56 protein-coding genes, 2 tRNA genes and 1 pseudogene (2 of these 59 running past the window's edge) are annotated in these 54,969 nt (G+C 63.3%); 34 read left to right on the plus strand and 25 right to left on the minus strand.

Annotation, left to right across the window (positions count from 1 at the left end; genetic code table 11):
* On the plus strand, window positions 1–174 hold the 3' portion of the coding sequence (locus Q7V31_RS14775; protein WP_304735380.1) for a hypothetical protein. The gene continues 126 nt to the left of window position 1, outside the view; only the last 174 of its 300 coding nucleotides appear in the window; its start codon lies beyond the left edge, outside the window; the stop codon is at window positions 172–174.
* An 8-nt stretch (window positions 175–182) separates the two neighbouring features.
* On the opposite strand, the gene Q7V31_RS14780 is transcribed toward Q7V31_RS14775, so the two are convergent.
* Window positions 183–644 (minus strand): MucR family transcriptional regulator, encoded by a 462-nt coding sequence (locus tag Q7V31_RS14780; RefSeq protein WP_304735382.1) that lies wholly within the window; start codon window positions 642–644, stop codon window positions 183–185.
* Between the two features lie 437 nt (window positions 645–1,081).
* On the opposite strand from Q7V31_RS14780, the gene glyA reads away from it, so the two are divergent.
* The 10 genes from glyA (at window position 1,082) to Q7V31_RS14830 (ending at window position 11,922) form a co-directional block, all read left to right on the plus strand.
* Window positions 1,082–2,398, plus strand: coding sequence for a serine hydroxymethyltransferase (glyA, locus tag Q7V31_RS14785; RefSeq protein WP_304735384.1), 1,317 nt, complete (start codon window positions 1,082–1,084; stop codon window positions 2,396–2,398).
* Between the two features lie 48 nt (window positions 2,399–2,446).
* Window positions 2,447–2,926, plus strand: coding sequence for a transcriptional regulator NrdR (nrdR, locus tag Q7V31_RS14790; RefSeq protein ID WP_304735386.1), 480 nt, complete (start codon window positions 2,447–2,449; stop codon window positions 2,924–2,926).
* Between the two features lie 35 nt (window positions 2,927–2,961).
* On the plus strand, window positions 2,962–4,080 hold the full coding sequence (ribD, locus tag Q7V31_RS14795) for a bifunctional diaminohydroxyphosphoribosylaminopyrimidine deaminase/5-amino-6-(5-phosphoribosylamino)uracil reductase RibD (RefSeq protein ID WP_304735388.1): 1,119 nt from the start codon (window positions 2,962–2,964) through the stop codon (window positions 4,078–4,080).
* A gap of 6 nt (window positions 4,081–4,086) precedes the next feature.
* Window positions 4,087–4,716, plus strand: a complete 630-nt coding sequence (locus Q7V31_RS14800) for a riboflavin synthase (RefSeq protein ID WP_304735390.1) — start codon at window positions 4,087–4,089, stop codon at window positions 4,714–4,716.
* A gap of 5 nt (window positions 4,717–4,721) precedes the next feature.
* Window positions 4,722–5,876: a 3,4-dihydroxy-2-butanone-4-phosphate synthase gene (gene ribB / locus Q7V31_RS14805; RefSeq protein ID WP_304735392.1), complete on the plus strand. Its 1,155-nt coding sequence runs from the start codon at window positions 4,722–4,724 to the stop codon at window positions 5,874–5,876.
* Window positions 5,870–6,331, plus strand: a complete 462-nt coding sequence (gene ribH / locus Q7V31_RS14810; RefSeq protein ID WP_304736023.1) for a 6,7-dimethyl-8-ribityllumazine synthase — start codon at window positions 5,870–5,872, stop codon at window positions 6,329–6,331. Before ribB ends, ribH begins: the two co-directional genes overlap by 7 nt.
* A 19-nt stretch (window positions 6,332–6,350) precedes the next feature.
* Window positions 6,351–6,866, plus strand: coding sequence for a transcription antitermination factor NusB (gene nusB / locus Q7V31_RS14815; protein WP_304735394.1), 516 nt, complete (start codon window positions 6,351–6,353; stop codon window positions 6,864–6,866).
* Window positions 6,844–7,845, plus strand: a complete 1,002-nt coding sequence (gene thiL, locus Q7V31_RS14820; RefSeq protein ID WP_304735396.1) for a thiamine-phosphate kinase — start codon at window positions 6,844–6,846, stop codon at window positions 7,843–7,845. Before nusB ends, thiL begins: the two co-directional genes overlap by 23 nt.
* Before the next feature lie 165 nt (window positions 7,846–8,010).
* Window positions 8,011–10,125 (plus strand): sodium-translocating pyrophosphatase, encoded by a 2,115-nt coding sequence (locus Q7V31_RS14825; RefSeq protein ID WP_304735397.1) that lies wholly within the window; start codon window positions 8,011–8,013, stop codon window positions 10,123–10,125.
* Between the two features lie 123 nt (window positions 10,126–10,248).
* A complete protein-coding gene (locus Q7V31_RS14830; RefSeq protein ID WP_304735399.1) occupies window positions 10,249–11,922 on the plus strand; it encodes a cation:proton antiporter in 1,674 nt (557 codons plus the stop codon).
* Between the two features lie 17 nt (window positions 11,923–11,939).
* Here the strand turns inward: Q7V31_RS14830 and Q7V31_RS14835 are convergent, their stop codons facing one another.
* Window positions 11,940–12,443, minus strand: coding sequence for an outer membrane protein assembly factor BamE (locus Q7V31_RS14835; RefSeq protein WP_304735400.1), 504 nt, complete (start codon window positions 12,441–12,443; stop codon window positions 11,940–11,942).
* A 90-nt stretch (window positions 12,444–12,533) separates the two neighbouring features.
* On the opposite strand from Q7V31_RS14835, the gene Q7V31_RS14840 reads away from it, so the two are divergent.
* The 7 genes from Q7V31_RS14840 (at window position 12,534) to Q7V31_RS14870 (ending at window position 17,041) form a co-directional block, all read left to right on the plus strand.
* Entirely contained in the window at window positions 12,534–13,130 is a 597-nt protein-coding gene (locus Q7V31_RS14840; protein WP_304735401.1) for a ubiquinol-cytochrome C chaperone family protein, read from the plus strand.
* Window positions 13,131–13,178: 48 nt separating this feature from the next.
* A complete protein-coding gene (locus tag Q7V31_RS14845) occupies window positions 13,179–13,700 on the plus strand; it encodes a DUF177 domain-containing protein (RefSeq protein ID WP_304735403.1) in 522 nt (173 codons plus the stop codon).
* Window positions 13,701–13,810: 110 nt separating this feature from the next.
* A complete protein-coding gene (gene plsX / locus Q7V31_RS14850; protein WP_304735405.1) occupies window positions 13,811–14,896 on the plus strand; it encodes a phosphate acyltransferase PlsX in 1,086 nt (361 codons plus the stop codon).
* Window positions 14,893–15,870 (plus strand): beta-ketoacyl-ACP synthase III, encoded by a 978-nt coding sequence (locus tag Q7V31_RS14855; protein WP_304735406.1) that lies wholly within the window; start codon window positions 14,893–14,895, stop codon window positions 15,868–15,870. Before plsX ends, Q7V31_RS14855 begins: the two co-directional genes overlap by 4 nt.
* 124 nt (window positions 15,871–15,994) lie before the next feature.
* Window positions 15,995–16,312 (plus strand): integration host factor subunit alpha, encoded by a 318-nt coding sequence (locus Q7V31_RS14860; RefSeq protein ID WP_304735408.1) that lies wholly within the window; start codon window positions 15,995–15,997, stop codon window positions 16,310–16,312.
* A gap of 72 nt (window positions 16,313–16,384) precedes the next feature.
* The gene (locus Q7V31_RS17375) at window positions 16,385–16,858 is read left to right on the plus strand and encodes a MerR family transcriptional regulator (RefSeq protein WP_370690668.1); all 474 of its coding nucleotides are present in this window, start codon (window positions 16,385–16,387) and stop codon (window positions 16,856–16,858) included.
* Window positions 16,859–16,964: 106 nt separating this feature from the next.
* A tRNA-Pro gene (locus Q7V31_RS14870) sits at window positions 16,965–17,041 on the plus strand.
* Between the two features lie 232 nt (window positions 17,042–17,273).
* Here the strand turns inward: Q7V31_RS14870 and Q7V31_RS14875 are convergent.
* Window positions 17,274–17,489 carry a DUF2842 domain-containing protein gene (locus Q7V31_RS14875; protein WP_304735410.1) on the minus strand — a complete coding sequence of 72 codons (216 nt, stop codon included), beginning with the start codon at window positions 17,487–17,489 and terminating at the stop codon, window positions 17,274–17,276.
* 141 nt (window positions 17,490–17,630) lie between these two features.
* On the opposite strand from Q7V31_RS14875, the gene Q7V31_RS14880 reads away from it, so the two are divergent.
* Entirely contained in the window at window positions 17,631–18,665 is a 1,035-nt protein-coding gene (locus Q7V31_RS14880) for a COX15/CtaA family protein (RefSeq protein WP_304735411.1), read from the plus strand.
* A gap of 194 nt (window positions 18,666–18,859) precedes the next feature.
* Here the strand turns inward: Q7V31_RS14880 and Q7V31_RS14885 are convergent.
* The 6 genes and pseudogenes from Q7V31_RS14885 to Q7V31_RS14910 form a co-directional block, all read right to left on the minus strand.
* A pseudogene (locus tag Q7V31_RS14885) lies at window positions 18,860–19,195 on the minus strand (PLP-dependent transferase); the annotation flags it as partial.
* A gap of 111 nt (window positions 19,196–19,306) precedes the next feature.
* On the minus strand, window positions 19,307–20,449 hold the full coding sequence (locus Q7V31_RS14890; protein WP_304735413.1) for a cysteine desulfurase family protein: 1,143 nt from the start codon (window positions 20,447–20,449) through the stop codon (window positions 19,307–19,309).
* A gap of 3 nt (window positions 20,450–20,452) precedes the next feature.
* Window positions 20,453–20,806 (minus strand): DsrE/DsrF/TusD sulfur relay family protein, encoded by a 354-nt coding sequence (locus Q7V31_RS14895; protein WP_304735414.1) that lies wholly within the window; start codon window positions 20,804–20,806, stop codon window positions 20,453–20,455.
* A gap of 46 nt (window positions 20,807–20,852) precedes the next feature.
* Window positions 20,853–21,215, minus strand: a complete 363-nt coding sequence (locus Q7V31_RS14900) for an SHOCT domain-containing protein (protein WP_304735415.1) — start codon at window positions 21,213–21,215, stop codon at window positions 20,853–20,855.
* Window positions 21,212–22,264: a VTT domain-containing protein gene (locus tag Q7V31_RS14905; protein WP_304735417.1), complete on the minus strand. Its 1,053-nt coding sequence runs from the start codon at window positions 22,262–22,264 to the stop codon at window positions 21,212–21,214. Before Q7V31_RS14905 ends, Q7V31_RS14900 begins: the two co-directional genes overlap by 4 nt.
* On the minus strand, window positions 22,261–23,109 hold the full coding sequence (locus Q7V31_RS14910; protein ID WP_304735419.1) for a sterol desaturase family protein: 849 nt from the start codon (window positions 23,107–23,109) through the stop codon (window positions 22,261–22,263). Before Q7V31_RS14910 ends, Q7V31_RS14905 begins: the two co-directional genes overlap by 4 nt.
* Before the next feature lie 80 nt (window positions 23,110–23,189).
* Between Q7V31_RS14910 and Q7V31_RS14915 the strand changes: the two genes are divergently transcribed.
* Window positions 23,190–23,870 carry a metalloregulator ArsR/SmtB family transcription factor gene (locus Q7V31_RS14915; RefSeq protein WP_304735421.1) on the plus strand — a complete coding sequence of 227 codons (681 nt, stop codon included), beginning with the start codon at window positions 23,190–23,192 and terminating at the stop codon, window positions 23,868–23,870.
* A gap of 264 nt (window positions 23,871–24,134) precedes the next feature.
* Here Q7V31_RS14915 and Q7V31_RS14920 read toward each other — a convergent pair whose 3' ends face one another.
* The 5 genes from Q7V31_RS14920 to Q7V31_RS14940 all read right to left on the minus strand — a co-directional run bounded on the left by Q7V31_RS14920 (window position 24,135) and on the right by Q7V31_RS14940 (window position 27,734).
* The gene (locus Q7V31_RS14920; RefSeq protein WP_304735423.1) at window positions 24,135–24,566 is read right to left on the minus strand and encodes a CoA-binding protein; all 432 of its coding nucleotides are present in this window, start codon (window positions 24,564–24,566) and stop codon (window positions 24,135–24,137) included.
* Entirely contained in the window at window positions 24,566–25,384 is an 819-nt protein-coding gene (locus Q7V31_RS14925) for an enoyl-CoA hydratase (RefSeq protein ID WP_304735424.1), read from the minus strand. Before Q7V31_RS14925 ends, Q7V31_RS14920 begins: the two co-directional genes overlap by 1 nt.
* Window positions 25,385–25,439: 55 nt before the next feature.
* A complete protein-coding gene (locus Q7V31_RS14930; RefSeq protein ID WP_304735425.1) occupies window positions 25,440–25,979 on the minus strand; it encodes a GNAT family N-acetyltransferase in 540 nt (179 codons plus the stop codon).
* A gap of 79 nt (window positions 25,980–26,058) precedes the next feature.
* Window positions 26,059–27,108, minus strand: a complete 1,050-nt coding sequence (locus tag Q7V31_RS14935; protein ID WP_304735428.1) for an aldo/keto reductase — start codon at window positions 27,106–27,108, stop codon at window positions 26,059–26,061.
* Between the two features lie 35 nt (window positions 27,109–27,143).
* Window positions 27,144–27,734 carry a TetR/AcrR family transcriptional regulator gene (locus tag Q7V31_RS14940; RefSeq protein ID WP_304735429.1) on the minus strand — a complete coding sequence of 197 codons (591 nt, stop codon included), beginning with the start codon at window positions 27,732–27,734 and terminating at the stop codon, window positions 27,144–27,146.
* Window positions 27,735–27,852: 118 nt separating this feature from the next.
* Between Q7V31_RS14940 and Q7V31_RS14945 the strand changes: the two genes are divergently transcribed.
* The 4 genes from Q7V31_RS14945 to argC all read left to right on the plus strand — a co-directional run bounded on the left by Q7V31_RS14945 (window position 27,853) and on the right by argC (window position 30,545).
* The gene (locus Q7V31_RS14945; RefSeq protein ID WP_304735430.1) at window positions 27,853–28,308 is read left to right on the plus strand and encodes a PaaI family thioesterase; all 456 of its coding nucleotides are present in this window, start codon (window positions 27,853–27,855) and stop codon (window positions 28,306–28,308) included.
* A gap of 148 nt (window positions 28,309–28,456) precedes the next feature.
* Window positions 28,457–28,933 carry a 50S ribosomal protein L13 gene (gene rplM, locus Q7V31_RS14950; RefSeq protein WP_304735432.1) on the plus strand — a complete coding sequence of 159 codons (477 nt, stop codon included), beginning with the start codon at window positions 28,457–28,459 and terminating at the stop codon, window positions 28,931–28,933.
* Window positions 28,926–29,399 (plus strand): 30S ribosomal protein S9, encoded by a 474-nt coding sequence (gene rpsI / locus Q7V31_RS14955; protein WP_304735433.1) that lies wholly within the window; start codon window positions 28,926–28,928, stop codon window positions 29,397–29,399. The genes rplM and rpsI overlap by 8 nt, the downstream gene beginning before the upstream one ends.
* A gap of 192 nt (window positions 29,400–29,591) precedes the next feature.
* The gene (argC, locus tag Q7V31_RS14960; protein ID WP_304735435.1) at window positions 29,592–30,545 is read left to right on the plus strand and encodes an N-acetyl-gamma-glutamyl-phosphate reductase; all 954 of its coding nucleotides are present in this window, start codon (window positions 29,592–29,594) and stop codon (window positions 30,543–30,545) included.
* Window positions 30,546–30,964: 419 nt separating this feature from the next.
* Here argC and Q7V31_RS14965 read toward each other — a convergent pair whose 3' ends face one another.
* Both Q7V31_RS14965 and Q7V31_RS14970 read right to left on the minus strand, forming a co-directional pair.
* Window positions 30,965–31,807 carry an EamA family transporter gene (locus tag Q7V31_RS14965; RefSeq protein ID WP_304735437.1) on the minus strand — a complete coding sequence of 281 codons (843 nt, stop codon included), beginning with the start codon at window positions 31,805–31,807 and terminating at the stop codon, window positions 30,965–30,967.
* Window positions 31,808–32,169: 362 nt separating this feature from the next.
* The gene (locus tag Q7V31_RS14970; RefSeq protein WP_304735438.1) at window positions 32,170–34,044 is read right to left on the minus strand and encodes an alpha/beta hydrolase; all 1,875 of its coding nucleotides are present in this window, start codon (window positions 34,042–34,044) and stop codon (window positions 32,170–32,172) included.
* 208 nt (window positions 34,045–34,252) lie between these two features.
* Between Q7V31_RS14970 and Q7V31_RS14975 the strand changes: the two genes are divergently transcribed.
* From Q7V31_RS14975 to Q7V31_RS15000, 6 genes are all read left to right on the plus strand, one after another.
* Complete coding sequence (locus tag Q7V31_RS14975; RefSeq protein ID WP_304735439.1) at window positions 34,253–34,894, plus strand: hypothetical protein; 642 nt, start codon at window positions 34,253–34,255, stop codon at window positions 34,892–34,894.
* Between the two features lie 135 nt (window positions 34,895–35,029).
* A complete protein-coding gene (locus Q7V31_RS14980; RefSeq protein ID WP_304735440.1) occupies window positions 35,030–36,295 on the plus strand; it encodes an LL-diaminopimelate aminotransferase in 1,266 nt (421 codons plus the stop codon).
* The gene (locus Q7V31_RS14985; RefSeq protein WP_304735441.1) at window positions 36,292–37,599 is read left to right on the plus strand and encodes a homoserine dehydrogenase; all 1,308 of its coding nucleotides are present in this window, start codon (window positions 36,292–36,294) and stop codon (window positions 37,597–37,599) included. Before Q7V31_RS14980 ends, Q7V31_RS14985 begins: the two co-directional genes overlap by 4 nt.
* A gap of 57 nt (window positions 37,600–37,656) precedes the next feature.
* On the plus strand, window positions 37,657–38,631 hold the full coding sequence (gene glpX, locus Q7V31_RS14990; RefSeq protein WP_304735442.1) for a class II fructose-bisphosphatase: 975 nt from the start codon (window positions 37,657–37,659) through the stop codon (window positions 38,629–38,631).
* 104 nt (window positions 38,632–38,735) lie between these two features.
* Window positions 38,736–40,541 carry a single-stranded-DNA-specific exonuclease RecJ gene (recJ, locus tag Q7V31_RS14995; protein WP_304735443.1) on the plus strand — a complete coding sequence of 602 codons (1,806 nt, stop codon included), beginning with the start codon at window positions 38,736–38,738 and terminating at the stop codon, window positions 40,539–40,541.
* A 115-nt stretch (window positions 40,542–40,656) separates the two neighbouring features.
* Window positions 40,657–40,731 (plus strand) — tRNA-Glu (locus tag Q7V31_RS15000).
* 24 nt (window positions 40,732–40,755) lie between these two features.
* On the opposite strand, the gene Q7V31_RS15005 is transcribed toward Q7V31_RS15000, so the two are convergent.
* Both Q7V31_RS15005 and Q7V31_RS15010 read right to left on the minus strand, forming a co-directional pair.
* Window positions 40,756–41,184: a hypothetical protein gene (locus tag Q7V31_RS15005; RefSeq protein WP_304735444.1), complete on the minus strand. Its 429-nt coding sequence runs from the start codon at window positions 41,182–41,184 to the stop codon at window positions 40,756–40,758.
* Between the two features lie 25 nt (window positions 41,185–41,209).
* Window positions 41,210–41,629 carry a VOC family protein gene (locus tag Q7V31_RS15010; RefSeq protein WP_304735446.1) on the minus strand — a complete coding sequence of 140 codons (420 nt, stop codon included), beginning with the start codon at window positions 41,627–41,629 and terminating at the stop codon, window positions 41,210–41,212.
* A 74-nt stretch (window positions 41,630–41,703) separates the two neighbouring features.
* Between Q7V31_RS15010 and Q7V31_RS15015 the strand changes: the two genes are divergently transcribed.
* Window positions 41,704–42,444, plus strand: a complete 741-nt coding sequence (locus tag Q7V31_RS15015) for a Sir2 family NAD-dependent protein deacetylase (RefSeq protein ID WP_304735447.1) — start codon at window positions 41,704–41,706, stop codon at window positions 42,442–42,444.
* A 21-nt stretch (window positions 42,445–42,465) separates the two neighbouring features.
* Here Q7V31_RS15015 and Q7V31_RS15020 read toward each other — a convergent pair whose 3' ends face one another.
* Window positions 42,466–43,710, minus strand: coding sequence for a FecR domain-containing protein (locus Q7V31_RS15020; protein WP_304735449.1), 1,245 nt, complete (start codon window positions 43,708–43,710; stop codon window positions 42,466–42,468).
* A gap of 228 nt (window positions 43,711–43,938) precedes the next feature.
* Between Q7V31_RS15020 and Q7V31_RS15025 the strand changes: the two genes are divergently transcribed.
* Window positions 43,939–45,648, plus strand: coding sequence for a ShlB/FhaC/HecB family hemolysin secretion/activation protein (locus tag Q7V31_RS15025; protein WP_304735450.1), 1,710 nt, complete (start codon window positions 43,939–43,941; stop codon window positions 45,646–45,648).
* A gap of 37 nt (window positions 45,649–45,685) precedes the next feature.
* Here Q7V31_RS15025 and Q7V31_RS15030 read toward each other — a convergent pair whose 3' ends face one another.
* Both Q7V31_RS15030 and Q7V31_RS15035 read right to left on the minus strand, forming a co-directional pair.
* The gene (locus Q7V31_RS15030) at window positions 45,686–47,914 is read right to left on the minus strand and encodes a CHASE2 domain-containing protein (RefSeq protein WP_304735452.1); all 2,229 of its coding nucleotides are present in this window, start codon (window positions 47,912–47,914) and stop codon (window positions 45,686–45,688) included.
* Between the two features lie 154 nt (window positions 47,915–48,068).
* Window positions 48,069–48,803: an SDR family oxidoreductase gene (locus Q7V31_RS15035; protein ID WP_304735453.1), complete on the minus strand. Its 735-nt coding sequence runs from the start codon at window positions 48,801–48,803 to the stop codon at window positions 48,069–48,071.
* A gap of 113 nt (window positions 48,804–48,916) precedes the next feature.
* Here Q7V31_RS15035 and Q7V31_RS15040 point away from each other — a divergent pair, with 113 nt between their 5' ends.
* Both Q7V31_RS15040 and Q7V31_RS15045 read left to right on the plus strand, forming a co-directional pair.
* Entirely contained in the window at window positions 48,917–50,521 is a 1,605-nt protein-coding gene (locus tag Q7V31_RS15040; protein ID WP_304735455.1) for an alpha-glucosidase family protein, read from the plus strand.
* Between the two features lie 395 nt (window positions 50,522–50,916).
* On the plus strand, window positions 50,917–51,366 hold the full coding sequence (locus tag Q7V31_RS15045) for a hypothetical protein (protein ID WP_304735456.1): 450 nt from the start codon (window positions 50,917–50,919) through the stop codon (window positions 51,364–51,366).
* 12 nt (window positions 51,367–51,378) lie between these two features.
* On the opposite strand, the gene Q7V31_RS15050 is transcribed toward Q7V31_RS15045, so the two are convergent.
* The 4 genes in view from Q7V31_RS15050 to Q7V31_RS15065 are tightly spaced (at most 26 nt apart) and all read right to left on the minus strand, a layout consistent with a single transcriptional unit that may run on beyond the window.
* On the minus strand, window positions 51,379–52,992 hold the full coding sequence (locus Q7V31_RS15050; RefSeq protein ID WP_304735457.1) for a molybdopterin-binding/glycosyltransferase family 2 protein: 1,614 nt from the start codon (window positions 52,990–52,992) through the stop codon (window positions 51,379–51,381).
* Window positions 52,989–53,666, minus strand: coding sequence for an XdhC family protein (locus tag Q7V31_RS15055; RefSeq protein ID WP_304735458.1), 678 nt, complete (start codon window positions 53,664–53,666; stop codon window positions 52,989–52,991). The genes Q7V31_RS15050 and Q7V31_RS15055 overlap by 4 nt, the downstream gene beginning before the upstream one ends.
* A 1-nt stretch (window position 53,667) precedes the next feature.
* Window positions 53,668–53,973: an XdhC family protein gene (locus Q7V31_RS15060; RefSeq protein WP_304736025.1), complete on the minus strand. Its 306-nt coding sequence runs from the start codon at window positions 53,971–53,973 to the stop codon at window positions 53,668–53,670.
* Window positions 53,974–53,999: 26 nt separating this feature from the next.
* On the minus strand, window positions 54,000–54,969 hold the 3' portion of the coding sequence (locus tag Q7V31_RS15065; protein ID WP_304735460.1) for a VWA domain-containing protein. It continues 203 nt past the right edge of the window; only the last 970 of its 1,173 coding nucleotides appear in the window; the start codon falls outside the window, past its right edge — the gene reads right to left on this strand; the stop codon is at window positions 54,000–54,002.

Raw genomic sequence — 54,969 nt, forward strand, 5'->3', positions numbered from 1 at the left:
ACCAGTGGCCTTGAGGTGTCCGTCGTGGCGCCCTCATCGGCAGCTCGTACGGAACTTGAGCGCGTCGCGCTGCAAAAGCTGCGTTATATGCTTGGCCGGAAAGCGGACAAGCATATCGACAGGAAGAACCCAAGCGATCGGGAAGGGCCGGGGGGCGGCGGAATCGTCGTTTAGGGCGAAGGCTAGCGCGCCGCCCGTTTTTTCTTGCGTCCACGAGCCGGCGCTCCTGTGCCAACGCGGCCGAGGCCGATCTGTTTTGCGAGCTTCGATCGCTGCGCGGCATAATTCGGGGCGACCATCGGATAGTCGTGCGGCAACCCCCAACGAGCCCTGTATTCCTCCGGCGAAAGACTATACTGCGAGCGCAAATAGCGCTTCAGCATTTTGAGTTTCTTTCCGTCTTCAAGGCAAATTATGTAATCGGCGGTGACCGACTTCTTGACCGGAACAGCCGGGGTCAACTCCGTTTCCCTGTGGCCGCCACCGTGTTCGATATCCAGCAGGGTCGTATAGATCGTTCGGATGAGTGCGGGAAGATCGGTCGCAGCTACGGAATTATTGCTTACATAGGCGGAAACAATTTCGGTCGCCAAGCTCAACATTTCCGTCGCGTCAGGCAGGGGGGTAGGTTTGGTCTCGTTCATTCGAGCAATTTGCCTTATTGCGGAGGGTCGGCTGTCGTCTGTAATTGCGGCAGCATTAGCAGGCATCTTCTAGCGCGATACGGGCCGGTCAATCAAGGAGATCAAGCGTCTCTTCTATGATGAAATCCGCCTAAATTCCAACCGAACAAGGTGAATCGCGGAAAGGCGCGGCCGTTCGACCAGAGAATGACTTGGGCAACCAAGTAAACTTGCCATTTCTAGTCAACGTTACATGACGAGGGGCTGCGGCCATGGCCCGCCGCCAGCCTGATGCGGATTTCGACATGGCGACGCGTCGTCGGCAGGCGCCTGCAAATTTGTGGTGAATTGGCCCCATCCGACAATATGTGGTATTAGGCCCCATATCGATCCCCGGGCGGCCGAAGGGAGCGCGGACTTCCGCGGCCGCGAGTTCATCCGGAATAGAAGGTAGATTTATGTCATTGAGCAATACGGCTGCCGCACCGGGCGGCTTTTCCGGCTTTTTCACCGATGGGCTGGCGGTCGGCGATCCCGATATTTTCAAGGCGATCGAGTTGGAACTGGGCCGGCAGCAAACGCAAATCGAGTTGATCGCGTCAGAGAACATCGTTTCCCGTGCTGTGCTTGAGGCGCAGGGCTCGATCATGACCAACAAGTACGCCGAGGGGTATCCGGGCAAGCGCTACTATGGCGGCTGCGAGTTTGTCGACATGGCTGAAGAAATGGCGATTGAGCGCGCCAGAAAGCTCTTCGATTGTGCTTATGCCAATGTGCAGCCCAATTCGGGCTCGCAAGCCAATCAAGGCGTGATGATGGCTTTGCTGAAGCCTGGCGACACCATCATGGGGATGAGCCTTGCGGCCGGCGGTCACCTGACACACGGCGCGGCGCCCAATCAATCGGGAAAATGGTTCAACGCCGTTCAATACGGCGTTCGCCAGCAGGATCATTTGATCGACATGGATGAAGTGGCGACGCTCGCCAAAACGCATCGCCCGAAGATGATTATCGCTGGCGGATCGGCCTATCCGCGGGTGATCGATTTCAAGGCGTTTCGTGAGATCGCGGATGCAGTCGGCGCGTTTTTCATGGTCGACATGGCCCACTTCGCCGGTTTGGTTGCAGGCGGGGCCCATCCAAGCCCGCTGCCATTCGCCGATATTGTCACCACGACGACGCACAAGACGCTGCGCGGACCACGCGGCGGCATGATCCTCTCCAACAACGAAGATATAGGGAAGAAGATCAACTCGGCGATCTTCCCCGGCATTCAGGGCGGCCCGTTGATGCATGTCATAGCGGGCAAGGCTGTTGCGTTCGGTGAGGCGCTGCGCCCGGAATTCAAATCCTATGCCCGGGCGGTCGTCGAGAACGCCCGCACACTGGCGTCGACGCTTGTCGACGGCGGTGCGGCTATTGTGTCGGGTGGCACCGACACGCATCTGATGCTGGTCGATCTCCGCCCGAAGAAGTTGACAGGAAAAGTCGCAGAGGCAGCGCTGGAGCGGGCGCATATCACCTGCAACAAGAACGGTATTCCTTTCGATCCGGAAAAGCCAACCGTGACGTCGGGCGTCCGGCTCGGTACACCGGCCGGAACGACTCGCGGCTTCGGGGTCGCGGAATTTGCCACGGTCGGCCGCCTGATCATCGAAGTGCTGGACGGATTGGTGAAGAACGGCGAGGAAGGTAATGCGGGCGTCGAAGCGGATGTCCGGGCGCGCGTCGTCGAACTTTGCCGGCGCTTTCCAATCTATGGCGGTCCGAAGTAGGGGGGCCGCACAGGCGGCAGGCAATTCAAGTCAGGGGGCTGGCGGCGCATGCGTTGTCCATATTGCGGAAACGAAGATACACAGGTCAAGGACTCGCGTCCGACGGAAGACAATACGGCCATCAGACGACGGCGGTTCTGCACGGCGTGCGGCGGTCGGTTTACGACCTTTGAGCGGGTCCAGCTCCGTGAGTTGACAATCATTAAATCCAACGGACGAAGGGTGCCCTTCGATCGCGACAAACTCATGCGTTCCGTGCAAATCGCGATGCGGAAACGCCCGGTTGAGCAGGAGCGCATCGAGCGTATGGTAAGTGGTATCGTTCGACGTCTGGAAAGCATGGGCGAGAGCGAAATTCCGTCGGCGATGATAGGCCGGCTGGTGATGGAGGGTCTGATGTCCCTCGATGAAGTTGCCTATGTCCGCTTCGCCTCGGTCTACAAGAATTTCCGTGAGGCCAAGGACTTCGAGGAATTTTTGGGCGAACTCGGCGGCCCCATGCGCGACGAGGTCGATGACGACCGATGAGGTAGTGTCGCCTGGGTCCGCTTGCAGGAAATAAAATGAGCCGACCCGACGACACGCAATTCATGAAAATGGCGCTTATGCTCGCCGAGCGCGGGTTGGGGCAAGTTGCACCCAATCCGGCCGTCGGCTGTGTGATTGTGCGCGAGGTTGGCGGTATGCCCCGTGTCGTCGGTCGCGGCTGGACGCAGGACGGCGGGCGGCCGCATGCCGAGACGGAAGCACTGGGACGCGCCTGTGCGCTGGCGCGTGGTGCGACGGCTTATGTCAGCCTCGAGCCCTGCGCGCATCAGGGCAAGACCGGCCCCTGCGCTCAGGCGCTGATCGATGCCGGCGTTGCGCGGGTTGTCGGTGCTGTGAGCGATCCCAATCCGCTCGTCGCCGGCCGCGGCTTTGCAATGCTCGAGGCAGCAGGCGTCGCGGTTACCGAGAATGTGTGCGGTGACGAAGCACGCCATCTCAATGCGGGTTTCTTTCTGACCATGTCGGAGGAACGCCCGCTCGTCACCCTCAAGATTGCCAGTTCGCTCGACGGACGTAGCGCGACACATGACGGCCAAAGTCAGTGGATCACCGGTGAACGCGCGCGCAATCGGGGGCATCTGTTGCGGGCGACCCATGATGCGATCATGGTCGGCAGCGCAACAGCCGTCGTGGACGATCCTCAACTCACTTGCCGGTTGCCGGGGCTTGGCGGACGCTCTCCCGTTCGCATCGTGGCCGATGGCCGGCTCAGATTGCCGTTGACTTCGAAGCTGGTGCGCGATGCCCGAAAGACGCCTGTGTGGGTGCTCACGCTTCCGGGCGGTGACGATGCGAGACGCAAGGCGTTCGAGGATTGCGGCGTGATATTGATTGATGTTGCGCCGGGCGATGACGGATTGATGAATATGCGTGCGGCGCTCGAAAAAATTGCGGGGCGCGGCGTAACGCGGCTCCTTGTTGAAGGCGGTGCGCGGCTCGCTGCTTCGTTGATGCGGTCGCGGCTTGTCGACCGGATCGAGTGGTTTCAGTCGCCCAAGGTTATCGGTGGCGATGGCTACCCGGCGATCGCCGGGTTGGGGGTCAAACATGTTGACAACGCGCCGGTCTTCGCGCTGCGCGAGCTGATTTCGCTCGGCGAAGATTCGCTCGCCAGCTATGTGCTCCGGAGTTAGGCATTCATGTTCACGGGTATCGTCACCGATGTCGGCCGTATTCGCTCGCTGGAGAAGCGCGGCGATGTGCGCTTTGTGATCGGAACGGCTTATGAAGCCCTCAGCATTGACATTGGCGCCTCCATTGCCTGCTCCGGCTGCTGCCTTACGGTGGTCGAGAGGGGGCACGACAAGGATGGCAACTGGTTCGCCGTCGATGTGTCTGCAGAATCGCTCGATTGTACGACGCTTGGTCAATGGACGAATGGAACAAGGATCAATCTCGAGCGTGCGCTCAAGGCCGGCGATGAACTGGGTGGCCATATCGTCAGCGGTCATGTCGACGGCGTTGCGCGCATTGTCGATATCCGTCCGGACGGCGCTTCCCGGCGGTTTGTTTTCGAAGCGCCTGAAGCGCTGGGCAGGTTCATCGCCGCCAAAGGGTCGGTCACGCTGGACGGGACGTCGCTGACGGTCAATGAGGTCGAGGACGTGCCTGCCGCAGGGGCCGGCGTGCGCCGCACCCGCTTCGGCGTTAATATCATTCCGCATACCCAGGCCGTCACGACCTGGGGGATGGCGAATGCCGGCGATCCCGTTAATCTTGAAATCGATATGCTGGCCCGCTATGTGGCTCGCCTGGTTCAGAAGGATTGAGCATCGTGTACAAGGAATACCTCTCTCCGATCGAGGAAGTCATTGAAGATGCCCGTAATGGCAAGATGTTCATCCTTGTCGATGCGGAAGACCGCGAGAACGAGGGCGATCTCGTTATCCCGGCGCAGATGTGCACGCCAGAGGCCGTCAACTTCATGGCAAAGTATGGTCGAGGTCTGGTCTGTCTGACGCTGACCAGCGACCGAGCGAAGCAGCTCAACCTGCAGCTCATGTCGTCAACCAACCAGTCGCGCCACCAGACAGCCTTCACCGTTTCAATCGAAGCGCGCGAGGGAATTTCGACCGGCATTTCGGCGCATGACCGGGCTCATACCGTGTCGGTCGCGATTGACCCGACCAAGGGTGCGACGGACATTGTTTCGCCGGGTCACGTGTTTCCCTTGGTGGCGAAAGACGGCGGCGTGCTGGTGCGCGCAGGTCATACAGAATCGGCCGTCGACATCGCGCGTCTTGCCGGTCTTTACCCCGCAGGCGTCATCTGCGAAATCATGAATGACGACGGAACGATGGCGCGGTTGCCGGACCTCGTGCAGTTTGCACAACTTCACGGGCTGAAGATCGCGACCATCGCCGACCTCATCGCCTATCGCCGCCGCTACGACAATTTCATTCACCGGGCGATCGAAACAGAGGTCGATACCAAGGCCGGCGGCGAGTTCAAGCTGATGGTCTATCTCAACACGGTCGAATATGCTGAACATATCGCCCTCGTGAAGGGCGATATATCGACGCCCGAACCGGTGCTGGTGCGGATGCATGCCATCAATGTTTTCGACGACATTCTCGGGGCGACCGGACCGAGGTCGAGTCTCCTGGAACAGTCGATGAAAATTATTGACGAGGAAGGGCGCGGTATCATCGTCCTGATCCGGGACACGACCGCGACCGTCGTTTCGGACATGCTGTTGCGCAAGGGCGAGGGAGGCGAACAGGGTATGCCGCGCCGCTTGCGCGAATATGGCGTTGGCGCACAGATTTTGCTCGATCTCGGCGTCCATGACATGGTGTTGCTGTCCGATACGGATCGAAGCATCGTGGGTATCGACGGGTATGGATTGCGGATCGTCGACCAACGGCCTATCACAAAGGCTGGCGCAGGGGATGTGACAGCCCGGCGTACCAGGGAGACGGCATCTTGACGACGATCAATGCTCACATTCTGATCATCGAAGCGCGATTTTATGAGGATATCGCCGATGAGCTGGCGCGTGGCGCCATCTCAGCGATAGAGGCGCGCGGCGCGACATGGCAGCGTATCTCCGTGCCCGGCGTATTGGAGATTCCGGCAGCGATCAAATATGCGATCGATGCGATGGCACATGGCGCGTTCACCAAGGCTATCGATGGGTTTGTGACGTTGGGCTGTGTCATTCGCGGCGAGACGACGCATTACGATATTGTGTCGAACGAATCTGCACGTGCGCTTATGTACATCGCCGTCGATCGGTCGCTGGCACTCGGAAACGGAATTCAGACAGTCGAGAACGAGGCCCAAGCCTGGGCGCGGGCCAAGACGGACCAGAAGAATAAGGGCGGCGGCGCGGCCAACGCCTGCCTCGACATGATCGAACTCAAGCGCAGCATGGGGGCCTGAGCCGCGGCTCACGCAAAAAATGAACTCTGTGCCCGCACAACCAGCAACTGGCCAAAGCGTCGACTCGAAGGCGCGCAGTGCCGCGCGTCTTGGCGCCGTGCAGGCGCTCTATCAGATGGATGTGGCCAGCACACCGCTCGACGATGCAATTGACGAGTTCACGCAACACCGGCTTGGACAGCAGGTCGAGGATCAGGAGATCGTCGAAGCCGATAAGGCGCATTTCGACGACATTGTTCGCGGCGTGGTGCGCGAGCAACGCGAACTTGATGTTCAGGTCAATGGCGCTCTGGCGAAAGGCTGGTCGCTGGGTCGACTTGATGCGACGCTGCGCGCGATCCTCCGTTCGGGCACCTATGAGCTTCGGCGTTGCAAGGACGTGCCGGTAAAGGTCGTCATCAATGAGTATGTCGACGTGGCGCATGCGTTCTTCGAAGGCGACGAGCCCGGTGTCGTCAATGCCGTGCTTGATCGGCTCGGTCGCGAGATCAGGGGCGGTGCGGGAGCGGATCATGACACCGCCGGACAAGGCTGAGGCACCCGACGAATTCGCTCTGATAGCGGAACTTTTCGTACCGCTTGCGGCGTCGGCGCCGGAGGCGCTAGCCCTCAAAGACGATGCCGCGCTCTATACCGCCTCTCCCGGACATCAGACCGTGTTGACTGTCGACGCCATGGTCGAGGGCGTACATTTCCTTCCCGACGACCCGGCCGAGTGCGTGGCGCGCAAGCTACTGCGGGTGAACCTGTCGGACCTTGCGGCCAAGGGCGCGACACCGAAGGGCTATCTCCTCGTTACGGCCTGGCGCGAGGGGACGCCGCTGTCCTGGATGCGCGCATTTGCGACCGGTCTTGCCACCGATCAGCAGATCTTCGCAATTGCGCTCTGGGGTGGCGATACGGTGCGCACTCCCGGTCCACCAAGTTTCACGCTGACGGCCGTTGGCGAAGTGCCCGCCGGAACGATGCTGAAGCGCGGCGGCGCGCGCGTCGGCGACGGGATTTATGTGACCGGAACGATCGGCGATGCCGCACTCGGCCTCAAGGTCTTGCAGGGGGGTCTCGAAGGGCTGGACAGAGTGCGTCGAGACTGGCTGGCGGGCCGCTACAGGCTGCCGGAGCCGCGGATGGCTGCCGGCGGCGCGCTACGGGGCATCGCCAGTGGGGCGCTCGACGTCTCTGATGGGCTGATGGCTGATCTGGGGCATTTATGCGCCGTTTCGGGCGTCGGCGCCCGAATCGAGTTGGGGCGGGTACCGCTCTCCTCGGCGGCGCGGGCGGCGCTCGCGCTCGACGGAGGCCTTATCGAGGCAATTGCCGGTGGCGGTGACGATTACGAGATCCTGTTCGCCGCGGCGCCTGGCCGGGAGGTTGAGATTGCCGATATCGCGGCGGAAACGCGGACTCCGATTGTCAGGATCGGGACCGTTCTGCCCGCCGCCGAAGGTGTAAATCCGGTCGATGGGGCCGGCCGGCCGGTCGCCTTCAAGCATTTGGGATACCGTCATTTTTAGACGGTGGCCCTGGCCGGACGGGCGGTTGCTTTCCCATGCCGTATTTGGCATCTTTCCGCGCGATTTCTGCATTCGGCAGGGGGAGGGCTTCCGGCGCGCCCGCGCCGGAGATCGAATGGAAATTCCCGCCGGTACAATCCGTCAAGGAAACCTAAGGATAAAACAATGAGCACTGCTTTGTGGGCTATTATCGGCTGCGGGCTGCTTGCGCTCGTCTACGGCATCTGGGCTGTACGCTCGGTGCTGGCGATGGATGCGGGCAATGCACGCATGCAGGAGATCGCAGCGGCGATCCAGGAAGGCGCCAGCGCCTATCTCGCGCGCCAATATACGACCATCGCCGCCGTGGGTGCGGTCATCTTCCTCATCGTCTGGTACTTGCTGACCCTCAAGGTCGCGGTCGGCTTCCTGGTCGGTGCGACGCTTTCGGGCGCGGCGGGTTATATCGGCATGCTGGTTTCGGTGCGCGCCAATGTGCGCACCACACAAGCCTCGAGCGTCAGCCTGGCGGCCGGCCTCGGCGTCGCCTTCAAGTCCGGCGCAGTGACGGGCATGCTCGTCGCCGGTTTGGCGCTGCTGTCGGTCGCGGTCTACTACGCGGTGCTGACCGTTCACCTTGGCCTTGCGCCGGGTTCGCGTGAAGTCATTGACGCGCTGGTCGCGCTCGGCTTTGGCGCCTCGCTGATTTCGATCTTCGCCCGTCTCGGCGGCGGCATCTTCACCAAGGGTGCGGATGTCGGCGGCGATCTCGTCGGCAAGGTCGAAGCTGGCATCCCGGAAGACGATCCGCGCAATCCGGCGACCATCGCTGACAACGTCGGCGACAATGTCGGCGACTGCGCCGGCATGGCGGCCGATCTTTTCGAAACCTATGCGGTGACGGTCGTCGCCACGATGGTTCTGGCCTCGATCTTCTTTGTCGGCGCCGGGCTCGAAAGCATGATGCTCTATCCGTTGACCATCGGTGCGGCCTGCATCGTGACCTCGATCATCGGCACGTTCTTCGTGCGGCTCGGCAAGAGCAACAACATTATGGGCGCTCTCTACAAGGGCTTCATCGCCTCGGCGGTGCTGTCGCTGATCGCGCTTTACTTCGTGACCGATGCCGTAATCGGTCTCGACACGGAATTTGTCGTCAACGGAAAACCCTTTACCGGCTTCAGCCTCTATATCTGCGGCATCGCCGGCCTGATCGTGACGGGCCTCATCATCTGGATCACCGAGTACTACACCGGCGTCAATTTCCGTCCGGTCCGGTCGGTGGCGGCGGCTTCGGCCACCGGGCACGGCACCAACGTCATCCAGGGTCTGGCGATTTCGATGGAAGCGACGGCTCTGCCGGCGCTCGTCATCGTGGTCGGCATCCTGGTCACTTATGGTCTGGCGGGCCTCTTCGGCATTGCCATCGCGGTTACGACGATGCTGGCGCTGGCCGGCATGGTGGTGGCGCTCGATGCTTTCGGGCCGGTGACGGACAATGCCGGCGGTATCGCCGAGATGGCCGATCTGCCGGCCGACGTCCGCAAGACGACGGACGCACTCGACGCCGTTGGCAACACGACGAAGGCGGTGACCAAGGGCTATGCGATCGGTTCGGCCGGTCTCGGCGCGTTGGTGCTGTTCGCGGCCTATACCGAGGACCTGAAGTTCTTTGCGGCCAATTCGGATACCTACGGGTACTTCGCCGGCGTCAGCCCCGACTTCTCGCTCTCCAATCCGTATGTGGTGATCGGCCTCTTCATCGGCGGGTTGCTGCCTTACCTCTTCGGTTCGATGGGTATGACGGCGGTTGGCCGTGCGGCGGGCTCGGTCGTCGAGGAAGTGCGGCGTCAGTTCAAGGCCGATCCGGGCATCATGGCGGGTACCTCCAAGCCCGACTATGCGCGTGCCGTCGACATGCTGACCAAGGCGGCGATCAAGGAAATGATCGTCCCGTCGATGCTGCCGGTGCTTTCGCCGGTCGTGCTGTACTTCATCATTCTGAGCATCGCCGACAAGTCGGCTGCCTTCTCGGCGGTCGGTGCGATGCTGCTCGGCGTTATCGTGACCGGCCTTTTCGTCGCGATCTCGATGACGTCCGGTGGCGGTGCCTGGGACAATGCCAAGAAGTACATCGAGGACGGCAATTACGGCGGCAAGGGTTCGGAAGCCCATAAGGCCGCCGTTACGGGCGATACGGTCGGCGATCCTTACAAGGACACCGCCGGCCCGGCCGTCAACCCGATGATCAAGATCACCAACATCGTGGCGCTTCTGCTTCTGGCGGTGCTGGCTCACTGATCGGCCTGAATACGAGAACGGAAAGGCCCTGCGGAGATATCCGCGGGGCCTTTTCATGTGCGGGGTGTTTGACCACGGCGCGGAATAATCTGAAACTGATTTGGATGTGACAGGGAGGGGCCGGTGCCGGAAGCGACCGTTTTCTACGAAATTGCGGCATTGTTGATCATGGCTTCGGCAATAGGCCTGTTGGGTGTCTGGCTCCGTCAGCCAATGATCGTCAGCTTCATCATCGTCGGGATGCTGGCGGGTCCGGCGGGCTTCGATATTGTACGTTCAACCGACTATCTGGAACTTCTCTCGGAGCTCGGCGTGACGCTGCTGCTCTTTCTGGTCGGTCTCAAGCTCGATCTCAATCTCGTGCGAACGCTTGGCGTGGTGGCGCTGAATACCGGCGTCGGACAGATTGTCTTCACGTCCGTCATCGGCTTTCTGATCTGCCTTGGTCTCGGCATGTCGCCGATTGCCAGCCTGTACGTAGCGGTGGCGCTAACCTTCTCGAGCACCATCATCATCGTCAAGCTGCTGTCGGACAAACGCGAGCTTGATGCGCTGCATGGGCGTATTGCGCTTGGATTCCTGATCGTTCAGGATCTGGCGGTCGTACTGGCAATGGCCGTCATGTCGGCGCTGACGGCGAGTGCGGCCGAAGAAACCGGGCTTCTCGACGCGGCGCTGGCGCTTGCAGTCGGCGCGGTGCCGTTGATCCTGCTGTGGCTGGTGGTCAGCCGGGTGGCGCATCCGATCCTCAGCCGCATGGCGAAAGCGCCGGAATTGCTGATCGTTTTTGCGCTCGGCCTCGCGGCTGCCTTTGCCGCGCTTGGCGAATATCTCGGCTTCAGCAAGGAACTTGGCGGTTTGATCGCCGGCGTCGCTCTTGCCTCGACGCCGTTCCGCGAGGCGATCGGTTCGCGGCTGACCAGCCTGCGTGATTTCCTGCTTGTTTTCTTTTTCATTTCGCTCGGATCACATCTCGACCTGCGTGTGGTCGGCGATGCTGTCGGACCGGCGGTGTTGCTGTCGCTCTTTGTGCTGATCGGAAATCCGCTCATTGTCATGACCATCATGGGGCTGATGGGCTATCGCAAGCGAACGGGGTTTCTGGCCGGACTGACAGTGGCTCAGATCAGCGAGTTCTCGTTGATCTTCATTGCGCTCGGGCTCGGGCTCGGCCATGTCAGTGAGGATGCCGTCGGTCTGGTGACACTGGTCGGCGTCATCACGATCGGCCTCTCGACTTACATGATCCTCTATTCCCAGCCGCTCTATAACTTTCTCGAACCTTATCTCGGCGTGTTCGAGCGGCGGATTGCGCATCGCGAGGCGAAGATTGCCGACGGGACGCCGGCTGCGCGATATGACGTCATCCTCTTTGGTCTCGGCCGGTATGGCCGTGCGCTCTACAAGGGCTTTCGGGAGCGCGGTCTCAGTGTGCTCGGTGTCGATTTCGATCCCGATGTCATACGGGACTGGAGCCATGAAGGCGCGAATGTCATGTACGGCGATTTGTTTGACCCGGATATGCATGAGTCACTGCCGCTCGGCGCGGCGCGATACATCATCATCGCGGTGCCGCCGCATGAAATCGGGGTTACACATCAGGATCCGCGGGTCGCGCTTGTCGAGGAAATTCGAGGCCGTGGTTTCGGCGGGCATGTAGCCGCGATCGCGCGCAGCGATTCAGACAGTGCAATGCTGAAATCGAAGGGGGTTGATACGACGCTGCGACCGTTCTCTGACGCTGCTGAGCGCGCCATCGAAAGGCTCTTTGAAAGTCTTGTTGCCGCGGTCCGCTGACGCAAGCGACTTTCGTGTTATCTGCGGCTGCCCGGATTGCCGGTGCCGACGCCGGGCATGGCTGCACCCGGCGCGTTGTAGCGGCCGAGATTGCCGAAGAGCTGTCCAAGGATCGTCAGCTCCTTGCCGCGGGTCGGCGTGGTCCGATCGACGAAGTTGACGATTTGTCCGTCTTCGAGGCCGTAATAGGCGACTTCCTGCACAACGTCGGTCTTTTCGAAATAGACCGCCGCAACAGCGCGATCGACCTCCTTCGGACGGTAAAAGGTGGTCGTTTCGAATTTGCTGGAAATATAGTACCAAGCCTCTCCATCGATTGCGGATGTCGTCGATGGCGATCCCATGATCGTGCGGACCTGTTCCTTGCTTGTCACGCCAGCCTGGATCCTTGTCAGGTCGTTCGGATCGAATATATAGCCCCGGTCTTCCTTGACCGGCGAACAGGCTGCGAGCGCCATGCCAGCCGTTGCTAGGCAGGTGGCGACCAGAATCGTCCGGACGGTTCGGCGCGGCGGTGTCATGGTCAGGCTCCTCGGATCGAAAGTTCTTACGTTGACCTACCCTTGTCGCCCGGTAAATTCAATCGACATATGCGGCCATGGGCAAGCCGTATGGGCCATGGCCGGAGCGAAACCATGATATGGAAACGAATTTTCGGACGCCGGCGCGGCGAGGAGGAGGCTTTTTCGCTGTACCGGGCGGTTGTCGCCCAGGCACGCCTGCCGGCTTTCTACCTCCAAGGCGGTGTTCCCGACACGGTTGAGGGGCGATTCGAGATGGTGTCGCTCCATGCTTTCCTCGTGTTGCGGCGGCTGCGCGCTGCCGGGGCCGAGGGGCGGGCGCTTGGTCAGCGGGTTTTTAACGTGCTGTTTGATGACATGGACCAGACCTTGCGCGAAATGGGTGTCGGCGACCTCTCGGTCGGCAAGAAGATCAAGGCGTTGGCTGCGTCGTTTTACGGACGCATTGGGGCCTATGAGGACGGGTTGCGGGCCAATGATCATGCTGTACTGGCCGATGCGCTTGCGCGGAATGTGTTCGGCCAAGCGGTGGCAGAGGGGCATGCGGCGATGCTGGCGGACTATGTCCGGCAGTGCGATCAGGCGCTCGCCTCCCAGTCGGCCGACGATATTATGGCTGGCCACGTTGAGTTTGTTGCGCCCCCCGAAAGCACGGACCGCGCGGACCGGCTCGTTGCGGGGAATTGAATTGTGACCCCTCAGTCGCCTCTCGCCGGCGGTGCGGAATTCCGCCTCATGCTGGCAGCGAAAGACGTGCCGGCCGCTGGCACCGTCCTCAAGTTCGATGCCGATGCCGCGACATGCGCCGCGCTGGCGCGACGCTTCAATATTCTCGAATTGCAGTATCTGCGCGGAACGGCAAGCGTCAGGCCGTTTCGCAAACACGGATTGACGCTGGATTGCCGCTTTGAAGCGGTGCTCGTTCAATCCTGCGTGGTGACGCTCGATCCCGTGGTCCAGAAGGTCGAAGAGAGCTTCACGCGGCGCTGGCTGCCGGAGCATCTGATCGAGCCGGCGGGCGCGGCCGACGGGCGCGAGATATTGATCGAGGCAGAGGGGGACGATGCGCCGGACCCCATGACAGGTGGGGCGATCGACATCGGCGAGGCGGTTGCGGAGGCGCTGGCGCTGGCTATCGATCCTTATCCCCGCAAGCCGGGTGTCGCCTATGATGTGCCGCCGGACGTTCCGGACGCCGTAGCGGAAGAACGGCCGAACCCCTTCGCCGCGCTGGAGAAACTCAAGAAAAATGACTGAGTCGCCAAGATTTCCAGCCCTTTCTGCCTATTGTGTCGCATCGGCAACCTTGTATCTTCTGGGCGCGCGGCGGTTGATGGCGTGCACCGGTTTTTGAAGAGGGACCCTGGGTGACGCGAGGAATAACGATAGCGCTGGACGGCATGGGCGGGGACCACGGACCCGCAACCGTGATCGGCGGCGCCGAAGTCGCATCAATCCGCCACCCGGAGGTGCGTTTTCTCATTTTTGGCGACGAGGCCCAGATACGCCCCTTGCTGGAGAAACACCCGCGCGTGGCCTCGGTGAGCGAAATCGTCCATACCGACGTCGCCGTCGCGATGATGGACAAGCCGAGCCAGGCGCTCAGACGTGGCCGCAAGACCAGCAGCATGTGGCTTGCGATCGACGCGGTGAAGGACGGCAAAGCGCAGGTGGTTGTCTCGGCAGGCAATACCGGTGCGCTGATGGCGATGGCCAAGGTGATCCTGAGAACAATGCCGAATGTCGAACGGCCGGCACTGGCGGCGATCTGGCCGACGGCGCGCGGCGAGAGCGTGGTGCTCGATCTCGGCGCAACGATCGGTCCCGATGCCGCGCAGCTTGTCCAGTTCGCCGTTATGGGCGAAGCGTTTGCACGCGTGATCTTCAATCTGGAGCGGCCGCTGGTCGGTTTGCTCAATATCGGCGAAGAGGAAGTCAAGGGCACAGAGCAGGTGAAAGACGCAGCGCAGATGTTGCGCGCGGCGAAGTTGCCGATGCATTTCCACGGTTTCGTCGAAGGCGACGACATCGCAAAGGGGACGGTCGATGTCGTCGTGACAGATGGCTACACCGGCAACATCGCGCTGAAGACGGCTGAAGGCACCGTGCGTCTTGTCCTGGAATATCTGCGCGCGGCCATAAGCCGTTCGCTCATGGCGCGTATCGGCTATTTTTTCGCCCGAAGCGCGTTTCAGGCGCTGGCGAAGAAGCTCGATCCTCGGGCATCGAACGGCGCGGTGTTTCTCGGCCTGAACGGGCTTGTCGTCAAAAGCCACGGCGGAACCGATCCGACAGGATTTGCGGCTGCCATCGATGTCGCCGTCGATGTCGCGTCCGCCGATCTCATCAGCAAGATTATCGCCGATCTCAGCCTGCTCAACGGGTTTGGAACGGGCGCGACCGGCCATAACGAAAATACAAACACACCGGAATCCGAGGCAGTCCTTTCGTGAGCGTAATCAGAACAATTGTCCTGGGGACCGGGAGTTATTTGCCGGCCCGCGTGATGACCAATGACGATCTGTCGAAAACCATCGATACGACCGATGAGTGGATTGTCGAGCGGACGGGCATCCATCGCCGACACATTGCCGCGGATGACGAGCTGACGTCGCATCTCGCGCTGGCGGCGGCGCGGGCCGCCATTGCCGATGCGGGTATCGACCCCCAGGAGATCGACACGATCATTCTGGCGACGACGACGCCCGACAACACTTTTCCTGCGACCGCTGTCACCGTGCAGGCCGAGCTTGGCCTCTATCATGGGGCCGCTTTCGACATCCAGGCGGTTTGTTCAGGCTTCGTCTATGCTCTGACAATCGCCGACACGTTTATTCGCACCGGGCAATCGAAGACGGCGCTGGTGATCGGCGCCGAGACCTTTTCGCGGTTGCTCGACTGGACCGATCGCACGACCTGCGTGCTGTTCGGCGACGGTGCGGGCGCGGTGGTGGTCACGGGAATGGAGGGCGCGGGCACCAATGCCGATCGCGGTGTGCTGACCGCCCATCTCCATTCGGACGGACGCTACAAGGAGAAACTGTATGTCGATGGCGGGCCGTCCTCGACGCAATCGACCGGTCATGTTCGCATGGAAGGCCGCGAGGTCTTCCGTCATGCTGTCGTCAATATCGCGGAAGCGATCAACGAATCGCTGGCAGCAACCGGTCTGACCGCCGACGATATCGACTGGTTCGTGCCGCATCAGGCCAACAAACGCATTCTCGACGGCACCGCCAAGCGCATCGGCTTGCCGCCTGAGAAGGTGGTTTTGACGGTTGCCGATCAGGGCAACACCTCGGCGGCGTCGGTGCCGCTGGCGCTCGACACGGCGGTCAAAGACGGCCGAATCAAGCGCGGTGACCTGGTGCTGCTGGAGGCGATGGGTGGCGGATTCACTTGGGGTTCGGTGCTGCTGCGGTACTAGCGAAGACGCCGGAAATTGGAAGGGTTCTCGAATCTCGCACTTGAGAAAAATCATCCATCCCATTGATATTGACGGGTTTCCGGTGGAACAATAGGCTTCGGGTGAAACGACAAAGGTGGAGGCCATGGGGGAAACTGTCACGCGCGCGCAATTGAGCGAGGCGGTCTATCAGGAAGTCGGATTGTCGCGGAACGAGTCCGCGGAGCTGGTGGAGCTGGTGCTGGCGCAGATTTCGGACAGTCTGGCGCTGGGCGATACCGTGAAACTGTCATCGTTCGGGTCGTTCTCCGTACGGAAGAAAGGCGGCCGGATGGGCCGCAACCCGAAAACCGGCGAGGAAGTGCCGATCAAGCCGCGGCGCGTGCTTGTGTTCCGGCCGAGCCATGTGCTCAAGGAACGCATCAACGAGGCACTGAACGGCAAGTCGGCCGCAGCCGACTAGGCGATCGGAACGACGCCATTGAGCAGATCCGTGTTCATCCATCGGCTTGGGGAAGGTCAGCAGGGACCTGATTTGACGATACAAAAGTCAGCAGATGCCTTTCGAACCATCAGCGAGGTCGCAACCGAGCTCGATGTGCCGCAGCATGTGCTGCGTTTCTGGGAGAGCAAGTTCAACCAGATCCGGCCGCTGAAGCGCGGCGGCGGGCGGCGCTACTACCGGCCCGAGGATGTCGACCTGCTGCGCGGCGTCCGGACGCTGCTCTACAATGACGGCTACACCATCAAGGGCGTCCAGAAAGTCTTTCGCGAACAAGGCGTTAAGTTCGTCACCGAAACCGGCAAGGGGTTGGTCGACGCCTCAGTTGCCGAGCGCGCGCGCGAGGCTGTCGAGCGTGACGACGCCGATGAGCGCGCCGGCGCCGAGCGGCCGATCAGGGGCGCCGGGCGCAAGCAGTTGGCAGCGATACTGGAAGACCTGATTTCGCTGAAGGACGAGATCGACGAAACGCTGTGGGCCGATGAGGACGAGGAAGAGGAGGGCTGATGCCCTTCAAAAATAACGGAAAAAGGCCGGTTTGAGCCGTTGCCGCCATGGGGCCTCGCGTCTATAGTCCGCGCCGCCCAAGGGGTTCGCTCCTTGTCGGTCCGGTCGGAGCGTAGCGCAGCCCGGTAGCGCACTTGTCTGGGGGACAAGGGGTCGTCGGTTCGAATCCGGCCGCTCCGACCATTTATTTATCGCAGGCGTTCAAGGAGTTAGCCGATGATCGATGCCATTCTTCCGATCGCTCTTTTCATCGTCGTCATCTTCGTGCTCAACAAGCTTGTGACAGGCCGTTTCGGCTGAGCCCCCCCCTCTGTCACAAAACTGTCAAAAAACTGTCACAAATGACCCGAGCGGTGGTCGCGCGCCGGCGCGGGCAGGATTTGCGGGGCGGGGATAAGCGCACTTATCCCCGGTTTCAGGCCGGATCGGGCCGGACCATCCAGACGATCAGATATTTCGCAGGGAACGCCCAGGCGACGCCGGCGATCAGATAATAGAAAAACTGCATCCAGCCGCTCTCCGACAGGTGGCCGCTGACCGCAATCGTCATCACCAGGAATGAATAGAGCGTCAGGCCGATCAACAGGATGATCGTGCCGAGCAGTTTTCGTGTGCGGATGCCGAGACGCATGGGGAAACTCCGGATGATGCCGCGCGGGTGCCGTGCCCCCGAATTAGAGCATTCGACCGGCTCTGCCTAGAGTAGCGCGGCGAGCTGTCGCGGCCGATGCGGACTAGGCGCGGGGCGCGGCGCGGTCTATTTCTAGGCGTCATGAGCCTTCTTTCCCGCATCAATGCCGCCGAGCGAAGCCAGGCCGACCATCGCGCCATCGCGATCTGGCTCGCATGCGTCGCCGCGCTCGTCTTCATCATGGTGGTGGTGGGCGGGCTGACGCGGCTGACCGAGAGCGGGCTGTCGATCACCGAATGGAAACCCGTCACCGGCGCGCTGCCGCCGATGAGCGAGGAACACTGGCAGGCCGAGTTCGATCTCTACCGCCAGATCCCGCAATACCAGTTGATCAACAAGGGCATGTCGCTTGCCGAATTCAAGACGATCTACTGGTGGGAATGGAGCCACCGTTTTCTCGGCCGGCTGATCGGCCTGGCCTTCTTCGTGCCCTTCGTCTGGTTCCTGGTCCGGCGACGCGTCGAGCGGGCGCTGGTGCCGCGGCTGGTCTTCCTGTTCGTGCTGGGCGGCATGCAGGGCGTGCTCGGCTGGTGGATGGTGATGAGCGGGCTGACCGAGCGCACCGAGGTCAGCCAGTACCGGCTGGCGGCGCATCTCGGTCTGGCGACGCTGATCTATATGGCGCTGGTCTGGACCGTGCTCGACCTGATGCGCGGCAAGGCGACACGGGCGCTTGACGGCATCGCCAAGGCGGCGCTGGCGCTTGTCATATTCGTCTTTCTGCAGACGATCCTCGGCGCTTTCGTCGCCGGCTTGCGGGCCGGGGCCGTCTACAACACCTGGCCGCTGATGGATGGCGCGTGGCTGCCGGAAGGGCTGATGCGCATATCGCCGCTCTGGCATAATTTTTTCGAGAACCATCTGACCGTGCAGTTCCAGCACCGGATCGCGGCCTATCTGTTGTTGCTGGCGACGCTCTGGCACTGGTTCGCGGCGCGGCGGACGCCGGCGGCGCAAGGAGCTGCGCTGCTGACGCTGGCGATTGTTGCGCAGGCGGCGCTCGGTATCTGGACGGTGTTGTGGGCGGTGCCGATCCCGCTCGGCGCGGCGCATCAGGCAGGCGCGCTGATCGTGCTGACCGTGGCGCTGGCGCATGCGCATCGGTTGATGCGGTAGGGGCTGAGTTCCCACCCTCCCCCTGTGGGAGGGTCAAACGGGCGCAGCCCGTTTGGGGAGGGGTGCTCCGCTGACGGCGAATGGCGCGCTGTCGGTTATGCGCTGAAGTTCCACGCTTACCCCTCCCCGAAATTTCCTTCGCTTGCGCTCAGAAAATTTCGACCCTCCCTCAGGGGGAGGGTGGGAAGAGTTCTCTACGCTCCCAGCGCCTGGTCGAGGTCGGCGATGATGTCGGCGGGGTCTTCGATGCCGACCGAGAGGCGGACGACGTCGGGGCCGGCGCCGGCGGCTTTCTGCTGATCCTCCGTCAACTGACGATGGGTCGTCGAGGAGGGATGGATGATCAGGCTGCGGGTGTCGCCGACATTGGCGAGGTGGCTCAAGAGTTCGACCTTGCCGACAAGCTTGACGCCCGCCTCATAGCCGCCCTTGACGCCGAAGGTGAAAACGGCGCCGGCGCCTTTCGGCGAATATTTCTTCATCAGCTTGTTGAAGGGATCGCTGTCGAGGCCGGCATAGGAGACCCAGGATCAACCTCTGTTCAAGCGCACCGGTGATCTTCCCGAGCGCGCTTTGCCGCCACGCCGAATGTGCGGGCGGCAACGCATCGACATCGTAGAGGCTATCCGAGACCTCTTCCGTCACGCTTTCGCACCTGTACCGGTCGAAGTGAGCACTTCGGCAAGGCCGGAGACGGTTGCGTCCACGTCCGCCTGAGTCGTGCTCCGACCAAGGCTGAAGCGGATCGCGCCCATACCGACCTCGGGCGTAACGCCCATGGCTTCCAGGACGGGTGACAACTCGATCCGCCCAGCATGGCAGGCGGAGCCGGTCGAAGCAGCGATCTCCGGAACGGCGGCGAGAATCTCCGCCCCGACCCGCCCAACGAAGGAAACGTTGAGGGTGTTCGGTAGCCGGAGCTCGGCATGGCCGTTGAGGACGACGCCGTCGCCGAACCGGTCCTTCAACATCTGCCAGAAACGGTCTCGCAGGTCGCGGGCGTCGCTCATAGGCGCGAGGTCGCCTGCAAGGACGCAAGCCTTTCCGAGGGCGGCGGTGAGCAATGCGCTTTCAGTTCCGGCCCGCCGGCCGCCCTCGTGGCCTGCGCCATGAATGAGTGGTTCGAGCTGCACGCCGTCTCGGATGTAAAGCGCGCCAACGCCCTTCGGTGCATAGAGCTTGTGTCCGGCAATCGTGAGCAGATCGACGCCGAGATCGTTGACGCGGGTCGAGATCTTGCCGACCGACTGAGCCGCATCCGTATGGAACGGGATTCCGTGCTCGCGGGCGATTGCCGCGCAGTCCTCGACCGGCTGAATCGTCCCGACCTCGTTGTTGGCGTGCATGATGCTGATCAGGACGGTATCCGTAGTGATCGCCCGTCGGATGTCGTCGGGATCGACGAGCCCCGTGCCATCCACCGGCAGCCAGATCACATGCGCCCCAAGGCGTTCCAGGAAACGCAGCGGGGCGACGATTGCCGGATGCTCCACGCGGGTCGTGATGAAATGCGGGTGCGGGCGCTTACTCTTATAGAAGATGCCCTTCAGGGCGAGGTTGTTGGCTTCGCTGCCCCCGCTGGTGAACACCACCTCGCCCGCCGCGCAGCCGAGGAGTTCCGCAACCTGGCTTCGGGCGCTCTCGACCAACTCGCGGGCGGGGCTGCCGGCCCAGTGCTCGCTCGATGGATTGCCGAAGGCATCTTCCATAGCCTCGCGCATAACCGCCGAGACCTCCGGTGCGATCGGCGTGCTGGCGTTGTGGTCGAGATAGATGCGCCGCATGGCTTAGAATACCAGCACCTTATCGGCGCTCGCGGTGGCCTCGGCGAGTTCGTCCATCGTGCGGCGTGTCGCCCCCGGCATGACGTCGTCTTCGGTCATGCCACGTGCGTCCATGCAGGTTCCGCAGAGCAGGACGCGGCCCTTGCCCGTCAGGACACGTTTCAACATGCGCTCGACATTGTAATAGCCGTCCGGGGTCTTCTGTCCCTTGCGGGCGCTGACAACAGCGTCGGCCATCAGGAACACGGTGATCTCGGTCCCGCTGTCGCGCTTCAGCAGAGTATGGGCGAGCCGTAGCGCGTTGTAGACGCGCTCGGTGCCGTAGGGCGGGTCGTTCAGAATGAATAGGGCATGCATGCATCAGCCTTTCTGATTGCCAGTACTTCGAGGTGCAATCCGGAGTTCACTCGTCGAGTGTGCGGCGTCGGTCCTCGAACTCTTCCTTGTCGATTTCGCCGCGTGCGAAGCGCTCCTTGAGGATATCGAGCGCCGTGCGTCCCGCCTGACCGTGATGAGGTTGATGGACGTCGTGACCCGCCCCGCCGAGCCAGCGCACCAGGAGCACAGCGATCGCGATCACGATCGCGAGGACGAGGATCATTAAGAGCGGGCCGAATATCATGCCGTACCAGCCTCCGCCCCAGTCCATCATGTGTGGACCATAGGCACGTCCATAGGGCTCCGCCTGCTGGGCCCATGCCAAAGCTGGCGCGAGAGCGATTCCGGCAAGTAGTGCTGCGGCCGATATCGTGCGGGTTATTCTCATGTCTTTTCCCCTTTCCATGTCTGCTTTGATCGGGATGTTTCGGCGGCCGTTCCGGGATTGCAGGCGTGGCCCATGCCTTCGACGGGGGTCCCTGACCGATTCCATTGCTCCATGCCGCCGCGCAGGACATGGACATCGCGGAATCCCGCTGACCGTAACGTCGCGGCGGCGGATGCCGAGCGCTTATCGGTCCGGCAGACCAGCGCGACCGGATGATCGCGCAGCGTTTCGATCTCGCCCATCCGGTCCCGGATTTCCCCGAGCGGCATGTTCAGCGCGCCGGAGATATGACCAAGCGGACCGACGAACTCGTCAGGCTCACGCACGTCGATTAGCGTAATCCCGTTCGTCGCGAGTCGGTTTTCCAGCGTACTCACATCGATCCACCGCGAGCCGGTATCGCCGCGAAGCCGGCGCACCAAGCGCGGCAGGAAGGCGATGGCCGCGAGTAGTCCGAGCGCCATCAGCCCGTAGCGGATCGCAGAGGCATCTCCGGCCAGTGCTTCGCGTCCGGCGTGGCCGAGCCACGTATAGGCGATGGCGCCTGGCGCCATGGCGATGAACGAGGTCGCGACGTAGGAAAGGAGCCCGATGCGGGTGAGGCCGAGCGCGTAATTGGTCAGGTTGAAAGGGAACAGCGGAACCAGTCGCACGAAGGCCACGAAGCGCCAGCCCTCCGCCTCGACACCCTCGATGAGTCGCTTCAAGCGCCCGCCGGTCCGGCGCGCCACCCACTTACCCGCAAGATAACGTGCGACAAGAAAGGCCAGGGTCGCGCCGATCGTGGCACCTGCGAGATTGAGGAGCGCACCCCAGACAGGCCCGAACAGCGCGCCGCCGGCGAGCGCGAAGAGTGCGCCCGGCAGGAACGCGACGGTGCCCACCGTATAGAGCGCCAGATAGACGAGCGGGGCCAGAAGACCGAACCCGGCCAGCCATACTTCGACGGCTTCCACATCCAGTTGGTCCCGGTACAGGAGGGTCGCCGTGATTGCGGCTGCCACGGCGACGGCAAGGGCGGCGCGCAGTAGAATGCGGCGCGAATTCATCGCTCTTCCTCCCGACGTTCTCTATTGATCGCGTAGCCGCTGGCTGGGCCGCGCAGCGGTTGAACAAGCATCCGGTCGAGCCAGAGGTCGCGTAGCGTGCGAAACTGCTCGATGCCGATGGTCATACCGTCATGCCCTTTGCGTGGCTGCGCCCGGTAGGTGCCGAGAAGCCGGTCCCACCAGGGCAGGTTGAAACCAAAATTGGAGTTGGTTTCGCTCGGCAGGATCGAGTGATGCACGCGATGCATGTCCGGGGTTACCACGAACAGCCGCAAAATGCGGTCGATCCGCTCTGGGATGTGAATGTTAGCGTGGTTGAACATAGAGGTCGCGTTGAGCAGCACCTCGAAGACGAGCACGGCGACCGCAGGCGGGCCGAGGACGACAACGACCGCGAGCTTGATGACCATGGAAAGCAGGATTTCGACGGGGTGGAAGCGCAGGCCAGTGGAGACGTCGAACTCCAGATCGGCGTGGTGCATGCGGTGCAGCCGCCAAAGCGCAGGCACGGCGTGAAACATCACGTGCTGCAAGTAGATGGCGAGATCGAGCGCCAGGACCGACAGGATGAACGCGAGCCAGAACGGAACCTCGAACACATTGAAGAGGCCCCAGCCACGCTCCGCCGCGAGGATGGCCATGCCGACCGCTACGATGGGAAAGGCCAGCCGCACCAGAACAGTGCCCAGGACGACAACGCCAAAGTTGTTTGTCCAGCGGATCAGCCGAGGAATCTCCCGCCGCCGCCGGGGCACGGCCATTTCCCAAAACGCCATGACGCCGAGAATGCCAACAAAGAGCCCCATGCGGATCATTGGTTCGTTGGCTAGTAGGGTTTCGGGCATTCACAGAGACCTTGCGTTACGGATATCGGATCTCTACATTCAAACTATCGCTTGAATGATATAATGTGAGATGCAGGCAGATGTCAATCGCTCCCAAGCAGGCGCTCTATGGAGAGTTCGCGCTCGTGGCCCGTGCGCTCGGCTCACCGCACCGGCTAGAGATGCTTGAACATCTGGCCCAAAGCGAGCGCAGTGTGGAAGCGCTCGCAGAGCGGGTCGGCCTCACGGTGGCAAACGCCTCGCAGCATTTGCAGCAACTCAGAAGGGCGGGATTGGTTGTGTCCCGCCGCGAGGGCAAGTTCGTCCTCTATCGGCTTGTCGACGACACCGTTCTTGATCTGATGACGGCGCTCTCGAACGTGGCGGACCACAATCTGGCCGAGGTTGATCGCATTCGACGCGCGTATTTCAATGCGCGTGACGATATGGAACCGGTTTCGCGAGACGAACTACTGACGCGAATGCGTGACGGACTCGTCACGGTGCTTGATGTCCGCCCCGCGGATGAATTCGCGACAGGGCACCTGCCCGGTGCCATCAACGTGCAGCTCGGCGAGTTGGAGCAGCGGCTCTCCGGTCTCGACCCCGGGCAGGAAATTGTCGCCTATTGCCGTGGTCCCTGGTGTGTCCTGTCGTTTGAGGCGGTGGCCGCACTGCGGGCGCGTGGCTTCAAGGTGCGGCGGCTGGAGGACGGATTGCCCGAGTGGAGAGCGGCAGGGCTTCCGGTAGAGCACGGTGCACCGCTACCCAATGCGAGGTAGCACCTGGCGATCGATGAATTGGCAGTTAAGTGCTGGCCCTGCGGCCGCGCTCGCGTTGCGCAATAGTTGTTCGGAAGATTATGGTTGTGCTTTGTATCAGTCGCTACTCAGAATCCGGCAAGATATTGCAGCAGAGCAGGGGAATCTCGTCGTGCGCTAAAACGATTGCGGCGCTTGCTGGTTGGCTGGAATGTCCGCTAAAGACTGCTCCGGTAGGCGCGGGCGAGAAGGCCTGAGCCATTGAGCTACAAGGATTCAGTTTCGTTACATCCCCAATTTCGGTATCTCGATTTTCGGGCAGCGGTTCATGACGATTTTCAGGCCGGCGGCGCGGGCGCGGGTGGCGGCTTCGTTGTTGACGACGCCGAGTTGCATCCAGACATATCTGGCGCCGATGGCGATTGCCTCGTCGACGACTGCGCCGGCGGCTTCGGAGTTGCGGAAGATATCGACCATGTCGATCTTTTCGGGAATGTCGCCAAGCGTCGCATAGACCTTTTCGCCGTTGAGATCGCCGCCGGCCAGACCCGGATTGACCGGAATGACGCGGTAGCCCTTGCCTTGCAGAAAGCGCATGACCTCGTGGCTGTCGCGGCGCGGATTGGCACTGGCGCCGACAAGCGCAATTGTCTTCGTCTCGCGCAGGATATGCTCGACGTCGCCGGGTTCGACCTCATTTGCGGTTGAAGGGGGCATCAGCGGTCTTCCCATTTCGGTTCGCGCTTCTCGATGAAGGCGCCGATGCCTTCCTCGGCGTCGCGGGCCAGCATGTTTTTGACCATGACCTCGCTGGCATAGTCATAGGCTTCGGCCAGCGGCTTTTCGAGCTGCTCGTAAAAGGCGCGTTTGCCGATCGCAACGGTATGCGCCGATTTCGAGGCGATCAGGCGGGCGAGCGTGGCGACGGCGGCGTCGAGTTCTTCGGCCGGGGCGGCGCGGTTGACGAGGCCGATCTCGACGGCGCGGGCGGCCGAAATCATTTCGCCGGTCAGCAGCATTTCCATCGCCTGCTTGCGCGCTACGTTGCGCGACAGGGCGACCATCGGCGTCGAACAGAAGAGGCCAATATTGACGCCGGGGGTGGCGAATTTCGCTTCGGTTGCAGCGATGGCGAGATCGCAGCTGGCGACGAGCTGGCAGCCGGCGGCGGTGGCGATGCCGTGGATGCGGGCGATGACCGGCTTCGGACAATGAACGATCGCCTGCATCAGGGCGCTGCATTGGCGCATCGTCGCTTCGTAGAAGGCGCGGCCGCGATCGGCTTCGGTGCGGGCCGATGTCAGCTCCTTCAGGTCGTGGCCGGCGCAGAAGCCGGGCCCGGCGCCCGCCAGCACGACCACGCGGACATTCGCATCGGCGGCGAGGCGCGCGAATTCGGCCTGCATCGCGTCCATCAGGTCGCGCGACAGGGCGTTGCGCTGCGCCGGGCGGTTCATGGTCAGGCGGGCGATGCCGGATTGGTCCTCGCGGATCAGAAGCGGCTCGGCAGCGGCTTTCGCGGCGGACTGGCTCATGGTGGCGTTTCCCTGTGTTTCTTTCCGGGGAGCATAGCGGGGTGGCGCGCCGGAGTCAGGGGCGCTTCATCCGGTAGAGCACATGGCGCCTCAGCTTGTGGCCTGGGGCCAAGTTGGGGTGGTCGAAGTCGTCCTTCGGATCATGGGTCATGCCGAGGCGCTGCATGACGGCTTGCGAGCGCAGGTTGCCGGTGACGGTGAAGGAGACGATTTCGGGGAGGCCGGCTTCGAAGCCATGGGCCAGCGCGGCGCCGGCGGCTTCGGAGGCATAGCCCTTGCCCCAATGGGCCGGCGCGAGGCGCCAGCCGATCTCGACCGCAGGCGTGAAATGCGCCTCGAAGGTGACCGGGCGGATGCCGGTGAAGCCGATGAAGGGGGCAATGCCCGGCACTTCGAGGGCCCAGAAGCCATAGCCCATGATCTCGATGTCGGATTTCAGGATCGTCGCGACATTGTCGCTTTCGGCGCGGGAGAGCGTGCCCGGGAAATGCTCCATCACCCTGGGATCGGCCGACATAGCGGCGAAGGGCGCGAAGTCGGCTTCCGTCCAGGGACGCAGGATCAGGCGTTCGGTTTTCAGTGTGACGGGGCGCATGGCGGGTTCCGGAAAGAAAACGGGACGGCGAGCCTACACGGCCCGCCGCCCGCCTTCCAAATCCGGAGACGCCGGGACGTCAGAACGTCGAGCGGGCGACCGTCGACCAGTCGCGGACGGCGCCGGGCTTGCGGTCGGTCTGCTGGCCGATCATCCAGCCGGGATAGGTGAGCGTCGGCGCGCTGGCGGCGTCGATGGCAGCGAGGTCTTCGGCATCGAGCGCCACGTCGACGGCGCCGAGATTGTCCTTCAACTGGGCCTCGGTCTTCGCGCCGATGATGACGGTCGTGACATAGGGCTTGTGTAGCTGCCAGCCGAGCGCTACCTGCGCGACGGTCGCCTTGTGCTTCTTCGCGATGCCTTTCAGCACGTCGACGATGTCGTAGACCTTCTCGACATCGACGGGCGGGAAGTCGAACTGGGTGCGGCGGCCTTCATTGGCTTTCGAGTCGCGCGAGAACTTGCCGGAAAGGGCGCCGCCCGCCAGCGGGCTCCATGTCATCAGGCCGAGTTTCTGGTCTTCGAGCAGCGGCACGATTTCGTGTTCGAGGTCGCGGCCGGCCAGCGAGTAATAGGCCTGAAGGGTGGCGAATTTCTCGAAGCCCCGGCGTTCGGAAATGCCGAGCGCCTTCATGATCTGCCATGCTTGCCAGTTGGAAACGCCGACATAGCGGACCTTGCCCTGGCGGACGAGGTCGTCCATCGCTCGCAAGGATTCTTCCATCGGCGTGACGGCGTCCCAGCCATGGATCTGGTAAAGATCGATATAATCCGTACCGAGACGTTTCAGGCTCGCCTCCACCTGTTGCATCAGGGCGAGGCGGGAGACGCCGACCTCGTTGGCGCCCTTGCCCATGCGGCCGAAGGCCTTGGTGGCGAGGACGACGTTCTTGCGTTTCGCGCCGAGCGCCTTGCCGGTGATGGTTTCGGATTCGCCGACGGAATAGACGTTGGCGGTGTCGAGGAAGTTGATGCCGGCATCGAGCGCGCCGCCGACAAGAGCGTCGGCCTCCTTCTGCTCAAGGCCGGCGACGACGCCGAAGGGCGAGCCCTTGCCGCCGAAGGTCATGGTGCCAAGGCAGAGACGCGAAACGAAAGTGCCGGTATTGCCGAGTTGTGCGTATTGCATGGAGGTTCCCGTCGGTTTGGGTGTGGAAGGAAATGTCAGACGGCGATGGCGTCCCAGCAGGCGTCGATCACGTCCTGCAGGCGGGCATCGCCGGGTTTCGTTGCGCCGGCAATGGCGCGGGCGGCCAGCGCGTTGAGCGGGCCGGAGATCAGGGATGAGAGAATGTCGGGCGGCAGCGACTTGAAGACGCCGTCGCGATAGCCCTCGCCGAAGAAGCTGGTGAGCTCGGCCTTGAATTCACCCTGGATCGACTTTCCGGCGTCGCGCAGAAAGGGCGAGAAGGCATATTGCTCGGCGAAGCAGAATTCGCGCGGATGCGACAGGCAATAGGCGAAGGTGTTGCGCCAGAGGCGGTCGAAGCGGGCGCGCAGCGGCAGGGCCGGGTCATAGCCCGCAAACATGGCCGCAAGGCGCTCGCGCTTGATCTCGACATAAAGGGCGTGGATCAGCTCCTCCTTGCCGGCGAAATGACGGTAGATCGTGCCGACGGGGATGCCGGCCGATTTGGCCAGGCTCGCCATCGAGGCGCCGTGGAAGCCCTCGTCGCTGAAAAGGCCGAGGGCCGCCTCGAGGATGCGGCGACGCTTGGGGTCGCCGGCGGAGGGATTTTCGGAATGAACGTTCATTCCGAAGAAGGTAGGGAGGGGCGGCGGGGACTGCAAGGGCCGGCGCCGATTTTCTGTTGGGCGGCGGCGCGGGGCCTTGTAAGCAAGCGGGCGGGGATGAGCGGCGGGAGATGGACGAATGACGGGGCTGAAGCCGGTGATGAGCGTCGAGGCGCTGGAAGACTTCATGGCGCGCGAGTTTCCGCAGATGCGGGAAGGCGGCGCGCTGACGCGAATCGAGGCGGTGGGGCCCGGTTTCGCGCGGCTGAGGCTCGCCTTTGCCGAACGCAATCTGCGGCCCGGCGGGACGATCTCGGGCCCGGCGATGATGGCGCTGGCCGATTATGCGATGTATGCGGCGGTGCTGGCCCATATCGGGCCGGTGGCGCTGGCGGTGACCACCAATCTCTCGATCAATTTCCTGCGGAAACCGCGGCCGGCCGAGATTATCGGCGAGGCGCGGCTGCTGAAGCTCGGGCGGGCGCTGGCGGTCGGCGAGATCTCGATGTGGCAGGAAGGGGCCGAGGGCGAGCCGGTCGCCCATGCGGTCTCGACCTATTCGATCCCGCCGAAGCAGGCGAATGGGGTATTATAATACCCCATCGGCAAAAGCCTGTTATTTCAGCGTTTTTCGGGCCTCGGGCGTACCGGATGTTGTTGACAGGCATCGGGGGATCGCCTAGAAGCAGCGCCGAACAGGGGCCGCGATTGCGGCCCTTCCAGATTTTTCAGGATGTTTCGCAATGAAGACCTATTCCGCGAAAGCCTCGGAGATCGAGAAGAAGTGGATCGTGATCGATGCCGAAGGCATCGTGGTCGGCCGGCTTGCGTCCTATGTCGCCAATGTTCTGCGCGGCAAGACCAAGGTGACCTACACGCCTCATCTCGACTGCGGCGACAACGTGATCATCGTCAATGCGGCCAAGGTGGTTTTCACCGGCGCCAAATATGACGACAAGCGCTACTACCGCCATACGGGTCATCCCGGCGGCATCAAGGAAACGAGCCCGAAGCGCATTCTCGAAGGCCGCTTCCCGGAGCGCGTTCTCGAGCTGGCGGTCAAGCGGATGATCCCGCGCGGACCGCTGGGCCGCAAGCAGCTCGGCAATCTGCACATCTATGGCGGCGCCGAGCATCCGCACGAAGCGCAGCAGCCACAGAAGATCGACTTCGCGGCGAAGAACCGCAAGAATGCCAGGAGCGCGGAAAGCCATGTCTGAAACAACCACGCTTGAAGGCCTGAAAGAGGCCATCGCGCCCGCCGCCGAAGCCGCGCCCGTGGAGCCGAAGCTCGACAAGTTCGGCCGCGCCTATGCGACCGGCAAGCGCAAGAACGCCGTTGCCCGCGTCTGGATCAAACCGGGTTCGGGGCGCGTCAGCATCAATGGCCGCACGCTCGAGGTTTACTTCGCGCGTCCGGTGCTGCGCATGATCCTCAACCAGCCGCTGGTGACAGCCGCGCGCGAGAAGCAGTTCGACATCACCGCAACGGTGGTGGGCGGCGGCTTGTCGGGCCAGGCGGGCGCCATCCGTCACGGCATTTCGAAGGCGCTGACCTATTTCGAACCGTCGCTTCGCGGCGTGCTGAAAAAGGAAGGCTTCCTGACGCGCGACAGCCGCGTTGTCGAACGCAAGAAATACGGCAAGGCGAAAGCCCGCCGCAGCTTCCAGTTCTCGAAGCGCTGATCGCATTCGCGACGACGATCAGGGGCGCTTCGGGCATACCGGAGCGCCCTTTTTGTTTTGTGGAGTTTATCTTACACGCCGTCTTGGCCCGCTTCATGCGGGCCATCCACGTCTTTGCCTGTAAGCAGGAAGGAAGACGTGGATGACCCGGACAAGCCGGGTCATGACGATGTTGAGAGTATAGGGTGACCAATGACCACGAAAGTTTTCATCGACGGTGAAGTGGGGACGACCGGATTGCAGATCCGGGCGCGGCTCGACGGGCGCGCCGATCTCGACCTGATTTCGCTTCCCGAGGCGAAGCGCAAGGACGCGGCGGCGCGGAAAGAGGCGCTGAATGCCGCCGACATCGTGGTGCTATGCCTGCCCGACGACGCGGCGAAGGAAGCCGTGTCGCTGATCTCGAACAAAACGACGCGCGTGATCGACGCCTCGACGGCGCATCGGGTGGCCGAGGGCTGGGTTTACGGGTTTCCCGAGATGACGGTGGCGCAGCGGCAGCTCGTGTCGGGCGCGTTGCGCGTCACCAATCCCGGCTGCTATCCGACCGGCGCCATTGCGCTGACGCGGCCGCTGGTCGAAGCGGGGTTGTTGCCGAAGGGCTGGCCGCTCACCGTCAATGCGGTGTCGGGCTATTCGGGCGGCGGCAAGCAGATGATCGCCGAGTTCGAGGATGAGGGATCGTCCAACTACACGCTCGAAGCCTTCCGCGCCTATGCGCTGGGGCTTGCGCACAAGCATGTGCCGGAGATGCAGGCGAATATGGGGCTTTCGCATCCGCCGCTGTTCACGCCGAATGTCGGGCGCTATGCGCAGGGCATGATTGTGGAAGTGCCGCTGCAGCTCTGGGCGCTGCCCGGCGCGCCGTCGCTGGCCGCCGTGCATGCGGCGATCGCGGCGGCTTATGAAGGTGCGCGGTTCGTGTCGGTGGCGGCGCTTGCAGAGAGCGCGGGCATGACCAAGCTCGACCCGGAGCAGTTGAACGGCACCAACGAGATGAAGCTGTTCGTGTTCGGCAATGAAGGCACCAGGCAGGCGCGGCTGGTGGCGCTGCTCGACAATCTCGGCAAGGGCGCTTCGGGGCAGGCGGTGCAATGCCTCAACATCATGATCGGCGCCGATGAGGGGCTTGGCGTCAATCTTTAGGGATTGGCACGCGAAGCCGCGAAGGCGCGAAGAAGTAAGGAAGATTTTTTCACGCGGAGACGCGGAGTCGCGGAGAAGAGAAAATTATTGCGCCTTCCCCCTACGCTGCTTCGCAGCTTCGGCGGACAAGTCGGCGCGAAGAAGAAAGAAATGTTCACGCAGAGGCGCAGAGACGCAGAGGTGCCTTCAAGCGGGGCGAGGGCAGCAATTCCAGCATGCGCCCCTTTTCTTCTTGCCGGGCTTTGCCCGGCAAAGAAAGTCAGGCGACAGGAAACGGGCGCCTGCCAAACATGCATCCCTCTCTGCGTCTCTGCGCCTCTGCGTGAAACCTTCCCTTACTTCCTTCTTCGCGCCTTCGCGTGCAAACCCTTCTTTTCTTCTCCTCTTCTCCGCGCCTCCGCGTGCCAATTCTTTCTTGTCTACATCCTCAGAAGGATGACGCCAGCGGCGACGATGGCGGCGGCGGCGACGGCGCGCCAGCCGAGGCCTTCTTTCAGCAGGAGGCCGGAGATCAGGGCGGCGAAGACGACGCTGGTTTCGCGCAAGGCCGCGACGGGGCCGAGCGGCGCCAGCGTCATCGCCCAGATCACCAGCCAATAGGCGATCACCGACATCACACCGCCGGCGGCACCGATCGCCATGGCGCGCTGCGGCACCAGGAATTTGCGGCCGCGACGCCAGAGCACCAGCAGGAAGAAGATCAGCCCGTCGCCGGCGAAGAGCCAGATCACATAGATATGCGGGCTTTCGGCGATGCGGCCGCCGAGGCCGTCGTTCAGCGTGTAGGCGGCGATGAAGAGCGAGGTGCCGAGCGCATAGGCGAGCGCGCGCGGATCGTTGGGGAGGCCGGCGCCATTGGTGCGGCGGAAGGCGAGGCTGACAATGCCGATGGCGACCAGCGCGATGCCGACGAAAGCGGGGGTGGGGAGGATTTCGCCGAGCCAGATCGCGCCGACCACGGTGACGATCGCCGGCGCGAGGCCGCGCGAGAGCGGATAGACCTGGCCGAAATCGCCATGCTCGTAGCATTTGACCAGGAAGAGCTTGTAGCCGGCATGCAGCACGAAGGAGAGGAAGAGGATTTTCGCCACGTCCCAGCCGGGAAAGGGAATGAAGGGCAGGAAGGGCAGCGCGACGAGGCCCGTCGCGCCGGCGATCCAGCCCATGGTCATCAGCCGGTCGGTGCCGGTCTTGACCAGCGCGTTCCAGGTGGCGTGGAGGACGGCGGAGAAAAGGACGGCAAGCGTGACGGTGAGGGTCAAGGAGAAGCGCTCCGGCGGGGCCGCGGAATGGCGGCGAGGGGAGGCTAGCGGTTCGAGGTGAGTCTGCCGAGAGGGGATTTAGGCGAAGGGGTTTGCGCTCTGCCACCCTCCCCCTGTGGGAGGGTCAAACGGCTGCAAGCCGTTTGGGGAGGGGGACGCCGCTATCGGTGAATGGTGCGTGACCGATTATGCGCCGCGTTTCCTCGCTTACCCCTCCCCGAAAACTTCTCGCTCCGCTCGAATTTTTCGACCCTCCCACAGGGGGAGGGTGGAAACTGGTGATGGTTGTTTACACCCTTCACCTCGTAATGACGAATACGGGGTGGCACCGAAAGTCGGGCGTGTACGGAATATCCGCGCCCTCAGTCCTCGCTCTTCACCAGCACGTAAGAGCCCGGTGCATCTTCCAGCACCTTGAGTTTGCCGCTGCCGGGTTTGCGCGCGGGGACCATCGGGCCTGATTTTTCCGAGAGCCATTGTTCCCAGTCCGGCCACCAGGAGCCCTTGTGGTCGGTGGCGCCCTCGATCCATTCGGCGGCGGTGGCGGGGAGGTTGTCGTTGAGCCAGTGATTGTATTTGTTCAGCGCCGGCGGGTTGATGACGCCGGCGATGTGGCCGGAGCCGGCGCAGATGAAGCGCACCGGGCCGCCGAAAAGCTTCGTCGCCTTGTAGACGGAGTTGTAGGGCGAGATGTGATCCTCGCGGCTCGATTGCAGATAGACCGGCACTTTGACTTTATGCAGGTCGAGCGTTTCGCCGCCGAGCACCATGCGGCCTTCGGCGAGCTTGTTTTCGAGATAGCATTCGCGCAAGTACCCGACATGCATGGCCGATGGCAGGCGCGTCGCGTCGGCGTTCCAGAACAGGATGTCGAAGGGCATCGGCTCGCGGCCCAAGAGGTAGTTGTTGACGACATAGTTCCAGATCAGGTCGTTCGAGCGCAGCATGTTGAAGGTCGAGGCCATGGTCGAGCCCTTCAGATAGCCGCCTTCCTGATGCATCTGGCGCTCGATGTCGGCGATCTGTTCCTCGTCGATGAAGACTTTCAGTTCGCCGGCTTCGGTGAAGTCCATCTGGGCAACGAGGAAGGTCGCCGATTTGATACGGGCGTCGCCGCGCGCCGCCATGTGGGCGAGCGCGCAGGCCAAGAGCGTGCCGCCGATGCAATAGCCGACGGCGTTGACTTCCGTCTCGCCGGTCGCCTGTTCGACCGCATCGAGCGCCGCATAGACGCCCTGCGTCATGTAATCCTCGAAGGTCTTCAAGGCGAGCTTCGCATCGGGATTGACCCAGCTGGCGATGAAGACCGTGTAGCCCTTGTCGACCGCGTGCTTGATGAAGGATTTTTCGGGCGTCAGATCGAGGATGTAATATTTGTTGATCCAGGGCGGGAAGATCACCAGCGGGCGCTTGTGGACCTTTTCGGTTGTCGGCTCATATTGAATGAGCTGCATCAACTCGTTCTGGAAGACGACCTTGCCCGGCGTCGTCGCGACATTGACGCCCAGCGTGAAGGCCGACATGTCGGTCTGCTGGATGTCGATATGGCCGTGGCCGCGCTCGATGTCTTCCAGCAGGCGTTCCATGCCGGCGACCAGGTTTTCGCCGTTCGAGGCCAGCGTCGTGCGCAGGATTTCCGGATTGGTGAAGACGAAGTTCGAGGGCGAAATCGCATTGGCGATCTGGCGGACATAGAAGTCGGCCTGTTCGCGGGTATGCGGATCGACGCCTTCGGCGGCGCGGACGCGCTCGGTCAGCCATTTGCCGGCCAGCAGGTAGGATTGCTTCATCAGGTCGAAGACGATGTTTTCCTGCCAGTCGGGATCGCGGAAGCGCTTGTCGCTGCGGCTCGGGCTGGCCACCGGCGGGACGTCCTCGCCGAGCAGGAAGCGGCGCGTCATCGAGCCGGCCAGGTTCATGTAGCCCTGCCAGAAGGACAGTTGCGCCTCGACGATTTTCGCCGGATTGCGCAGGTAGCTGCCGGCGACCGCGGCCAGGGTGCGGCCGACACGCTGCAGGTCGTGCAGGCTGCGGTCGGCGCTGCCGGCCGAATCGTCGGCGTTCATCAATTGCCGGGCGGCCTTCTGGCCCAGCGTTGCCGCCTGCAGCAGATTGACGGCGAGCGCCCCCATATCGGGGACCGCGAAGCCCCGGGGGGCGGTCTCCGCAACGGCTTTCCCGGGCGTCGGTTTGTGGGGCGGGGAGGCTTTGTTCTTGCGGCTTTTCGGCGAACTCATCGGTGATCCCTGGGGGCGTTTCCGGGTCGATTTACCCTTCAATATGGCAGAGATATGGGCCGGCGGGGCGCTCTGTCACACCCCGGCAACGACAAAATCTTCCACTGCCGAAGCCTATACTATACGCTTGTTCATGTCCGCCGGATGACGCCGCTTGCGCGCGCGACCGGACGGGCTGGACGAAAGAAAATTCAAGGGAGTTCGAGAGATGTCCGCTCAGGCGAAGACGGGACCGGCGACGGCAGCGGTGCTTCTGGCAGGGCTGATGCTCGCCGGCTGTTCGGCGATGTCCGACACCGCCAAGCCCGAAGCCATGTATGGCGGCGCACCGGCGCCGGCATCGGCGGACGCGACCTTTCCGGACCTGCGCAGCGTGCCCGCTCAGGCCCCCGAGGTGACGTCGGCCGCCGAGCAGCAACGCATCGCCGACGGGCTTGCCGACGATCGCACGCAGGCGCGCTATGCCGACCAGCTTTTGCGCAGCGGCACGGCGGCGCCGGCCTCGACAAGCCGCGCCGGCCCCTTGCCGCCGCCGCTGCCGCCGCTAGGCGAGGTTCCGGCCGACCCCGAGTACGAGCGGCGGTCGCTTTACGAGCAGGCGCCGATCATTCCGATGCCGGCACGTGGCGGACATAGCGACATGACGGCCGTGTTCAAGATCGAAACCGCGGCCCGGGCGCCGACGGCCAGCGAGGCCGCCGTGGTGACCGAGGACGGCGCTGCCGCCGCCGCGCCGGCGCCGGCCTCATCCTCCGGTGTCGATAGCGGCCCGGAAGTGACGCCCGCACCGACCAAGCGGGTGACGGTGAAGCCGGTCATCGGCCAGGCACCGGAAGCCAGCCAGCCCTGAGGCCCCGCCGGCCGCCTTTCCGCCGGATTTCCCCTTGTCAGATGGCTCGCAGGGCTTTGGCGGGGCGTCCTTTGGCGTTATAAGGGCGCCCTGTGCCCGGGTCTTGCGGGTTTTCAGCGTCTCCAGGAATCTGCCATGAGCGAAGAGTTTCATCGCATAAAGCGCTTGCCGCCTTACGTTTTCGAGAGCGTCAACAAGCTCAAGGCCAAGGCGCGCGCCGAGGGCAAGGACATCATCGATTTCGGCATGGGCAATCCCGACATGCCGACGCCGCCGCATATCGTCGAGAAGCTGATCGAGGCGGTGCGCGATCCGAAGACGCATCGCTATTCGGCCTCGCGCGGCATTCCGGGGCTCAGGCGGGCGCAGGCGGCTTATTACGAGCGCCGCTTCGGTGTGACGCTCAATCCGGAAACCGAAGTCATCGCGACGCTGGGCTCGAAAGAGGGGCTGGCCAATCTGGCGCAGGCGATCACGGCGCCGGGCGATGTCATTCTCTGTCCCAATCCGAGCTATCCGATCCATGCCTTCGGCTTCATCATTTCGGGCGCCGTCATCCGCTCGGTGCCGTTCGAGAGCGCAGATGGCTTTTTCGAGATGCTGGAACGCGGCGTGCGCCACAGCGTGCCCAAGCCCGTGGCGCTGGTCGTGTCCTATCCCTCGAACCCGACGGCGCAGGTCGCCGATCTCGATTTCTACCGCGAGGTGATCGCCTTTGCCGCCAAGCACGATCTCTTCGTGATTTCCGATCTCGCCTATTCGGAAATCTATTTCGACGGCAATCCGCCGCCCTCGATATTGCAGGTGCCGGGCGCACGCGAGCGCACGGTCGAGTTCACTTCGCTCTCCAAGACCTTCGCCATGCCGGGCTGGCGCATGGGCTTTGCGGTCGGCAATGAGCGGCTGATCAATGCGCTGGGCCGCGTCAAATCCTATCTCGATTACGGCGCCTTCACGCCGATCCAGGTGGCGGCGACGGCGGCCCTCAATGGCCCGCAGGATTGCGTCGCGGAAATTCGCGGCATCTACAAGCATCGCCGCGACGTGCTGGTCGACAGCATGAGCCGCGCCGGCTGGGATATTCCCTCGCCGCCGGCCAGCATGTTCGCCTGGTCGCCGATCCCCGAAAAATTCCGCCATCTCGGCTCGATGGGTTTTGCGACGCTGCTGCTCGAACAGGCCGATGTCGCCGTCGCGCCGGGCATCGGCTTCGGCGAATATGGCGATGGCCATGTGCGCATCGGCCTTGTCGAGAACGAACAGCGCATCCGACAGGCGGCGCGCAACGTCAAGCGCATGATGACGCATGCCGACCAGATCATCGCCGAATATGAAGAGCGCGTCGGCATCAAATCGCGCGTCGTGCCGCACCCCAGTTCAACGAGGGCGGGCCGGACGTGACAAAGCCGCTGCGGATCGGAATTGCCGGCCTCGGCACGGTGGGGGCGGGCGTGGTCAAGATTTTGGCCGCGCGCGCGGCTCATTTGTCGGCCGCGACCGGGCGCGCCATCGAGATCGTGGCGGTGTCGGCGCGCGACAGCAACAAGGATCGCGGCATCGACCTCACCGGCGTCCGCTTCGAACGCGACGCGCTGGCGCTGGCAACGGCGGACGACATCGATGTCGTCGCCGAGATGATCGGCGGTTCGGAAGGCGTGGCGCGCGACCTCGTCGAGGCGGCGCTGAAAGCCGGCAAGCATGTCGTCACCGCCAACAAGGCGCTTCTCGCCCATCATGGCGCGAACCTTGCGCGGCTGGCGGAAGCGAAGGGTGTTGCGCTCAATTACGAGGCGGCGGTGGCCGGCGGCATTCCGATCGTCAAGACCATGCGCGAGGCGCTGGCGGCCAACGAGATCCGCAGCATTCACGGTATTCTCAACGGGACCTGCAATTACATCCTGACCGAGATGGAGACGACCGGCCGCGATTTCGGCGATGTGCTGAAGGACGCGCAGGCGCTCGGCTATGCCGAAGCCGATCCGTCGTTCGATGTCGGCGGCATCGACGCCGCGCACAAGCTGGCGATCCTGACCAGCCTTGCCTTCGGCACGGAAGTCGATTTCGGCGCCGTGCAGATCGAAGGCATCGAGAAGATCAGCGCCACCGACATCTCCTTTGCGCGCGAGTTCGGCTACAAGATCCGGCTGCTGGCGATTGCCGAGAAGCTCGACAGCGGCATCGTGCAGCGCGTGCATCCGGCGCTGGTGCCGGAGGGGACGCCGCTGGCCGCCGTGTCGGGCGTTTATAATGCGGTCGCCGTCGATGCCGACCGCGTCGGCCATATGGTGCTTGAGGGCCGCGGCGCCGGCGAGGGACCAACGGCGTCGGCGGTCATTTCCGATATTGTCGACATTGCGCGCGGGCTCATCCTGGCGCCCTTTATCGTGCCGGCGGACCGTCTCAAGAAACTCGTTCAAGCCCCTGTGGATACACACAAAAAGGCATTTTATCTTCGGGTGCGGGCGGTCGACCGCGCCGGCAGCATGGCGGCGATCACGCAGGCGCTGGCGCAGGCCTCGGTCTCGATCGAGCGCATCGTGCAGCGCGGCGACCGGCAGGATGGCAGCGGGAGGCTTCCGGTCGTGTTCGTGACGCATGCGACCGACGAGGGCACAATGGCCCGCGCGCGGGCACATTTGGCAGAACACGAAGATGTCGCGGGCACACCGCTGGTTTTGAGAATAGAAGACGGGGAACTGCGCTGACAGGCGCGGACGACAAAGCGCGCGGTTGAGGCCGCGCGAGACTGGAAGGAAATTTCGATGGCGACGAAGATCACCAACCTGAACCGCATGCTGGCGCTCGAAATGGGGCGCGTCACCGAGCGTGCGGCGGTTCGGTCGTCGCTCTGGGTCGGGCGCGGCGACGAGAAGTCGGCCGATCAGGCCGCGGTCGACGCGATGCGCAAGGAACTCAACGTCCTCGACATCGACGGTGTGGTGGTGATCGGCGAGGGCGAGCGCGACGAGGCGCCGATGCTTTATATCGGCGAGAAGGTTGGTACGGGCAAAGGCCCCAAGGTCGATATCGCGCTCGATCCGCTGGAAGGCACGACGCTGACCGCCAAGGCGATGCCGAATGCGATGGCGGTGCTGGCCGCGGCGGAAGGCGGCACGCTGCTCAATGCGCCCGATACCTATATGGACAAGATCGCGATCGGCGGGGGCTTTCCCGAAGGGCTGGTCGATCTCGACGCGACGCCGCTTGAAAACCTCAAGGCGCTGGCGAAAGCCAAGAAGGTCGAAGTGTCGGCGCTCACGGTTTGCATTCTCGACCGGCCGCGCCATGCCGATCTTATTCGCGCCGTGCGCGATGCCGGCGCGCGCGTGACGCTGATCACCGATGGCGACATTGCCGGCGTCATTGCCACCACCGATCCCGAAACCGGTGTCGACATCTATATGGGTGTCGGTGGGGCGCCCGAAGGCGTTCTGGCGGCGGCGGCACTCCGATGCATCGGCGGCCAGATGCAGGGCCGTCTGGTCACCAATGTCGAGGAACAGAAGGTTCGCGCCGCCAAAATGGGCGTCAAGGATTTCAACAAGAAGTACACGATGAACGAGATGGCCTCGGGCGATGTCATTTTCGCCGCCACCGGCGTCACCGATGGCTGGCTGCTCGACGGCGTGCATCATGTGAATGGCGGTGTGACGACCCATACGATCGTCATGCGCTCGGCGACCGGCACGGTGCGGCGCCTCAACTCGTTCCATTCGAATATCGAGAAGTTCAGCTAGACTGCCTGACGGGTTGCCGTCTTCCTTCGCACCCTCCCCAGGGGAGGGTGGGATGCTTCATTCGCCGCCGGTGCCCATTCGGCCAATGACGGGACAAAGACCCGATGCCAGCTCCCCGCAACTTTCTAGGCGTCGATCGCTCGGTGACGGGCCGCGCCTGGGTGAGCCGTCTGGGGGACGACCGGCTGGCGCTGGCGATTGCGCAGCGCGAAGGCCTGCCCGAGATCGTCGCCCGCGTGCTGGCCGGGCGCGGCGTGCTGCCGGAGGATTGCGCGGCCTATCTGGCGCCGTCGCTGAAAAGCCTGATGCCCGATCCGCGCGTTCTCATCGACATGGAAAAGGCGGCCTTGCGCGTTGCCAGGGCGATCATCGATGACGAGAAGGTCGCGGTCTTCGGCGATTACGATGTCGATGGCGCAACCTCCTCGGCGCTGCTCTATCGTTTCTTCCGCGCCGCCGGCCGCGAGCTGCGCGTTTATATTCCCGATCGCATCCGCGAAGGCTACGGGCCCAACGCCCCGGCGCTGCTGAAACTGAAGCAGGACGGCATCGATCTCGTTGTCACCGTCGATTGCGGCACCATGGCGCACAAGGCGCTGGGGCTGGCCGCCGATGCGGGCCTGCCCTCGGTCGTCATCGATCATCATCAGGCGGAACCTGCATTGCCGCCGGCCTATGCGCTGGTCAATCCGAACCGTCTCGACGACGACAGCGGTCTGGGTCAACTGGCTGCCGTCGGCGTTGCCTTTCTCTTTATTGTCGCCATCAACCGGGCGCTGCGCGAGGCGGGTTACTATGCCGGCCGCGACGAACCCGATCTGATGCAATGGCTCGATCTGGTGGCGCTCGGCACGGTTTGCGATGTGGTGCCGCTGACCGGCCTCAACCGCGCCTTCGTCGCGCAGGGGCTGCGCGTCATGGGGCGGCGGCGCAATATCGGCATGGCGGCGCTGGCCGATGTGGCGCGCATGAACGGTGCGCCCTCGACCTATCACCTCGGCTTTCTGCTCGGGCCGCGCGTCAATGCCGGCGGCCGTGTCGGCCGTTCCGATCTCGGGGCGCGGCTGCTGGTGACGGAGGACGAGGAGGAGGCGCGCCATCTTGCCGAAGAACTCAATGTGATGAATGCCGAACGGCAGTCGATCGAGGCGCAGGTGCTCGAAGAGGCGCTGGCGCAGGTCGAGGCAAAACTCAGTGCGTCACGCGCCAATGCGCTGCCGCCGCTCATTCTGGCGCAGGCGCAGGGCTGGCATCCGGGCGTCATCGGCATTGTGGCGAGCCGCCTCAAGGACAAATACGACCGGCCGTCCATGGTGCTGGCCTTCGACGCCAGGGGCGAGGGCAAGGGGTCGGGCCGTTCGATCCAGGGCGTCGATCTCGGCCGCGCGGTCACGGCGGCGCTGGAGGCGGGCCTCATCGTCAATGGCGGCGGCCATGCGATGGCGGCCGGCGTCACGCTCAACGAGAGCAAACTCGAAGCCTTCGAGGAATTTCTGACGAAGCGCCTTGAAGATGCGGTCGCCGCTGCATCGGAAGCCAAGGCGCTGCGTCTCGATGGCGCCTTGTCGGCGCGCGGCGCGACGCGCGATCTCTACGACCTGATTCAGCAGGCGGGCCCTTACGGCGCCGGCAATGCCGAACCGCGCTTTGCGGTGCCGTCGGTGCGGGTGGTGAAGGCCGACATTGTCGGCCGTGCCCATGTGCGCTGCATCCTGACCGGCGAGGATGGCGGGCGGCTGAAGGCGATTGCCTTCCGCGCCGCCGAAACGCCGCTCGGGCAGGCGTTAATGGACCGGGGCAGCGGCTTGCTGCATGTCGCGGGGCGGCTGACCGCCGATGACTGGCAGGGAAAACGCGACGTGCAGCTCACGCTCGAGGACGCGGTGCCGACGCGGGATGCCACGCCCTGAAATCCGGGCTTTTTCGAAGTGTTGGGGCGGGTTTCAGGGGTTGCCAGCCGGGCCCCGTCCGCTTATAAGGCGCGCTCATGGCTGGCCTTCGGGCTGTCCCGCGCCGGCCTTCCGTGCGCCCTTCGTCTATCGGTTAGGACGCCAGATTTTCATTCTGGAAAGAGGGGTTCGACTCCCCTAGGGCGTACCACTTCCCCCACCGCAGAGCGGTTCTTCAGTAGCCCATGTTGAACTGGCTGCCCGGCCGGATATAGGGCGCGCCCGAAGCGTCGAGGCATTCGTCGGCGCGCCACTGGCCGATGCGGCCAAAAGCGTCCGGCGCGTCCATCATCACCATACGGCAGGCCATGGGGCGTTCGCGCTCATTGTCGTTGCCATAGGCGGCGCGGCGTTCGGCCTGAAGGCGGGCCGCTTCGAGACGCTTGTATTCCATCGAGTCGGTTGAGCCCCGGCCCGGCTGGCAGCATTCGGGCGAGACATAGCGCGGCATGGCCGAAAGCCCGGGCCGCATGCTGTCGTCAAGGCCTTGATGAAACCGCAGATTGGGATCGTCGTGGAGAAACGGGTCGGCCGCCAGCGGGGTGGCCGAAAGCCCGAATAGAAGCGCCGCCGAAAGGGTGGCTATGCGGCTCCAGTGCGTCATACAACCAACCCTACCACAAAGCCGCCTACCAGTGCCCCTTATTCTCCATCGAGGACCATGGCTCGGCCGGATCGAGCGGCTTTCCGTGCTGCAGCAATTCAATCGAGACATTGTCGGGCGAGCGCACAAAGGCCATGCGGCCGTCGCGGGGCGGGCGGTTGATGGTGACGCCGGCCTTCAACAACCGCTCGCAGGTTTCATAGATATTCTCGACCTCATAGGCCAGATGGCCGAAATTGCGGCCTTCGCCCAGTTCCTCCGGGTCCCAGTTCCAGGTCAGCTCGACCTGGGCCTCCTTCTGGCCGGGTGCGGCGAGGAAGACCAGCGAGAAGCGACCGGCCTCGATGTCGAAACGGCCGAGATTTTCGAGGCCGAGCTTGTTGCAGTAGAAGTCGAGCGACTTGTCGAGATCGCTGACACGGACCATCGTGTGCAGATATTTCATGTCACGCCTTTGCCGGAAGGGAGATTTTCGACCATCATCCCCGGTGAAGGGCTGCAAGTCAAAACGGACGGGGCATGTCGAGCGAACTCAAACGGGCCATTGAAGAAGCCTATCGCGTGGTGATCTTCACCGGCGCGGGGATCAGCACGGAATCGGGCATTCCCGATTTCCGCAGCCCCGGCGGCCTCTGGACCAAAATGGCGCCGATCGATTTTTCCGACTTCATCCGTTCGGAAGAGCTCCGCCGCGAGGCCTGGCGGCGGAAATTCGAGATCGACAAGACCATCGTCGCCGCCGAACCCAACAAGGGCCATATGGCGATCGCCAAGCTGATCGACAGCGGCAAGGCCTCCCACGTCATCACGCAGAATATCGACAATCTGCATCAGAATTCCGGCGTGCCGGCCGAGCGCATCATCGAGCTGCATGGCAACGGCACTTATGCCAAATGTCTCGACTGCGGCGCGCGGCACGAATTGCATGAAGTGAAGGCGATCTACGATGCCTCGCCGGCGGCGCCGGTCTGCAAGTCCTGCGGCGGCATCGTCAAATCGGCAACGATTTCGTTCGGTCAGGCGATGCCGGAAGAGGAAATGCGCCGCGCCGAGGAGGCGACGCTGGGCTGCGATCTTTTCCTGGCGATCGGATCGTCGCTGCAGGTCTATCCGGCGGCCGGCTTTCCGATCCTTGCCAGACGCAACGGTGCGATGCTGGCCATCCTCAACCGCGAGCCGACACCGCTCGACGAGATTGCCGATCTTGTCATCCATGACGAGATCGGACCGACGCTGGCGCCGGTCGCGATGCTGAATTAGCGCGCGACCGGCGGATTGCGTCTAGCTCGGGCGACCTGCGCCGCCGGATTTGCCATTGGAGCCGCCTGACTGGCCGGGCGCGCTGCCCGATTGCCCGGGCGTGGAGCCGACGAGGCCGGGCGCGGTGCCCGACCGTCCGGGCGTGGAGCCGCCAAGGCCCGGCGCGCTGCCCGGTTGCCCGGGCGTGGAGCCAGCGAGGCCGGGTGCCGTGCCCGACTGTCCGGGCGTGGAGCCGCCAAGGCCCGGCGCGCTACCCGACTGTCCGGGCGTGGTCCCGGCAAGGCCCGGCGCGCTACCCGACTGTCCGGGCGTTGTGCCCGAGAGGCCTGGGGTTGCGCCCGACTGACCAGGCGTTGTGCCTGAGGCGCCCGGGGCGGAACCCGACTGTCCGGGCGCGGTGGCCGAACGGCCGGCGCTGGCAACCTGCGAGACGCTGTTTCCGGTCGCGCGGACCGCCGGGTCGCTGTCGGCATCATCCGTTCGGGCGGCGTTGCCGTTGTTACCGTTCATGTCGAGCCCGCGCGCAAGTCCGTTGGTCGATTTGGCGATGTCGACGGCGGCGCGCCGTTCGGCATGGATTTCCATCGCCTTGCCGGCGCTGCGTGCATGGTCTTCGACCTTGGGGGCGACGCGGGGCGTATCCTGCGCGCGCGCGGCATCCTTGCCGCGCTGAACCGGTTCCACGCCGGGTCCGCTGACTTCGAGTCCACTTCCCTTGCTGGCCAGCGTATGGGCCGTCTGGCCGGGCCGGACCATGCCCACATCGCCGGTGTCGAGGTCGATCGTTTCGACCGCGCCCTCCATGACATGGACCGCGGCGCCTTCGGCATCGACCGACACGGTGAATTTCGTCCCTTTGACGACGGCGGCAAGATAGGGGGTCTCAACCTCGAAATGCTGACGATCCTGCTTGTCGACCTGCAGCAGAATGGTACCGACACGCTGAAGGATGCGCGTCATGCCGCCGCTGTCGCTGTCGGGCGAAACCGCGATCGAGCTGTTGGGGGAGACCATGATGGATTCGGTGCCGCGCGAAAGGACCACGCGTCCGGTCTCCCCGGTTTCGATCACGGCGCCCGGTGCGACCGTGCCGTTCGGCGTCAGGGACACCGGCATCGCGCCGCCGGTCTGGATGTAGGCTTCGCCCGACATCATTTCGACATGCCATGAGGAAGAGCCTCCGGCATGCGCGGACGATGCGGCGAACATCAGGGCCGCTGCAGCAAGAATTCTTCCGCTGCTCAGCTTGCGATGTATGCGGAACATATGCGTGGCCTCCTGGCCTCATTGAACGATCACTTTCATACCATGCCCGCTGCCCGTATTTTCCACTTCTTCGCCGGCTGGTTAAGTCGACCTTAATGCCGGGCGGGTTCTACTGGCAGCGAGGCGTTGCCACTGGTTAAGGCGGCGTTAACGGCCATCGGTCCTTCGGGAAGCCTGTTTGTTCGTCACTGACGGAATGGACATTCGAGCGGCAAGAGGTTTGATCGGATGAATTTGAACACTTCTGCCAGCCGACGAAATCGCGCAAACGCGATCGGACTCGCGGCCGTTGTTGCGCTTGTTCATACGACCGCACCGGCGACGCTCCGTGCCGCTTCGCTCGACCCGACCCAGGTCGAAAGAGGACTGCAGGACAGCGAACGGCGCTTCATACCGGCGGCGCCGCGCGGGGATGGGCCGTCGATCGAAGCCAGGCCCGAGGTTGAAGCGATTCAGGACACAGGTACGTTTCTGCTCGCCGGTGTCCAGCTCAGCGGCGCCGATCTGCTGCCGGCCGACGAGCTGATATCGGCCTATGAATCTCATGTGGCGACCGAGGTCGACGAGCAGACGATCATGAAGATCGTCGAACGGATCACCACGCGTCTCAAGGATGCCGGATACCCGCTGTCCTATGCGCGCATTCCGCCGCAGCATATTGTGGCCGGCATCCTGACGATCGACATCGTGGCCGGCCGTGTCGGCAAGCTGACGATGGTCGGCACCGATACGCCTGAACGCTATCGTCCGATATTCCGGACGCTTCTGGAGGCGCCGGTTGCGACACAGGATATGCTGGAACGTGCGATCCTGCTTCTTCACGACAGCGCGGGGGTTTCCGTCTCGGATATCGCGCTGCAGGAAGACGAGGACCGGCAGGGCGTCTACGAACTTTCACTCGCTCTGGTCGAAAAGCCGCTTGAATTCTCGGTCTATACCGACAATCGCGGCACGCGTGCGGCAGGGCCGCTGCAGCTCGGTCTTTCGGCGACCTATAACAACCCGCTCGGTCTGAACGATCAGATCGGCCTGACCTATTTCACCGCGCCGGAAACGCCCGAGGAACTTCAGTATTTTCAGGGCAGCTATCTGCTGCCGATCGGGCCTTCCGGCCTCACGATGCGTGTCTCGTCGACTTACAACCGGGTCGATGCCGGCGGCAGCCTTGCCAGTGTCGGCACGGAAAGCAGTGCCTTCAGTACCAGCGTGGCCTTGCGCTATCCGCTCAAACGCAGCCGCAGCCTGTCAATATGGGCCGGGGCAAAGGCCGATTTCCGGGATGCGCGCGAAGAAAACGATTTCGGCACGGTGTTCGACGACCGGCTTGTCGTTCTGCGGTGGCATATCGATTTCGCATCGACGGATCGCTATGGGGGCGGAAATTTCCTTTCTGCCGAAATCAGCCAGGGTCTGTCCGTTGCAGGCGCATCCCGGCGCGGCGACCCGGCCTTGTCGCGGGCGGATGGCGGCGGATCTTTCACCAAGCTCAGCGGCGAAATCCATCGTCAGCAGGAGCTTTTCGTCACCGGTCTTTCGCTTTCGACCCGGCTCGCCGGTCAAATATCGTCGGTGCCGCTGCTGTCGGCCGAGGAATTCGGGCTTGGCGGCGCGCGTTTCGGACGGGCCTATCAATATGGCGAACTGACGGGGGACGACGGTCTGTCCGGTTCGCTCGAACTCGCCTATTCGCCCGAAATGAACGTCGGACCCTTGTCGTCGCCGACCGGTTATCTGTTCTACGACATCGGCGCAGTGTGGAACGGCAGCGGTCTTCCGCCGGGCCGGGATTCCCTTTCCTCCGCGGGCGCCGGTATACGCTTCAACCTGGGCGAGCGCACCCATGTCGGCCTGGAGATCGCGAAACCGCTGACCAGGGATGCCGATGAGGGGAATGGGCGCGGTCCGCGGTTCTTCTTTTCGCTCGCCATCAACTTCTAGGATCGGCTGACGTCCTGGCCGTCATCCGGCGTCGGGTTCAGGCGCCGGCCATGACCGAAGCGGCTTCGTCGTGGGCAGGGCGCAGCCGGGCAGGCGGGAACTGCAGCGTGACCGTCGTACCTTCGCCCTGAACGCTTTCGATCCGCAGCTGTCCGTCGTGGAGCTTCATATAGGCCTTGACGAGGGCAAGCCCCAGGCCCGTGCCTTCATGGCTTCGTGCGAGCGATCCGTCGGCCTGGTAGAACGGCTCGGTCACGCGCTCGATGTCCTCCGCGGCAATGCCGATACCGGGATCGGCGACCGTCAGGCAAAACCCGCCATCTGCTGCGATTGCAGTGCGGATCGTGATCCTGTCGTTCGGCTTGCTGAATTTCGCGGCATTGGAAAGGAGATTGGTGAGCATCTGCTTGAACAGGCCGGCATCGGCCCAGAGCTGCGTGAAGGCGTGATCGAAGTCGATCGCGAAGGTTTTTCCTGCAGCCTCTTTCCAGGAGCGGGCGATGCGGATGCAGGCTTCGGTGGCTTCAGCGATATCGATGTTCTCGTCGGCCAGGCTGACCTTGTTCGAGTCGATACGCGACAGGTCCAGAATGTCGTTGACCGTCATCAGGAGATGTTTGCCGCTGTCGGTGATATCCGTCGCGTATTGCCGGTATCTTCCGTCACCCAGCGGGCCGAATATTTCGGCTGTCATCAGTTCCGAGAATCCGATGATCGCGTTCAACGGCGTCCGGAGTTCGTGCCCCATATTCGCGATGAATTCGGTTTTTGCCCGGCTGGCTTCCTGCTCCTGACGGTGTGCGGCGCGGATCGCCTCCTCCGCCGCATGCCTTTCGGTCACATCGTGAAAGGTATAGGTAACGAGATCGCGCATCGTGGTCTCGTCATCCGACAGCGTCCGGGGAACCCGTGAGCGGCTCAGTGTATAGCGCAGACACATGGCCCCGCGCGGACCGGACATGTCTTCAAGCAGATATTCGCGGGGAAAGTCCCCGTCAGCCTCGGTTGCCTGCAATAGCGTTGCCGGAAGAATGTCCGAAAGCCGCATCTCCGGCGCAAGCCGTTGCCGGTCGATGCCGAACATCTGTTCGGCAACCGGGTTGATCATTTCGATCTGCCCTTCGGCATCGGCGATGATGATCGCGTCGGGACTGTCATTGACCACGCTGGTGGTCAGCAGGCGACGATATTCATTCTCGAGCCTTTGTTGCCGGATATGCCGTCGCTGCCGCGCAATCTCCGAGAGAATGGCGCTCGAACAGACAAGCAGGATGGCGGCGGACCATCCGGCCAGGTTCAGGTCGATGGCGTGATTCCGGAAGAGGAGAAATCCGATCGCCTGCAGCGTGACCAGCGCGACGATGCCGATCAGTTGCAGCTGGAGCCAGGACATCCGCTTTTGCAGGAAGAAGCCGGCAAATACGATGACGACAAGTCCGGCGATCACGGCAGGCGTGTCCGTCTGCCGGATGACCGTCCCCGTGGCGAGTGTTTCATAGGCCATGGCCTGAATGGCGGGACCCGACATCACGCCATGCTTCGGCACAGCGAACTGATCGCCGAGCTCGACAGCCGTTGCGCCGATGATGAACTTCCGGCCTTCGATCTGATCCCGGCCGACTTCGCCGTTCAGCAGATCGATATAGGAGATTCTCGGGATGCCGTGCGTATCGATGCTGTAATTGGTGTGGAAGAAAAGCTTCTCCCTGTCGGCCCGTCCCGCAAGCAGGGCGGGAAGAGAGAAATGGAACTGTCCATCGAGCTCGACGCCGTAGGATCCGCGCCGCACACGGCCATCCCGCTCGGGCGACACATTGACATTGCCGAGCCATGCATGCTCCGCGAACAGCGCCATCGGGCGCGTGACGACGATTTCATTGGTTGTGTTTCTGTCGCCGTCGCGCTGAAAGAAGATCGGCAGTATGATGCGGCCCGATGCCCGCGCGAAGGCATCCGCCAGAATGGCGCTGTCTTCGGGATAGCTCTCGCCGCTGAGGTCGATATCGAGCGCAATCTGGTTGGCGCCGTTTTCGATCAGGATGTCGACGACCTTCGCATGTGTCCGGCGCGATATCGGCCACTGGTTGAGTGCACGTAATGTCCGGACGTCGATCGCGACGACAGAAAGGGTTCCGGTCGGCTCGATCTCGACAAGATCCATGCGCCGGTCGAGCGTCCAGAGGTCAATATCCTCCCAGGCCCCGCCAACGCTCAGGATGACGGTTGTCAGGAGAATAGCTATCGAAACGACAAGCTGCTTCACCATTCCCTCGACGGCGGAATGCGCACACGGTTGCTGTTGATCCGCATCGAGGATGGTCAGGAAACGTTAAGATTTGCTGTCACGGAGTCGTGATTCGCCGCACAGCTGCCGGGATACGGCGCTTCGGGTTCCGTGGCGGGATCGCGGCAGTGGCGGATCAGCGTGCCGTCGCCCAGCCGCCGGCGACCGGGATTAACTGTCCGGTGATGAAGTCCGACCCCGGCCCCGACAGGAAGGCAACGATGGCGGCGGCCTCTTCGGGCTTGCCGAGGCGCCGCAACGGAATGTTCGACAGGATCTTGTCGCGCGATTTCGGGTCTTCCATCAGCGCGGCCGGAAAATAGTCCGGGCTTTCGATGAAGTTGAAACCCAGCGCATTGACATGGATGTTGAAGCCGGCAAGCTCCTTGGCCAGCGTCAGCGCCAGCGAATTGGCCGCGCCGCGCGCGGCGGCATAGATGCTGTAATTCGGAATGCCGTTCAGCGGCGCGGCGGACGACAGAAACAATATCTTGCCGGCCTTCTGCGCCTTCATTTGCGGCACCGCTGCGCGGGTCATGGCGAAGGACTTGAAGACCAGCGCCTCAAAAGTCTCATGCAGGTCCTTGTCGGTCGCTTCGTCGACGGCGCCGCGCACGGCCGGCCAGGCATCGTTGTTGATCAGCACATCGAGCTGGCCTTCGGCTTCCAGCACGGCCGCGACCGCCTCATGCGGGTCCTGCGCGGCCAGTGCCCGGACGCCGGGGACCTTTTTCTCGAAGGCGGCGCGGGCGGCCGCATCGGTGAAGCTGGCATCGACGCCATGGACGGAGGCGCCTTCCGCCAGAAGGGCCCGGGCCGAAGGTCCGCCGACGAAATGGGCGATGTCGGTGATGAGAATGCTGCGCGCCATGTCGGCCCCTGTTCGACGTGAAATCCCGATTGTCAGCTCCGTCGCCGCCGTGAGACTGTGTCGGCCGGGTCGCAAGGTCAAGATCAGGACGGAAGGAAGCAGAGGTGGGGGGCATGGAGAGCGAGTGGTGGAAGGGTGCGGTGGTCTATCAGATCTATCCGCGCAGTTTCCGCGATAGCAATGGCGACGGCATCGGCGATCTTCGCGGCATCGAGGAGAAGCTCGATCATGTCGCCGGGCTCGGCGCCGATGCGATCTGGCTGTCGCCGATCTATCCCTCGCCCAATCGCGATTTCGGCTATGACGTGTCGGACTATTGCGCCATTGCGCCCGAGATGGGGACAATGGCCGATTTCGACCGGCTGCTGGCCGCGGTCCACAAGCGCGGCATGAAGCTCATTCTCGATCAGGTGCTGGCGCATTCGTCGGACCAGCATCAATGGTTCGCCGAAAGCCAACTCTCGGCCGACAATCCGAAATCGGACTGGTATGTCTGGGCCGACGCCAAGGAAGACGGCACGGTGCCCAACAACTGGCTCTCGGCCTTTGGCGGCCCGGCCTGGTCGTGGAATCCGGTGCGGCGGCAGTATTACCATCACAAGTTTCTGAAGAGCCAGCCGAAGCTCAACTTCCACAATCCGGACGTCGTTTCGGCCTGCATGGATGTGCTGCGCTTCTGGCTCGACAAGGGCGTCGACGGTTTCCGCCTCGATGTTGCCAATTCCTATCTGCACGAGGCGGCGCTGACCGACAATCCGCCGCTGCCGCGCGACGAGCGCAGCTTCCTCGACTGGGCGCATGCGCCGCGCCTGCAACGCCACATCCATGACGCCAACATGCCCGAGAACGAATGGGCGATGAAGCGCGTGCGGGCGACGATGAACGAATACGAAGCGCGGCTGGCCTTCGGCGAGTTTTCGGAACGGCCGGAAATGTTCGGGCTCTATGCGGGCGGGGCGGAGCGGCTGCATACCGGCTACACCTTCGACTTCCTCGAGGACTGGAGTTTCGCGCCGTCCGTCTTCCGCCGCTATTACGAGGAATTGCTGGCGCCGATGCCCGAGCTCTTTCCCTGCGTGACCTTTTCCAATCACGACATCGTGCGGCCTGTGACGCGTTGGGGCGGCGGCAGGGGCGATGAGGGGCTGGCGAAGCTCGGATTGACGCTGCTTCTGGCGCTCAAGGGCACGGTGCTGATGTTCGAGGGCGAGGAGCTGGGGCTGCCCGAAGTCGATCTCGAACGGCATCACATCAAGGACCCGGTCGGCGATCTCTATTTTCCGTGGTCGAAGGGGCGCGACGGCTGCCGCACGCCGATGCCGTGGGAGCGTCACACGCATGAGGCCGGCTTCACGGCGGCAACGCCCTGGCTGCCGATCCCCGATTATCACCGCGAGCGGGCGGTCGATGTTCAGCAAGCGGACGGAAACTCGGTGCTGGCCCATGCCCGCGCCGTCGTTGCGCTCCGCAAGGCGCATCCGGCGCTTGCGCGGGGATCGATCCGCTTTCTCGATGCGGGCGAGCCGGTGCTGGCTTTCGAGCGCGAAGGCGAGGGGGAAAGGCTGTTCTGTGTCTTTAATCTCGGCAAGAAGCCGGAGCCGGCGCAATTTGCGCTGCCGAAGGAAGCGGGCGAGGCGGTGTTCACGCTGGGCGAAGTCGAGCGCGAAGGTGCCACGCTGAAACTTGGCGCGCGCGCGGCGGTTGTTTTTCGAGCGTAGTTGCTTCGGCAGCTTTTCCGTCTGGACCACCCTCCCTCAGGGGGAGGGTCGAAAGTTGCGAGCGCTTGCGAGCAAGTTTCGGGGAGGGGTAAGCGAGGAACTTCAGGGCATAACCGGAAGCACGCATTTTGCCGATAGCGGAGTCCCCCTCCCCAAACCGCTTGCAGCGGTTTGACCCTCCCTCAGGGGGAGGGTGGGCCACAATCTGCGGCGCAGAATAAACTGCGCCGTTTCCTCCGTATTAAGATTAAAACCAGATGCCGCAATCCGGCCATTTTGCCGCCGGAATCGAGGCCCAGATTCTGGTGATGACGTGGGGGGATTGGGCAACCTGAGAAAGGGGCCCGCGTCCAATCCGCGGGCCGAACGAAATGGAGCACGCACCGGTTTCCCGGATGTCGCTTCGAAAGCGGCTCTGGACCTCCTGCCTCCTCTTCCTGCTGATTGCGGCCTGCGCCGCGCTGACCGCCTTGCCGGCATCGGCCGCGTCCGACGCCGACGAAGCGGCCGGTTCGCTTTCCTTCGCCTCGCCGCATTCGCCACTCGCACCGCAGACCTTCTGGTTCAGTACGCCGTCGAGCCTGCCGGATGAAAACGCCATCGATCTACGTCCCCATCGCAACTTCGGCATCACGCTGGCGCCGCGTTCCGATGTCGTCGCGCCGCGCGGCGGCGGTCCCGCCAAGGGCACGCTCGCCACGTCGCTGCGCTCGGCCGTGGAGCGGGCCAGCGACAGCACCGGCCGCCGCCTCGAATTCAGCAAGGGCGACGTGATCCTCAATTTCTCCGACACGCTGTTTCTGCGCCTCGACGAACAGGAGATCACCTACAGGATCAGGTTTTGAGGGCGCGCGCGTTCAGTCCCCGCGCCGCCGCTCCCATTCCTCCATCGTGTCGATATCCTTCAGCGCCGCGTCGTCCGGCATCGGCACTTCGCAGACGGCATCGGCATGTTCGCCGATCAGGTGCCTGGCGCCGGTGTCGCCCTTGGTCTCCTTGATGGCCGCGAACCATTCGCGGCCCCAGAGGACCGGGTTGCCGCGCTTGCCGCCCACGGTCGGCACGCAGATGGTGCGGCCCTCTTCCGGGTCGAAGGCGGCGATCAGGCGGTCGAGATGGTCGGCGCTGATGTCGGGCATGTCGCCGAGGCAGATCAGGGCGGCGTCGACGTCGTCGGGCAGGCCATTTATCCCCACCCTCAGCGAGGTGCTCAGACCCTCTTTGTGACAGTTATTTGACAGTTTTGTGACAGAGAGGGGTTCGAGCGCTTTTTCGACTGCTGCCGCGCGGTCGCCGGTGACGACGATCACCGGCCGCGCCGACGAGGCCAGCGCCGCTTCAGCAACATGCCGAACCATCGCTTTTCCATGAATCGGCATGGTCAGCTTGTTCGGTCCGCCCATGCGGCTGGACTGGCCGGCGGCCAGAATTATCGCGGCGACACGGGGACTTGCGGGCTTCGCGCGGGTGCCTTCGCGCGGTTGCGGGCGTGAGGGGATCTCTTTCAGCAAACCGCCGACGCCCATGCCCATGACATGCTCCGGCGTCACCGCCATGCCGGCCATCAGCCGCGCCAGCACCCAGTCGAAACCGTTGAGCTTCGGTGAGCGGGCGCAGCCGGGCAGGCCAATGACCGGCGTTTTATCGAGGCGGGCCAACAACATAAGGTTGCCGGGGTCGACCGGCATGCCGAAATGCAGGACCTCGCCGCCTGCCTGCGCGATGCCTGCGGGCACGACATCGCGACGATCGACGGTCGCCGAGGCACCGAAGATCAGCACTGGCGACAGGCCCTCGGCGATCAGTTCGCGGACCGCGCTGGCGACCGCCAAGTCATTGTGTTCGCAGCGGATTTCGCGCGCGATCGTGCTTCCCATCGCGGCGAGACGGGCGTCGAGCACGGCGCGGCTCTTGTCCATCACGCTTGCTTTGGTGTCCGGCAGTTGCGTGGCGACGAGGCCGACCTTGTGCGCTTTGAACGCATGCAGCGTCATCGCTGCGTCGCTGCTGCGGGCGATCTCGAGCGCGCGGTCGAGCTCGGCGCGCGGCGCGGCGAAGGGAATTATCTTAATGGTGGCAAGCATTTGTCGTGCGGTCACGGTCTCGTAGGGCGCAAGCGTCGCCACCGTGATCGCCTCGCCGATGGCGTTGATCGCGGCGATGCGCGCGGCGTCGATCTCGACGATGCCGCCTGCTTCGGCATGCAGATTGGCGCGGCCGGTGAAGGGTGCTGCGGCGCGAATGTTGTTGCCTGCCAAGGCCTTGGCGAGCGCTGCCGCCGCTTCGTCCTCGGCCACGTCGTCCGCTTCGAGGCGCGCGGCGATGACGGTGGCGACGCCCGCCGCTTTCAGCGCCGCCACATCGGCGGCACTCAAGTGCCTGCCTTTCTTGAAGGTTTCGCTTCCCACTTTCCGCGAATGGGCGAGGATCGCACCTTCTGCTTCTTCCGGTTTCATCTCGCCGAAGATCATTGGCGCAGGGTCTCCGTGATTTGCGCCATGATCGAGATCGCGATCTCGGCCGGGCTTTTCGCGCCGATCGACAGGCCGACCGGCCCGTGAATGCGAGCAATATCAATGTCTTCGAAGCCGGCTTCGTTCAGCCGCGCGAGGCGCGCCGCATGCGTCTTCTTCGAGCCGAGCGCGCCGATATAGAAGGCGGGGCTCTTCAGCGCCGCCTGCAGCGCCGGGTCGTCGAGCTTCGGGTCATGGGTCAGCGTAACGACCGCCGTGCGCGTGTCGGGCGCCAGCGCGGCCATCGCCTCGTCCGGCCAGTCGTGGCGCAAGTCGATGTCCGGAAAGCGGTTTTCGGAGGCGAAGGCGGTGCGCGGGTCGATCACCGTCACGTCGTAGCCGGCGAGAGCGGCCATGCGCGCCAGCGGCTGTGCGATGTGAACGGCGCCGACAATGACGAGGCGCAGCGGCGGGTTGAAGGGGTTGAGGAACCAGTCGCCATCGGGGCCGGTGATGACCGTCGCGCGGTCGCTCGCCAGCACTTCATGCGATGCTTTAATTAACCAGTTTTCTTTTTGTTTTTCAGTTGGATAGAGGAGTTCCCCGAATCCATCTGTTAACCGTGTTGCCAGCACCACCGGGCGCTTGGCGGCGCGATCCTTGACCAGTTGTGCGAGGATTGCGGCGTCCATCTCAGCCCGTCACCGGTTCGACCATGACGCGGATGCGGCCGCCACAGGCCAGTCCAACCTCCCATGCCATGGCGTCGGAAACGCCATATTCGAGCATTTCCGGCTTGCCGCTGGTCAGCGTCTCAAGCGCGCGCGTCACCACATCGCCTTCGATGCAGCCGCCGGACACGGAACCCACAAAGCTGCCGTCGTCGCGGATCGCGAGTTGGCTGCCGACGGGCCGCGGCGCCGAGCCCCAGGTTTCGATGACGGTTGCGAGTGCGACCCTGCGGCCTTCGGCGCGCCAGTGAGCCGCTTCCTCCAACACATTGTTATCGCTGGTGTTTTTGTCGGTCACGCGGCTTTCCTTTCCGGCATGCGCGCCGGTGCTTGCGACAGCGCTTCGATCAGCGCCGTCAGCGAGGCGATGTTGTGGACCGGGCGGAACTCGTCGACATGCGGCAGCAATGCTCGGATCCCCAATGATTTCGGTTCGAAGCGCTCATAGCGCAAGAGCGGATTGAGCCAGATCAACCGTCGCGCGCGCCGGTGCAGCCGGGCGATTTCAGGGCCGAGGCCTTCGCCGGCATCGCGGTCAAGGCCGTCGGTGACCAGCAGAACCGTCGCGCCCTGGCCCAGAACCCGCCGCGCCCAGTCGATATTGAAGCGGCGCAGGGTCTCGCCGATGCGGGTGCCGCCGTCCCAGTCCTCAACCCTGGCGGCAACGCGGGCCAGCGCCTCGTCGACATCGCGGTGGCGGAGCTCGCGCGTCACATTGGTCAGGCGGGTGCCGAACAGGAAGACATGCACGCGGTCGCGGTCATTGGTCAGCGCGTGCAAAAAGTGAAGGAAAACACGGCTATAGGCCGACATCGACCCGGAAATATCACAAAGCACGACCAGCGGCGGGCGGCGCCGGCGGAAGGTGCGGCGCTTCAGCGGGATGACGCCGCCGGCGCGCAGGCTTGCCCGCAGGGTGGCGCGCATGTCAATCATCGGTCCGCGCGCGGCGGGCCTTGTGCGGCGGATGCGGGCCTCGTCATGGGTGAGGCGCAGGCGGGCGATGGCGGCTTTGGCTTCGGCCAGTTCGGCCACCGACATCTGCTCGAAGTCCTTGGTCTGCAACAGTTCTTCGGCCGAGAAGGTTTCGCTGCGGTCGATTTCGAGCTCGGGTTCGGCCGCCTCCCGCGGTTTGGCATCGCCAAAGAGCGCTTCGGCCAGGCGGCGGCTTTGCTCTTCCCGTGGTGCACCGGGCGGGGTTTTGAGTTCGGGCAGCATCAGCGCCATCATCCGGTCGAGCAGCTTCGGATCGCGCCAGAAGACA

Source organism: Parvibaculum sp., from assembly GCF_030651915.1.
In the GTDB taxonomy this organism is placed as follows: domain Bacteria; phylum Pseudomonadota; class Alphaproteobacteria; order Parvibaculales; family Parvibaculaceae; genus Parvibaculum.

Excerpts from the sequence above, each read along its gene's own strand:
- Q7V31_RS14840 (WP_304735401.1), top strand. The coding sequence starts at position 12,534 with ATGGGCCATGGCCGGAGCGAAACCATGATATGGAAACGAATTTTCGGA.
- Q7V31_RS14905 (WP_304735417.1), bottom strand. The coding sequence starts at position 22,264 with ATGAATTCGCGCCGCATTCTACTGCGCGCCGCCCTTGCCGTCGCCGTG.
- Q7V31_RS14780 (WP_304735382.1), bottom strand. The coding sequence starts at position 644 with ATGAACGAGACCAAACCTACCCCCCTGCCTGACGCGACGGAAATGTTG.
- Q7V31_RS14945 (WP_304735430.1), top strand. The coding sequence starts at position 27,853 with ATGACGGGGCTGAAGCCGGTGATGAGCGTCGAGGCGCTGGAAGACTTC.
- Q7V31_RS15045 (WP_304735456.1), top strand. The coding sequence starts at position 50,917 with ATGTCGCTTCGAAAGCGGCTCTGGACCTCCTGCCTCCTCTTCCTGCTG.
- Q7V31_RS14910 (WP_304735419.1), bottom strand. The coding sequence starts at position 23,109 with ATGCCCGAAACCCTACTAGCCAACGAACCAATGATCCGCATGGGGCTC.
- Q7V31_RS14980 (WP_304735440.1), top strand. The coding sequence starts at position 35,030 with ATGAGCGAAGAGTTTCATCGCATAAAGCGCTTGCCGCCTTACGTTTTC.
- Q7V31_RS14915 (WP_304735421.1), top strand. The coding sequence starts at position 23,190 with ATGTCAATCGCTCCCAAGCAGGCGCTCTATGGAGAGTTCGCGCTCGTG.
- Q7V31_RS14925 (WP_304735424.1), bottom strand. The coding sequence starts at position 25,384 with ATGAGCCAGTCCGCCGCGAAAGCCGCTGCCGAGCCGCTTCTGATCCGC.
- rpsI (WP_304735433.1), top strand. The coding sequence starts at position 28,926 with ATGTCTGAAACAACCACGCTTGAAGGCCTGAAAGAGGCCATCGCGCCC.
- Q7V31_RS15040 (WP_304735455.1), top strand. The coding sequence starts at position 48,917 with ATGGAGAGCGAGTGGTGGAAGGGTGCGGTGGTCTATCAGATCTATCCG.
- nrdR (WP_304735386.1), top strand. The coding sequence starts at position 2,447 with ATGCGTTGTCCATATTGCGGAAACGAAGATACACAGGTCAAGGACTCG.
- Q7V31_RS15050 (WP_304735457.1), bottom strand. The coding sequence starts at position 52,992 with ATGATCTTCGGCGAGATGAAACCGGAAGAAGCAGAAGGTGCGATCCTC.
- Q7V31_RS15015 (WP_304735447.1), top strand. The coding sequence starts at position 41,704 with ATGTCGAGCGAACTCAAACGGGCCATTGAAGAAGCCTATCGCGTGGTG.
- Q7V31_RS14970 (WP_304735438.1), bottom strand. The coding sequence starts at position 34,044 with ATGAGTTCGCCGAAAAGCCGCAAGAACAAAGCCTCCCCGCCCCACAAA.
- Q7V31_RS15025 (WP_304735450.1), top strand. The coding sequence starts at position 43,939 with ATGAATTTGAACACTTCTGCCAGCCGACGAAATCGCGCAAACGCGATC.
- ribD (WP_304735388.1), top strand. The coding sequence starts at position 2,962 with ATGAGCCGACCCGACGACACGCAATTCATGAAAATGGCGCTTATGCTC.
- argC (WP_304735435.1), top strand. The coding sequence starts at position 29,592 with ATGACCACGAAAGTTTTCATCGACGGTGAAGTGGGGACGACCGGATTG.
- glpX (WP_304735442.1), top strand. The coding sequence starts at position 37,657 with ATGGCGACGAAGATCACCAACCTGAACCGCATGCTGGCGCTCGAAATG.
- Q7V31_RS14825 (WP_304735397.1), top strand. The coding sequence starts at position 8,011 with ATGAGCACTGCTTTGTGGGCTATTATCGGCTGCGGGCTGCTTGCGCTC.
- Q7V31_RS15055 (WP_304735458.1), bottom strand. The coding sequence starts at position 53,666 with ATGGACGCCGCAATCCTCGCACAACTGGTCAAGGATCGCGCCGCCAAG.
- Q7V31_RS14895 (WP_304735414.1), bottom strand. The coding sequence starts at position 20,806 with ATGCATGCCCTATTCATTCTGAACGACCCGCCCTACGGCACCGAGCGC.
- thiL (WP_304735396.1), top strand. The coding sequence starts at position 6,844 with ATGACACCGCCGGACAAGGCTGAGGCACCCGACGAATTCGCTCTGATA.
- recJ (WP_304735443.1), top strand. The coding sequence starts at position 38,736 with ATGCCAGCTCCCCGCAACTTTCTAGGCGTCGATCGCTCGGTGACGGGC.
- Q7V31_RS14920 (WP_304735423.1), bottom strand. The coding sequence starts at position 24,566 with ATGCCCCCTTCAACCGCAAATGAGGTCGAACCCGGCGACGTCGAGCAT.
- Q7V31_RS14975 (WP_304735439.1), top strand. The coding sequence starts at position 34,253 with ATGTCCGCTCAGGCGAAGACGGGACCGGCGACGGCAGCGGTGCTTCTG.
- Q7V31_RS14940 (WP_304735429.1), bottom strand. The coding sequence starts at position 27,734 with ATGAACGTTCATTCCGAAAATCCCTCCGCCGGCGACCCCAAGCGTCGC.
- Q7V31_RS15035 (WP_304735453.1), bottom strand. The coding sequence starts at position 48,803 with ATGGCGCGCAGCATTCTCATCACCGACATCGCCCATTTCGTCGGCGGA.
- nusB (WP_304735394.1), top strand. The coding sequence starts at position 6,351 with ATGAACTCTGTGCCCGCACAACCAGCAACTGGCCAAAGCGTCGACTCG.
- Q7V31_RS15020 (WP_304735449.1), bottom strand. The coding sequence starts at position 43,710 with ATGTTCCGCATACATCGCAAGCTGAGCAGCGGAAGAATTCTTGCTGCA.
- glyA (WP_304735384.1), top strand. The coding sequence starts at position 1,082 with ATGTCATTGAGCAATACGGCTGCCGCACCGGGCGGCTTTTCCGGCTTT.
- Q7V31_RS14930 (WP_304735425.1), bottom strand. The coding sequence starts at position 25,979 with ATGCGCCCCGTCACACTGAAAACCGAACGCCTGATCCTGCGTCCCTGG.
- Q7V31_RS14875 (WP_304735410.1), bottom strand. The coding sequence starts at position 17,489 with ATGCGTCTCGGCATCCGCACACGAAAACTGCTCGGCACGATCATCCTG.
- Q7V31_RS14935 (WP_304735428.1), bottom strand. The coding sequence starts at position 27,108 with ATGCAATACGCACAACTCGGCAATACCGGCACTTTCGTTTCGCGTCTC.
- Q7V31_RS14900 (WP_304735415.1), bottom strand. The coding sequence starts at position 21,215 with ATGAGAATAACCCGCACGATATCGGCCGCAGCACTACTTGCCGGAATC.
- rplM (WP_304735432.1), top strand. The coding sequence starts at position 28,457 with ATGAAGACCTATTCCGCGAAAGCCTCGGAGATCGAGAAGAAGTGGATC.
- Q7V31_RS15030 (WP_304735452.1), bottom strand. The coding sequence starts at position 47,914 with ATGGTGAAGCAGCTTGTCGTTTCGATAGCTATTCTCCTGACAACCGTC.
- Q7V31_RS14890 (WP_304735413.1), bottom strand. The coding sequence starts at position 20,449 with ATGCGGCGCATCTATCTCGACCACAACGCCAGCACGCCGATCGCACCG.
- Q7V31_RS14800 (WP_304735390.1), top strand. The coding sequence starts at position 4,087 with ATGTTCACGGGTATCGTCACCGATGTCGGCCGTATTCGCTCGCTGGAG.
- Q7V31_RS15005 (WP_304735444.1), bottom strand. The coding sequence starts at position 41,184 with ATGACGCACTGGAGCCGCATAGCCACCCTTTCGGCGGCGCTTCTATTC.
- Q7V31_RS14880 (WP_304735411.1), top strand. The coding sequence starts at position 17,631 with ATGAGCCTTCTTTCCCGCATCAATGCCGCCGAGCGAAGCCAGGCCGAC.
- Q7V31_RS15010 (WP_304735446.1), bottom strand. The coding sequence starts at position 41,629 with ATGAAATATCTGCACACGATGGTCCGTGTCAGCGATCTCGACAAGTCG.
- Q7V31_RS14845 (WP_304735403.1), top strand. The coding sequence starts at position 13,179 with ATGCTGGCAGCGAAAGACGTGCCGGCCGCTGGCACCGTCCTCAAGTTC.
- Q7V31_RS14860 (WP_304735408.1), top strand. The coding sequence starts at position 15,995 with ATGGGGGAAACTGTCACGCGCGCGCAATTGAGCGAGGCGGTCTATCAG.
- Q7V31_RS14835 (WP_304735400.1), bottom strand. The coding sequence starts at position 12,443 with ATGACACCGCCGCGCCGAACCGTCCGGACGATTCTGGTCGCCACCTGC.